Origin of the sequence: Luteibacter sp. UNCMF366Tsu5.1, assembly GCF_900119235.1 — a bacterium.
In the GTDB taxonomy this organism is placed as follows: domain Bacteria; phylum Pseudomonadota; class Gammaproteobacteria; order Xanthomonadales; family Rhodanobacteraceae; genus Luteibacter; species Luteibacter flocculans.
Window position 1 is genome coordinate 1 of sequence record NZ_FPIS01000004.1, and the last position, 56819, is coordinate 56819.

Annotated in this window: 51 protein-coding genes (1 of these 51 running past the window's edge); 17 read left to right on the forward strand and 34 right to left on the reverse strand. The window is 65.4% G+C overall.

The window, feature by feature from the left end; all coding sequences use genetic code 11:
- Positions 1–457: 457 nt before the first annotated feature.
- Positions 458–901, forward strand: a complete 444-nt coding sequence (locus tag BT115_RS16285) for a DUF192 domain-containing protein (protein WP_143144611.1) — start codon at positions 458–460, stop codon at positions 899–901.
- A 254-nt stretch (positions 902–1155) separates the two neighbouring features.
- Here the strand turns inward: BT115_RS16285 and BT115_RS16290 are convergent, their stop codons facing one another.
- Positions 1156–1344, reverse strand: a complete 189-nt coding sequence (locus BT115_RS16290) for a rubredoxin (protein WP_072323702.1) — start codon at positions 1342–1344, stop codon at positions 1156–1158.
- Between the two features lie 96 nt (positions 1345–1440).
- Here BT115_RS16290 and thiE point away from each other — a divergent pair, with 96 nt between their 5' ends.
- On the forward strand, positions 1441–2088 hold the full coding sequence (gene thiE, locus BT115_RS16295; protein WP_072323703.1) for a thiamine phosphate synthase: 648 nt from the start codon (positions 1441–1443) through the stop codon (positions 2086–2088).
- Entirely contained in the window at positions 2085–3362 is a 1278-nt protein-coding gene (hemL, locus tag BT115_RS16300) for a glutamate-1-semialdehyde 2,1-aminomutase (RefSeq protein ID WP_072323704.1), read from the forward strand. The genes thiE and hemL overlap by 4 nt, the downstream gene beginning before the upstream one ends.
- Positions 3363–3421: 59 nt before the next feature.
- On the opposite strand, the gene BT115_RS16305 is transcribed toward hemL, so the two are convergent.
- From BT115_RS16305 to BT115_RS16330, 6 genes are all read right to left on the reverse strand, one after another.
- Positions 3422–4672 carry an acetylornithine/succinylornithine family transaminase gene (locus BT115_RS16305; protein ID WP_072323705.1) on the reverse strand — a complete coding sequence of 417 codons (1251 nt, stop codon included), beginning with the start codon at positions 4670–4672 and terminating at the stop codon, positions 3422–3424.
- 428 nt (positions 4673–5100) lie between these two features.
- Entirely contained in the window at positions 5101–6438 is a 1338-nt protein-coding gene (locus BT115_RS16310) for a sigma-54 interaction domain-containing protein (protein ID WP_072323706.1), read from the reverse strand.
- A gap of 208 nt (positions 6439–6646) precedes the next feature.
- Positions 6647–7465: an SDR family oxidoreductase gene (locus BT115_RS16315; protein WP_072324006.1), complete on the reverse strand. Its 819-nt coding sequence runs from the start codon at positions 7463–7465 to the stop codon at positions 6647–6649.
- Positions 7466–7475: 10 nt separating this feature from the next.
- A complete protein-coding gene (locus BT115_RS16320; RefSeq protein WP_072323707.1) occupies positions 7476–8078 on the reverse strand; it encodes an LON peptidase substrate-binding domain-containing protein in 603 nt (200 codons plus the stop codon).
- A 10-nt stretch (positions 8079–8088) separates the two neighbouring features.
- On the reverse strand, positions 8089–9447 hold the full coding sequence (gene mpl, locus BT115_RS16325) for a UDP-N-acetylmuramate:L-alanyl-gamma-D-glutamyl-meso-diaminopimelate ligase (protein ID WP_072323708.1): 1359 nt from the start codon (positions 9445–9447) through the stop codon (positions 8089–8091).
- A gap of 59 nt (positions 9448–9506) precedes the next feature.
- Complete coding sequence (locus tag BT115_RS16330) at positions 9507–10088, reverse strand: adenylate kinase (protein WP_072323709.1); 582 nt, start codon at positions 10086–10088, stop codon at positions 9507–9509.
- Positions 10089–10291: 203 nt separating this feature from the next.
- On the opposite strand from BT115_RS16330, the gene BT115_RS16335 reads away from it, so the two are divergent.
- Positions 10292–11548: a 6-phosphofructokinase gene (locus tag BT115_RS16335; RefSeq protein WP_072323710.1), complete on the forward strand. Its 1257-nt coding sequence runs from the start codon at positions 10292–10294 to the stop codon at positions 11546–11548.
- A gap of 30 nt (positions 11549–11578) precedes the next feature.
- Here the strand turns inward: BT115_RS16335 and BT115_RS16340 are convergent, their stop codons facing one another.
- Positions 11579–12997, reverse strand: a complete 1419-nt coding sequence (locus tag BT115_RS16340) for a UdgX family uracil-DNA binding protein (protein WP_072323711.1) — start codon at positions 12995–12997, stop codon at positions 11579–11581.
- Between the two features lie 2 nt (positions 12998–12999).
- Positions 13000–14226, reverse strand: coding sequence for a putative DNA modification/repair radical SAM protein (locus tag BT115_RS16345; protein ID WP_343124057.1), 1227 nt, complete (start codon positions 14224–14226; stop codon positions 13000–13002).
- An 81-nt stretch (positions 14227–14307) separates the two neighbouring features.
- On the opposite strand from BT115_RS16345, the gene BT115_RS16350 reads away from it, so the two are divergent.
- The 6 genes from BT115_RS16350 (at position 14308) to ppa (ending at position 21748) form a co-directional block, all read left to right on the forward strand.
- A complete protein-coding gene (locus tag BT115_RS16350) occupies positions 14308–15594 on the forward strand; it encodes an amidohydrolase family protein (RefSeq protein WP_072323712.1) in 1287 nt (428 codons plus the stop codon).
- Between the two features lie 149 nt (positions 15595–15743).
- Positions 15744–16175: an RcnB family protein gene (locus tag BT115_RS16355; protein ID WP_072323713.1), complete on the forward strand. Its 432-nt coding sequence runs from the start codon at positions 15744–15746 to the stop codon at positions 16173–16175.
- A gap of 15 nt (positions 16176–16190) precedes the next feature.
- Complete coding sequence (locus BT115_RS16360; protein WP_072323714.1) at positions 16191–16571, forward strand: RcnB family protein; 381 nt, start codon at positions 16191–16193, stop codon at positions 16569–16571.
- A gap of 154 nt (positions 16572–16725) precedes the next feature.
- Entirely contained in the window at positions 16726–18774 is a 2049-nt protein-coding gene (locus BT115_RS16365) for a sodium-translocating pyrophosphatase (RefSeq protein WP_072323715.1), read from the forward strand.
- Between the two features lie 174 nt (positions 18775–18948).
- On the forward strand, positions 18949–21024 hold the full coding sequence (locus tag BT115_RS16370; RefSeq protein WP_255369469.1) for a prolyl oligopeptidase family serine peptidase: 2076 nt from the start codon (positions 18949–18951) through the stop codon (positions 21022–21024).
- Positions 21025–21214: 190 nt separating this feature from the next.
- On the forward strand, positions 21215–21748 hold the full coding sequence (gene ppa / locus BT115_RS16375; protein WP_072323717.1) for an inorganic diphosphatase: 534 nt from the start codon (positions 21215–21217) through the stop codon (positions 21746–21748).
- A gap of 87 nt (positions 21749–21835) precedes the next feature.
- On the opposite strand, the gene BT115_RS16380 is transcribed toward ppa, so the two are convergent.
- The 3 genes from BT115_RS16380 to BT115_RS16390 form a co-directional block, all read right to left on the reverse strand.
- On the reverse strand, positions 21836–22855 hold the full coding sequence (locus tag BT115_RS16380; protein ID WP_072323718.1) for a DUF2333 family protein: 1020 nt from the start codon (positions 22853–22855) through the stop codon (positions 21836–21838).
- 43 nt (positions 22856–22898) lie between these two features.
- The gene (locus BT115_RS16385) at positions 22899–23459 is read right to left on the reverse strand and encodes a ferritin-like domain-containing protein (RefSeq protein ID WP_072323719.1); all 561 of its coding nucleotides are present in this window, start codon (positions 23457–23459) and stop codon (positions 22899–22901) included.
- A 123-nt stretch (positions 23460–23582) separates the two neighbouring features.
- Entirely contained in the window at positions 23583–24248 is a 666-nt protein-coding gene (locus BT115_RS16390) for a TetR/AcrR family transcriptional regulator (protein WP_072323720.1), read from the reverse strand.
- Positions 24249–24596: 348 nt separating this feature from the next.
- On the opposite strand from BT115_RS16390, the gene BT115_RS16395 reads away from it, so the two are divergent.
- Positions 24597–25256 carry a protein-L-isoaspartate O-methyltransferase family protein gene (locus BT115_RS16395; protein ID WP_072323721.1) on the forward strand — a complete coding sequence of 220 codons (660 nt, stop codon included), beginning with the start codon at positions 24597–24599 and terminating at the stop codon, positions 25254–25256.
- 35 nt (positions 25257–25291) lie between these two features.
- The gene (locus BT115_RS16400; RefSeq protein WP_072323722.1) at positions 25292–26689 is read left to right on the forward strand and encodes a TolC family outer membrane protein; all 1398 of its coding nucleotides are present in this window, start codon (positions 25292–25294) and stop codon (positions 26687–26689) included.
- 147 nt (positions 26690–26836) lie between these two features.
- Here the strand turns inward: BT115_RS16400 and waaA are convergent, their stop codons facing one another.
- Positions 26837–28108, reverse strand: coding sequence for a lipid IV(A) 3-deoxy-D-manno-octulosonic acid transferase (gene waaA / locus BT115_RS16405; protein WP_343124058.1), 1272 nt, complete (start codon positions 28106–28108; stop codon positions 26837–26839).
- A 74-nt stretch (positions 28109–28182) separates the two neighbouring features.
- On the opposite strand from waaA, the gene lpxL reads away from it, so the two are divergent.
- Together lpxL and BT115_RS16415 are read left to right on the forward strand one after the other, a co-directional pair.
- Positions 28183–29100, forward strand: coding sequence for an LpxL/LpxP family Kdo(2)-lipid IV(A) lauroyl/palmitoleoyl acyltransferase (gene lpxL, locus BT115_RS16410; protein WP_083527545.1), 918 nt, complete (start codon positions 28183–28185; stop codon positions 29098–29100).
- Between the two features lie 159 nt (positions 29101–29259).
- A complete protein-coding gene (locus tag BT115_RS16415) occupies positions 29260–30174 on the forward strand; it encodes a VirK/YbjX family protein (protein ID WP_072323724.1) in 915 nt (304 codons plus the stop codon).
- Here BT115_RS16415 and BT115_RS16420 read toward each other — a convergent pair.
- From BT115_RS16420 to BT115_RS16445, 6 genes are all read right to left on the reverse strand, one after another.
- Entirely contained in the window at positions 30121–30915 is a 795-nt protein-coding gene (locus BT115_RS16420) for a glycosyltransferase family 2 protein (RefSeq protein ID WP_072323725.1), read from the reverse strand. The genes BT115_RS16415 and BT115_RS16420 overlap by 54 nt on opposite strands.
- The gene (locus tag BT115_RS16425; RefSeq protein WP_255369460.1) at positions 30905–32185 is read right to left on the reverse strand and encodes an O-antigen ligase family protein; all 1281 of its coding nucleotides are present in this window, start codon (positions 32183–32185) and stop codon (positions 30905–30907) included. The genes BT115_RS16420 and BT115_RS16425 overlap by 11 nt, the downstream gene beginning before the upstream one ends.
- Positions 32182–33321 (reverse strand): glycosyltransferase, encoded by a 1140-nt coding sequence (locus BT115_RS16430; protein ID WP_072323726.1) that lies wholly within the window; start codon positions 33319–33321, stop codon positions 32182–32184. Before BT115_RS16430 ends, BT115_RS16425 begins: the two co-directional genes overlap by 4 nt.
- Before the next feature lie 64 nt (positions 33322–33385).
- Positions 33386–33592, reverse strand: coding sequence for a zinc-finger domain-containing protein (locus BT115_RS16435; RefSeq protein ID WP_072323727.1), 207 nt, complete (start codon positions 33590–33592; stop codon positions 33386–33388).
- Positions 33593–33699: 107 nt separating this feature from the next.
- Positions 33700–34290, reverse strand: a complete 591-nt coding sequence (locus tag BT115_RS16440; RefSeq protein ID WP_072323728.1) for a YceI family protein — start codon at positions 34288–34290, stop codon at positions 33700–33702.
- Between the two features lie 70 nt (positions 34291–34360).
- Positions 34361–34954, reverse strand: coding sequence for a malonic semialdehyde reductase (locus BT115_RS16445; RefSeq protein ID WP_072323729.1), 594 nt, complete (start codon positions 34952–34954; stop codon positions 34361–34363).
- Between the two features lie 135 nt (positions 34955–35089).
- Here BT115_RS16445 and BT115_RS16450 point away from each other — a divergent pair, with 135 nt between their 5' ends.
- Positions 35090–36055, forward strand: coding sequence for a mitochondrial fission ELM1 family protein (locus BT115_RS16450; RefSeq protein WP_072323730.1), 966 nt, complete (start codon positions 35090–35092; stop codon positions 36053–36055).
- 29 nt (positions 36056–36084) lie between these two features.
- Here BT115_RS16450 and recG read toward each other — a convergent pair whose 3' ends face one another.
- The 4 genes from recG to rpoZ form a co-directional block, all read right to left on the reverse strand.
- Complete coding sequence (gene recG, locus BT115_RS16455) at positions 36085–38202, reverse strand: ATP-dependent DNA helicase RecG (RefSeq protein WP_072323731.1); 2118 nt, start codon at positions 38200–38202, stop codon at positions 36085–36087.
- Between the two features lie 16 nt (positions 38203–38218).
- Positions 38219–38602 carry a RidA family protein gene (locus BT115_RS16460; protein ID WP_072323732.1) on the reverse strand — a complete coding sequence of 128 codons (384 nt, stop codon included), beginning with the start codon at positions 38600–38602 and terminating at the stop codon, positions 38219–38221.
- Positions 38603–38708: 106 nt separating this feature from the next.
- On the reverse strand, positions 38709–40889 hold the full coding sequence (locus BT115_RS16465; RefSeq protein ID WP_072323733.1) for a RelA/SpoT family protein: 2181 nt from the start codon (positions 40887–40889) through the stop codon (positions 38709–38711).
- 110 nt (positions 40890–40999) lie between these two features.
- Entirely contained in the window at positions 41000–41290 is a 291-nt protein-coding gene (gene rpoZ, locus BT115_RS16470) for a DNA-directed RNA polymerase subunit omega (protein WP_072323734.1), read from the reverse strand.
- A 175-nt stretch (positions 41291–41465) separates the two neighbouring features.
- Between rpoZ and BT115_RS16475 the strand changes: the two genes are divergently transcribed.
- A complete protein-coding gene (locus BT115_RS16475; RefSeq protein WP_072323735.1) occupies positions 41466–42293 on the forward strand; it encodes an MlaA family lipoprotein in 828 nt (275 codons plus the stop codon).
- A 252-nt stretch (positions 42294–42545) separates the two neighbouring features.
- On the opposite strand, the gene BT115_RS16480 is transcribed toward BT115_RS16475, so the two are convergent.
- The 3 genes from BT115_RS16480 to BT115_RS16490 all read right to left on the reverse strand — a co-directional run bounded on the left by BT115_RS16480 (position 42546) and on the right by BT115_RS16490 (position 47369).
- Complete coding sequence (locus BT115_RS16480; RefSeq protein ID WP_072323736.1) at positions 42546–45647, reverse strand: efflux RND transporter permease subunit; 3102 nt, start codon at positions 45645–45647, stop codon at positions 42546–42548.
- 5 nt (positions 45648–45652) lie between these two features.
- The gene (locus BT115_RS16485; RefSeq protein ID WP_072323737.1) at positions 45653–46789 is read right to left on the reverse strand and encodes an efflux RND transporter periplasmic adaptor subunit; all 1137 of its coding nucleotides are present in this window, start codon (positions 46787–46789) and stop codon (positions 45653–45655) included.
- A 118-nt stretch (positions 46790–46907) separates the two neighbouring features.
- Positions 46908–47369 carry a MarR family winged helix-turn-helix transcriptional regulator gene (locus tag BT115_RS16490; protein ID WP_072323738.1) on the reverse strand — a complete coding sequence of 154 codons (462 nt, stop codon included), beginning with the start codon at positions 47367–47369 and terminating at the stop codon, positions 46908–46910.
- A 78-nt stretch (positions 47370–47447) separates the two neighbouring features.
- Between BT115_RS16490 and BT115_RS16495 the strand changes: the two genes are divergently transcribed.
- A complete protein-coding gene (locus BT115_RS16495; RefSeq protein WP_072323739.1) occupies positions 47448–47954 on the forward strand; it encodes an O-acetyl-ADP-ribose deacetylase in 507 nt (168 codons plus the stop codon).
- A gap of 18 nt (positions 47955–47972) precedes the next feature.
- Here the strand turns inward: BT115_RS16495 and BT115_RS16500 are convergent, their stop codons facing one another.
- The 8 genes from BT115_RS16500 to BT115_RS16535 form a co-directional block, all read right to left on the reverse strand.
- The gene (locus BT115_RS16500; RefSeq protein WP_177257438.1) at positions 47973–49682 is read right to left on the reverse strand and encodes a BatD family protein; all 1710 of its coding nucleotides are present in this window, start codon (positions 49680–49682) and stop codon (positions 47973–47975) included.
- A gap of 2 nt (positions 49683–49684) precedes the next feature.
- Positions 49685–51589 (reverse strand): tetratricopeptide repeat protein, encoded by a 1905-nt coding sequence (locus BT115_RS16505; protein ID WP_072323741.1) that lies wholly within the window; start codon positions 51587–51589, stop codon positions 49685–49687.
- On the reverse strand, positions 51586–52566 hold the full coding sequence (locus tag BT115_RS16510) for a VWA domain-containing protein (RefSeq protein ID WP_072324013.1): 981 nt from the start codon (positions 52564–52566) through the stop codon (positions 51586–51588). Before BT115_RS16510 ends, BT115_RS16505 begins: the two co-directional genes overlap by 4 nt.
- Positions 52559–53065: a DUF4381 family protein gene (locus tag BT115_RS16515; protein WP_072323742.1), complete on the reverse strand. Its 507-nt coding sequence runs from the start codon at positions 53063–53065 to the stop codon at positions 52559–52561. Before BT115_RS16515 ends, BT115_RS16510 begins: the two co-directional genes overlap by 8 nt.
- Entirely contained in the window at positions 53065–53985 is a 921-nt protein-coding gene (locus BT115_RS16520) for a DUF58 domain-containing protein (protein WP_072323743.1), read from the reverse strand. Before BT115_RS16520 ends, BT115_RS16515 begins: the two co-directional genes overlap by 1 nt.
- Positions 53982–54974: an AAA family ATPase gene (locus BT115_RS16525; protein ID WP_072323744.1), complete on the reverse strand. Its 993-nt coding sequence runs from the start codon at positions 54972–54974 to the stop codon at positions 53982–53984. Before BT115_RS16525 ends, BT115_RS16520 begins: the two co-directional genes overlap by 4 nt.
- A 121-nt stretch (positions 54975–55095) precedes the next feature.
- On the reverse strand, positions 55096–55890 hold the full coding sequence (locus tag BT115_RS16530) for an Ig-like domain-containing protein (RefSeq protein ID WP_072323745.1): 795 nt from the start codon (positions 55888–55890) through the stop codon (positions 55096–55098).
- Positions 55891–56761: 871 nt separating this feature from the next.
- Positions 56762–56819, reverse strand: partial view of a type IV pilus secretin PilQ gene (locus BT115_RS16535; protein ID WP_072324014.1) — the final stretch only. It continues 2219 nt past the right edge of the window; the window shows 58 of its 2277 coding nt (coding positions 2220–2277); its start codon lies off the right edge, out of view — the gene reads right to left on this strand; it ends in the stop codon at positions 56762–56764.

Below are 56819 nucleotides of genomic sequence, written 5' to 3' on the forward strand. Positions count from 1 at the left end.
AGGATCAAACTCTTCACTTAAGTTTTCGACCATCCGAAGATGATCTATCTTTCTGAAGTGCTTAACCCCAACAAGAAAAAACTCATTGCTGACTTCTTTCTAGTGGGACACTTGCATTTGGTTGACTGCTTTCAGTCCACCGCAAGGCGTCCACACAATTCACCTGCGCACACTGTCAAAGATCAATCACTTGCGACATCTTTCGCTGTCGCCCTCTGAACATTTCGTCCCGAGGTGAGCCGCCCATTCTATATCGTTTTTCCTTTCCGTCAACACCCTCGTGATGCTTTTTTTCGAGGTGGTTGGTGGAGCAGAACCCTTCGCTGGGAGGCTTTCGTCGCGAGGGATTGAAAGTATAGGCTGGCGCCGAAGATCTGTGAAGGGGGTTTAGACATCTTTTCGAAAATTTGTCGCGCGGTAGACTCGGCGGACCCCTTCACAGTAATAAGGTATGACGATGGCCAAGCGGTTCCTGCCCGCGGTCTTGTTGCTTGCTTCCCTGGGCGCCCACGCTGCTGCCGATCCTTCGGTCACGTTGCACGGACAGCGCTTTTCCACCGAATTCGCGACGAATGACGATGCTCGCGCGCTCGGGCTGATGAACCGGCCGAAGCTCGCAGCGGATCACAGCATGCTGTTCATCTTCCCCGACGATCAGCCGCGCGCCTTCTGGATGAAGAACACGCTCATTCCGCTCGACATCCTCTACTTCGACAAGGATCGAAAGCTGGTCTCGATGCAGCTCAATGCACAGCCCTGCAAGGCGGATCCGTGCGCCATCTATCCCAGCGACGGCAATGCGCGCTACGTTCTCGAATTGCCGGCGGGTACGGCCGGCAGGCTGGGACTGAAACTCGGGGAGCCGCTCGTGATCGACGGCACACCCGGCACGGTGCTCTGATCCGCCAGCCCGTGCTCGCAGGGTACGCCCACGTGATAGGGCACCAGACAATCCGGGGCGATGCCGGCAAGCTCGTCCCACTGGTCGTCGAAGGGAATGAATCGCTGCATGGCTGCTTCCTCCGCATGTCGGCGCACGTTGCGTGGCCTGGGGACTATGAAAGCAGGCTTTCCTGACATCTCGCTGTGGCACAAAGGGCGAAACGATGTCAGAGGTGTCCTGGCGCGGCAGACGCGGCGCCAGGACGTCTCGGATCAGAGTTCGACCATCTCGAAGTCGTCCTTGGTCACGCCGCAGTCCGGGCAAGTCCAGGTATCCGGTATGTCTTCCCAGCGAGTCCCGGGTTCGATCCCTTCATCGGGCAGGCCCTCGGCTTCGTCGTAGATGAAGCCGCAAACCACGCACATCCATTTGCGCAGGGTGGTCTCGGTGCTCTGGGTCATGGCTTTGCGTACTGTCGTGCTGCTGGAAAGGCCCTCATTCTGTCATCCCGGACGTTACGGCGATAGCGCGCCCCCTTCTCATCCCTAAGGATCCTCATGACCACCCTGCTTCGATCCCGACTCTCCGGCAAGGGCGTGTACGCCATCACCGACGGGCCGCGCGACGATCTCTTCGCTGCCGTAGAAGCGGCCCTGGCTGGCGGCGCACGCCTCTTGCAGTATCGCGACAAGACCACCGATGCCGAGCGGCGCCGCGCCGAGGCGGACGAGTTGTCGCGGATCTGCGCACGCTACGGCGTGCCGTTCATCGTCAATGACGACGTCGCGCTGGCTCGCGAGACCGGCGGTGGCGTGCACCTTGGCTATCCGGATGGGTCGATCGCGGAGGCCCGCGCGCAGCTCGGCCCCGATGCGATCATCGGCGTCTCCTGCTACGGCTCGATCGAGCGTGCGCGCCAATTGCAGGCGGAGGGCGCCGATTACCTCGGCTTTGGCGCCATGTACGCCTCGACCACGAAGCGACACGCGACGGTGGTCTCGCACGATGTAGTGACGCAGGCGAAGGCTCTCGGCCTTCCCATCGTGGCGATCGGCGGCATCACGCCCGACAATGCACAGGCGGTGATCGATGCCGGCGCCGACTACCTTGCCGTGGTCTCCGCCATTTTCAGCGCTTCCGACATACAAACGGCGACGCGCCGCCTCGCCGATCTTTTCGACCCTCGTCCCGGAATCATTCGATGACCACGAACCACGAACTCTTCGACCGCGCCCGAAAGCTGCTGCCCGGCGGCGTCAATTCGCCCGTGCGCGCCTTCAAGTCGGTCGGCGGGGAGCCGTTCTTCACCGCGCGTGCCGATGGCCCCTACCTGTGGGACGTCGAAGGCAAGCGCTATATCGACTACGTGGGCTCGTGGGGTCCGATGATCGTCGGACATAACCACCCTGCGGTACGCGAAGCCGTCGAACGCGCCGTACGCGACGGCCTTTCCTTCGGCACGCCGTGCGCTGCCGAGGTCACGATGGCCGAGGCCATCGTCTCACTGGTGCCATCGGTCGACATGGTGCGCATGGTGAATTCGGGCACCGAGGCCACGATGTCGGCCATCCGTCTGGCCCGTGGCGCTACAGGGCGGAACAAGATCGTGAAGTTCGAAGGCTGCTACCACGGGCACGGCGACAGCTTCCTGGTGAAGGCGGGCTCGGGCGCGCTGACCTTCGGCGTACCGACGTCCCCCGGCGTGCCCAAGGCTGCGGCAGACCTCACGCTCACCCTGCCCTACAACGATATCGATACGGCGCGCGCACTGTTCGCCGAGCACGGAGACGATATCGCAGGGCTCATCATCGAGCCGGTCGCGGGCAACATGAATTGCATTCCGCCCAAGGACGGTTATCTGCGCGAACTGCGCGAGCTGTGCACCCAGCACGGCGCGCTGCTGATCTTCGACGAGGTGATGACCGGTTTCCGCGTGGCGCTCGGCGGAGCGCAGGCGCATTACGGCATCACGCCGGACCTGACCTGCTTCGGCAAGATCATCGGGGGCGGCATGCCGGTGGGTGCCTATGGCGGACGGCGCGACCTCATGGAGCAGATCGCTCCTGCAGGGCCGATCTATCAGGCGGGCACGCTGTCGGGTAACCCGGTGGCCATGGCCGCAGGGCTCGCGATGCTCGAGCTGATTCAGGCCCCTGGTTTCTACGACGCCCTGACGGCGCGCACGATGCAACTGACCGATGGCATCCTCGGCGCGGCACGTGACGCTGGCGTACCCTTCAGCGTGAATCGCGTGGGCGCAATGTTCGGGCTGTTCTTCACGAACGACAGCGTCGAGACCTATACGCAGGCGACGGCAGCGGATGTCGGTCGCTTCAACCGCTTCTTCCACGGCATGCTCGATCGTGGCATCTATCTCGCGCCGTCGGCCTTCGAGGCGGGCTTCCTTTCCAGCGCCCATGGCGATGCCGAGATCGAGGCGACGGTGGACGCAGCACGCGACGTGTTCGCCACGCTGTAGTCGATGCACGAAACACCGTCGCACGGGGTCCGTGCGACGGTGTCAGACCGATAAGGCGCTCAGGCGACCTTCGCTTCTTCCACGAAGTCGGCCAGAGCGTCGCGCAACCGCGCAAGGCCTTCCGCGGTTTCCTCGTCGGTGATCGTCAGCGGCGGAACGATGCGCAGCACGTCCGGACCGGCCTGAAGGATAAGCAGGCCATGCGCGGCGGCCACGTCGAGGATCTCGCCTGCACGGCCCTTGTACGGTGCATCGAGCACCGCGCCGATCATTAGGCCACGACCGCGCACTTCCGAAAACAGCGGAAACTCGCTGTTGATCCTCGCGAGACCGGCACGGATGTCGTTGCCCTGACGCTCGACGTTGAGCAGCACGGCCGGCGAGGCGAGCTTCGTCAAGGCCACGCGCGCCACTGCCGCGGCCATCGGGTTACCACCGAAGGTCGTGCCATGGGCACCGAACTGCATGACCTCCGCCACCTTCGGCCCCGCCAGCATGGCGCCGATGGGAAAGCCGCCACCGAGCGCCTTGGCAAGGGTAACGATGTCGGGGGTCACGTGGTCGTGGCTGTGCGCAAACAGCATGCCCGTGCGGCCCATGCCGCATTGGATTTCATCGAGCACCATCAGCGCATCGTGCGCGTCGCAGAGTTCGCGCACGGCCTTCAGAAATCCGGGCTCGGCAGGCATGACGCCGCCCTCGCCCTGCACCGGTTCCAGCATCACCGCCGCCACTCCACCCTGAGCGAAGGCTTCCTGGAGCGCCGCCACGTCGTTGAAGGCCACGTAGCGAAATCCGCCGGGCAACGGCTCGTAGCCTTCCTGGTATTTCGGCTGCGCCGTCGCCGTGACGGCCGCCAGCGTGCGGCCGTGGAAGGAGCCCTTGAACGTCACGATCACGCGCTGCTCGGGCGGCCGGCCCTGCGACGCGGCCCATTTGCGCACCAGCTTGATCGCAGCCTCGTTGGCTTCCGCGCCCGAATTGCACAGGAACACCCGCTCGGCGAACGGCGCATGTTCCACCAGCTCTTGCGCAAGCCGGAGCGGGGGCTCGGAATAGAACACGTTGCTGGCATGCCAGAGCTTGTGTGCCTGGGCGACCAGCGCCGCCACGAGGTCCGGATCCTGGTGACCGAGCGCATTCACCGCGATGCCGGCCCCGAAATCCAGGTAATCGCGGCCTTCGGTATCCCACACGCGGGCGCCCTTGCCGTGGTCGAGCACGACATCGCGCGGACGATACACGGGTAACCAGTAGCGCTTGCCGAGGCCCAGGAGTTCGGAAGAATCGACAGGGTGCGACGACGACATTGGAACGACTCCCGGCTCCGGCCGCAGCGCCGGAACCCATGCAGGAACGGATGGAATCGCACGGTACGCTCTGCGGTCCGACATCGATCCGAAACCCGCGAGGCCGCGGCCGGCCCTGCCGGGCCCGCGTGCGCGCGCGTGGAACGCCCATCCTATAAGCCACGAGCGGCGCCGACAACGCGTACCGCGTAGCTCCGATGCAACAGCGTGTTCCTGCTTGCTACACCGGGCGAACCGCCTCGCGCCCGCACGAACGGGAAAAACTTTGCGAATCAAGGGTCCGGGCACATGGCACGGCGCTTGCTCCGATTCGGCATGAGGCCCTGTGAAGCCGCGCGGTTCGCTCGTCCGACGACCCTGCCAAGCCGGACGAGCGAATGGAAACTCCCGGTCCTCGCGGACCGGGGGTTTTCTTTTTCGGGCGTTGCTCAGCGCAGCTGGTCCAGCGCGAGCTGGTGCTTCTTGCAGAGCCGGTACACGGTCACGCGGGAGACGCGCAGACGGCGGGCGCATTCGCTGATGTTGAACGAGCTTGCACGCAGACAGTCCACGATGGCCTCGCGTTCGGCCGAGGTACGCGCGCTACCCAGGCTGTTGCGCTCCATCGCGGGGGACGCATCGACGTCGAGTTCGAGATCGCTGGGCGAGATCAGCGCGTCGTCCGCGATCACTGCCGCCCGCTGCACGCGATTCATCAGTTCGCGCACGTTACCGGGCCAGGGAAAGGCATTCATCGCCCGGCGCGCCGCTGCACTGAACGTGCGGGCGCGGGTCCCGTAACTCTCGCGGAAGGCGTCGAGGAAATGCTGTGCCAGCAGTTCGATGTCGCCCATGCGTTCGCGCAGCGGCGGCATGCGCAGGCGCAGCACGTTGAGCCGGTAGAAGAGATCCTCGCGAAAGCGCCCTTGCGCCACCGCCTTCTCCAGGTCCACGTGGGTCGCGGCCAGCACGCGCACGTCCACCTTGATCGACTGGCAGCTTCCGATGCGCTCGATCGTGCCTTCCTGCAGCACGCGCAGGAGATTGGTCTGCGCATCCAGCGGCAGATCGCCGATCTCGTCGAGGAAGACCGTGCCGCCGTCCGCCGATTCAAAGTGGCCGATGCGGCGGGCCGTGGCGCCGGTGAACGCACCGCGCTCGTGTCCGAACAATTCCGACTGGACCAGGTTCGCCGGCAGCGCACCGCAATTGATCGCGGCGAAAGGCTTGCCGCGGCGATGCGACAACTCATGCAACGTGCGCGCGGCCATTTCCTTGCCGGTACCCGTCTCGCCGGTAATCAGCAGGGGCAGTTCCACCGGAGCGAACTTGCGGATGTTCTGCGACAGCGCACGGATGGCCGCACTGCTGCCGGTGAGCAGGCTGGGCTCATCGTCGTGGGTCAGCTCGGCGTCGCCGGGTATGCGAGCCAGCGCCTGGCGCAGGGCGCCCAGCGAAGACGGCCCATCGATTACCTCGAAGGCCCCCGCCAGCACCTGGCGCAGCGTGGCGTGTGCCATGGCCGGAGGGGTTCCGGTGAGGCCAATCCAAGGGATCCCCGGGTGGACCTGGCGCAGCGACGAGAGAATGCGCAGGGCGTCCTGCTGATTCGCGCGGAGGTCGGCCACCGCGATCGCGCTGTCGCCGCACTCCGGCAGATCGCCGTCACACAGCGCCGGATCGGCCACCAGTGTTCGCCAACCGGCACGAATCAGCCCGAAGTGTTCTTCCACGCTCGGTCTGCCAATCCAAACGACGCAACGACCCGTCGATTCCCCGCGCAACATGCCTGCTCCTCACCCCGATTCGTGGCCTGCTGTCGGCTTTGCGGGCTCTCACTCGGGCCCGCCGCCGGCACCCCCTGCAGGCCGGCAAGCCCCACATGCACTGCCGGCCCCAAGGCCCGGCGAACGCAGACCGACGGTATACCCGGTTGCCGGAAGCGGCCATACGCCAAACGGGGTAGGACGTTCCCTTTGATTCAGCTAAGGATGTTCAAAGGAAAAGATCGGGCAACAGAGGATTGCCAGGAGCGACGGCGTAGCGGTCGAAGTCGACGATCCCTTCCTCGCGCAGCACGTCCTCATCGATGAGGAACCGCCCCGTGAAGCTGCGCGCGGGCTTCGTGAGTACCGCATGTGCGGCGTCGGCGACAATGTCGGGCGTGCGACAGTGATCCGCGTTCACGCTATCGCCCAGCATCGCGATCGCCGCCGTCGCGATCACGGTCTTCGGCCAGAGGGCGTTCACGGCGATGCCCAGCGGCGCGAACTCGGGCGCCATGCCCAGCACGCACAGGCTCATGCCCATCTTGGCGATGGTGTACGCAACATGCGGGGCGTACCAGCGCGGGTCGAGGCTTGGGGGTGGCGACAGCATCAGCACGTGAGGATTCGGTGCCTGCTTCAGGAACGGAAGGCATGCTTGCGTGGTGACGAAGGTGCCACGTGCATTCACCTGCTGCATGAGATCGAAGCGCTTCATCGGCGTCTTCTCGACACCCGCCAGCCAGATCGCACTCGCGTTGTTGACGACGATGTCGATACCACCGAAGTGCTCCGCCGCCGTGGCCGCGGCCATGCGGACCTGCGCTTCGTCGCGAATGTCGACCTTGAGCGGCAGCGCGCGGCCCCCCGCTTCCTCGATCTGTGCGGCTGCCGTGTGAATCGTGCCCGGCAGCTTGGGATTGGCAACGCTACTCTTCGCGGCGATGACGACGTTCGCGCCATCGCGCGCGGCGCGAAGCGCAATCGCGAGACCGATACCGCGCGAGGCGCCGGTAACGAACAGGGTCTTGCCGGCGAGCGACGTCATCATGGCAGCCTCAGGCACGCTGGAAGCGCGGAAGAATGTCGCGAAGCTCGGCGAGGCGTTGCAGGGGATCGTCGAGTTCGAGCATGTGCTGGCATTCGTTCGGATCCAGCGGCAGCAGCTCCGAAAGACGGAAGCCTACCCAACTGGCGTCGTCCGCGCGCCGCGCCACGTCGTGCCGCCAGGGCGGCATCATCTGCTCGGCGAGACGTTCGAGGATCGTCGCCAGCAGACCGAATTCAGGCGGCAACGGGATCGTCTCCTCTTCCTGCCAGGTCACGATGTCGCCACGCACCTGGCCATCGGAGCGCACCCGGGTACGGCTCACGCGAAAGCGCAGGCCGCCCTCGGCAACGATGCCGAGCAGGCCGTCCTCGCGGGTGTGGAAGTCGGTGATGGTCGCTAGCGTGCCGACCGCGGCCGGCACCGCAGGCTGCCCTGCTTCGCGACCCTCCAGGATCATGCAGACACCGAAGGCGCGGCCGGTCCGCGCGCATTCGCGCACGAGATCGATGTAGCGCGGCTCGAAGATGCGCAACTGGAGATGCCCGCCCGGAAAAAGGACGTTCGACAGGGGGAACAGCGGAAGATCGAGGGCGGGCGTGGTCGCGGCCATGCCCGTCAGTCTAACCTGCGCCGAGCGCGGCAAAGAAGCGCCGGGGCGCACCTTCGAAGCCGCCGTTGGACATAAACACGACGTGGTCGCCGTCCCGGGCTTCCGCCACCAGCGACGCGACCAGCTCGTCGACGGTGGAAGCGGTATCGCCACGGCCATTCAGGGCTGCGGTCACCCTACCGGCGTCCCACGGCAATTCGGGGCGATGCAGGAACACGACCCGGTCGGCGTCGGCAAGCGAAGGCGCCAGCGCCTCGGCATGGGCACCCAGGCGCATGGAGTTCGAACGTGGCTCGAGCGCCACGAGGATGCGCGCGTTCCCCACGCGCGCACGAAGCCCCGCCAGCGTCGTGGCGATGGCCGTCGGATGGTGGGCGAAGTCGTCGTAGACGGTCACGCCGCGAGCGCTGCCGATGCGCTCCATGCGCCGCTTCACGCTGGCAAAGTCGGCGAACGCCGGCAGCAACGCTACGGGGTCCGCACCGGCCGCGCTCGCCGCGGCCAGCGCCGCCAGGGCGTTCATGACGTTGTGCCGGCCGAGCGACGACCAGCGCACCTCGCCGAGCGCCTCACCTCGACGATGCACGCGGAAGTGCGAGCCGTCGGCAGCGAGCAGTTCGGCGCGCCAATCGCCCGCATCGATACCGAAGGTTTCCACCGGCGTCCATGCGCCCATCGCCAGCACCTCGGCGAGATAGGCGTCTTCCGCGTTGACGATCAGCCGGCCGTTGCCGGGCACCGTACGCACGAGGTGGTGGAACTGGCGCTGGATCGCCGCCACGTCGGGAAAGATATCGGCGTGGTCGTATTCGAGATTGTTGAGGATCGCGATGCGTGGCCGGTAATGGACGAACTTGGACCGCTTGTCGAAGAAAGCCGAATCGTATTCGTCGGCCTCGATCACGAAGGGGACGCCGTCGCCGCGACGCGCGGAGACGTCGAAGTTGCCCGGCACGCCGCCGATGAGGAAGCCCGGCGACAGGCCGGCGGATTCCAGCAGGTGCGCCAGCAGGCTCGTCGTGGTCGTCTTGCCGTGCGTACCGGCGACCGCCAGCACCTCACGGCCACCGAGCAGCGTTTCGCCAAGCCACTGCGGACCCGAGATGTAGCGCATACCCTCATCGAGCATGTATTCGATGGCGGGATTGCCGCGACTGAGGGCATTGCCCACGACCACGAGGTCGGGGGCCGGCTGCAAATGCTCCGCCTTGTAGCCCGGCATGAGCGTGATGCCGAGGCCTTCGAGCTGCGTGCTCATGGGCGGGTAGACGTTGGCGTCGGAACCCTCGACCGCCAGGCCGAGTTCGCGCGCCAGCGCGGCAACGCCACCCATGAAGGTGCCGCAGATACCAAGGATATGGACGCGCATGGCTTCGGCTCGTGGGGCGGGAGGCACCGGAAGCCCGCCGGTAAGGCGGGCCGGGCGGGTCAGGCGCTGGCGGCGGCCGTGCTGTCGAGCGCGGCCTTGATGCGGGCGGTCACGGCGTCGAGCTCGCCGACACCGTCGACGACCTTGAGCTTGCCGCGCTTCTCGTAGAACTCCGCGACGGGAGCCGTCTGATCGGCGTAGATGGCGAGGCGCTTCTTGACCGTCTCGGGATTGTCGTCTGCACGACCTTCCTGGTTGAAGCGCACTACGCAGCGATCGACGATCGCCTCGTTCGGCACGTCCAGCTTGATCACGACGTCGAGCGGCTGGCCGATGCGTGCGAGCACACCGTCCAGCGCTTCCGCCTGGGCGATGTTGCGCGGGTAGCCATCGAGAATGAAGCCGGGCTTCGCGTCGGGCTGGCCGAGGCGATCCTCGATGATGCCGAGCATGATGTCGTCCGGCAGCAACTGCCCGGCGTCCATGATCCCCTTGGCCTTCTTGCCCAGTTCCGTCTCCGCCTTGATCTCCGCGCGCAGCAGATCGCCGGTGGAGATGTGGGGAATGCCGAGGTCCTGCTTGAGGCGGGCTGCCTGGGTGCCCTTGCCCGAGCCGGGGGCGCCGAATAGCACGAGTCGCATTGTTGCTCCATTTCGCCGGATGCCGGAAAGACCGGCCATCGGGCACGAGAAAAATAGGTCTCAAGGTAACGGTAGGGGCGCCGCCGCGTCAAACGGCCGACATACGCTGGGTGTATGGCGCTCAAGCGGTCCACGCGTTCAAGGCATCGCGACGCCGGGCGCGCTACGCTCGACGCCTCACGACCGACAGAAGGACCCGAAGCATGGCCGCCGGCAAACTCCTCTACGCCCAGTCGGGCGGTGTCTCCGCCGTCATCAACGCTACCGCCGCGGGGGTGATAGAAACGGCCCGGGACAAGGGCATCGTGGTCTATGCCGCACGCAACGGCATCCTCGGCGCCCTGCGCGAGGAACTGATCGACACCTCCAAGGAAGCCAAGGCCAATATCGCGGCGTTGAAGCACACGCCTGGCGGCGCCTTCGGCTCCTGCCGCTACAAGCTGAAGTCGCTGGAAGAGAACCGGGCCGAATACGAACGCCTCATCGAGGTGTTCAAGGCCCACGACATCCGCACGTTTCTCTATAACGGCGGCAACGATTCGGCAGACACGGCGAACAAGGTCTCGAAGATCGGCCAGTCGCTCGGCTACGACGTCAATTGCATCGGTGTGCCAAAGACCATCGACAACGACCTCGTCGTTACCGACACGTGCCCGGGTTTCGGCTCGGTGGCGAAGTACACGGCCATCGCCGTGCGCGAGGCGAGCCTCGACGTCGCGTCGATGATGGATACCTCGACGAAGGTCTTCATCATCGAGGTCATGGGCCGACACGCCGGCTGGATTGCCGCCGCTGCGGGCCTGGCGGGATCGAGCGCGGGCGACCCGCCGCACGTGATTCTGTTCCCCGAGAACACCTTCGATCCCGATGCCTTCCTCGCCAAGGTCAAGGCAACGGTGGAGAAAGTCGGCTACTGCACGGTGGTGGTATCCGAGGGTGTGAAGGATCATGACGGCAAGTTCCTTGCCGAGTCGGGTGCGCGCGACGCCTTCGGCCATGCGCAGCTCGGCGGGGCGGCACCGGTGCTCGCGGCACTCGTGCGCGAAAAGCTGGGCTACAAATACCACTGGGCCCTGCCCGACTACCTGCAGCGCTCCGCGCGCCACGTGGCCTCGAAGACCGATCTGGATCAGGCGTATGCCGTGGGCAAGAAGGCGGTCGAATACGCGGCGGAAGGTCTGAATGCGGTGATGCCCGTGATCGTCCGCACCTCCGACGAGCCATACAAGTGGAAGATCGAGGCGGCACCGCTGGACAAGATCGCGAACCACGAAAAGAAGATGCCGAAGAACTTCATCTCCAAGGATGGCTTCGGCATCACCGCGGCAGCCCGCCGCTATCTCGCCCCGCTGATCCAGGGCGAGGCCCCGCCGCCGTACGGACCGGACGGCCTGCCGGTCTACGTGACACTGAAGAACACGCCCGTACCCAAGAAGCTGAAGAAATTCGCGATCGGTTGACGCTAGGACACCGCGACAGGGACGTCGCGACTAGCCCAGCACCTCGCGAAGCAACGAGAGATCGCGAACGAAGTCGGCGAAACCCGCTTCGCGTGCCTCATGATCGGGAAGGCGCAGCAGGTACGAGGGGTGCACGGTGGCCATGGCCTTTCGCCCGTCGGGCAGATCCAGCCACTGCCCACGTTGCGCCATCAACCGAAACGACGACCCGAACACGCCTTGCGCCGCCATGGCGCCCATGCAGACGATCGCATCCGGCCGGATACGATCGATCTCCGCCGCCAGCCAGGGTCGGCAGGCGGCTTGCTCTTCCGCGTTGGCGCGTTTGTGCAGCCGCACCTTACCCCGCGGTTCGAACTTGAAATGCTTCACGGCGTTGGTGATATAGAGCGAATCGCGCGCGATGCCCGCCTCCGCCAGCGCGCGATCGAACAACTTGCCGGCCGGACCGACGAACGGCTTACCCGCAAGATCCTCCTGATCGCCCGGCTGTTCGCCAATCACCACCACGCGCGCATGCGCCGGACCCTCACCGAATACCGTCTGCGTCGCCGGCTTCCACAGATCGCAGGCGCGGCAGTCGCGGGCCTGCTGGCGCAACGCCGTGAGGCTGCCCTCCGGCGCTTCCACCGAGGCTTTCTGCAATGGGGTGATTTTTTTCTTTGGAACCGTCGGTTGTTTGTCCACCATGGCCTGCATCCTCGGTAGAGCGGTGCGCACCAGTTCGGGAATCAGCCGCGCCTCGGGAAGGTTCTTCCAATACTTCACCGGCATCTCGCGACGCATCGCATCCACCTTCAATCGCGCCGGATTGAAGATGCTGGCGTAATACGTGCGCCAGAGGTCTTCCAACGCGTCGTCCGAGGGCGCGTCGGACCGACGTGCGCCTGCACCGATGGACAGCGTGGCGCCGTCCCAGTGCGCGCTGCGTGACGGGGTGAGCAACGACCAGTGCATGCCTGCAAAGCGGCGCACGAAGAAAGGAGCCACGCGCGCCACGATGTCGTACGACGGCTCGAACCACGCCACGTAAACGACCCGGTCGCCATGGGTCACTTCTCGAAAGCGAACGAACGCCTTCATCTTGTGCATGTCGCGATGCACTTGCCGAGCACACGCCTGCGCCCAGGAAACGTCGTCGTCGGTCGCGATGCGAAGCAGACCCTTCTCGCCATGCGAGAGACGCCAGAGCATGCGATACAACGTGGCATGCCGCCGCGAATCGGTATGCGCCAGCACGGTTTCCGTCAGCGTGAGGAAATCGCGCGGCACCGCGGGCGCCTCGCTGCGTTTGGCCGGTGGCAATGGTGCATCGTCTCCGAACAGTCCGCCAGACGACGCCGACTGCCAGGTGACGTCAGCCGGGTTCACGTCCGCGAGCAACAGGGCTCGCGCCTTGGCGCGCCACTCGCTTGCGTCGGAAGGATCGACGAGTGCGACGCCAAACATCGTCAGCCGAACAGGTCCGGCTGCGTGGGCTCGCGCAGGTCGCGGCGCAGCGCGCGGCTCTCGTGATCGCCGCGTGGGCGATGGTCCACGGTCTCCACGAAGGGCGCCACCTTCTTTACCGGTATGCGCAACCGAATGAGGTCGTCGTAGCGAATGCGCCGGTGCGCGCGCATGGCGATCATGCGTTCGACCGTCTTCACGCCCAGACCCGGCACGCGCAACAGCATGTCCCTGGGCGCGCGATTGAGGTCTACCGGAAACTGTTCCCGATGCCGTAGGGCCCAAGCGAGCTTGGGATCCACATCGAGCGAAAGCATGCCGTCGTCGCCCGGCGGGGCGATCTCGTCCGCACGGAATCCGTAGAAGCGCATGAGCCAATCGGCCTGATAGAGCCGATGCTCGCGCACCAGCGGCGGCGGCTTGAGCGGCAGGATCTTCGATGCATCCGGAATGGGACTGAAGGCGGAGTAATAGACACGACGCAGCCGGTAGTTCGTGTAGAGGTTGGTGCTTGCCGTAAGAACATCGCGATCGCTGGCTGCGTCGGCACCGACGATCATCTGCGTGCTCTGCCCAGCGGGCGCGAAACGCGGCGCTTTCTTCTCCGCCTTCGCCTCTTCGATCGAAAGGCGCAAGCGCCCCATCGCGCTGCGGATGTCGCCGAGATCCTTCTCCGGCGCCAGCGCCTTCAAGCCGCCTTCGGTCGGCATTTCCACATTGATGCTCAAGCGGTCGGCCCAGCGCCCCGCCGCATCGATCAGTTCGGGCGAGGCGTCCGGGATGGTCTTCAGATGGATGTAGCCGCCGAAGCGATGCTCCTGGCGCAGCGTTCTCGCCACCCGCACCAGTTGCTCCATGGTGTGATCGGGCGACTGGATGATGCCCGAGGACAGGAACAGACCCTCGATATAGTTGCGCCGATAGAACGCGAGCGTGAGCTCCACCACTTCCTCCACGCTGAAACGTGCTCTGCGCACGTTGCTGCTGCGACGATTCACGCAGTACACGCAGTCGTAGACGCAGAAGTTAGTCAGCAGGATCTTCAGCAGGGAAATGCAGCGTCCGTCGGGTGCGTACGCATGGCAGATGCCCATACCCTCGGTGGAACCGATGCCGCCGGTACCCAGCGAGTGACGGCCCTTGCCGCCGCTGGACGAGCACGACGCGTCGTACTTTGCAGCGTCGGCGAGAATCGCGAGCTTTTCGGTGACGTTCATGGGACTCGCCATGCTGCCAAAAGCCAGCGTCGCCTGCGTGAAGGCGGCCCGGCGCACTTGGTTATGATGAGTGCCCGCACAGGAGCCTCGTTCATGGATCTCGTCATCCGCCACGCCACCCTGCCCGACGGCCGCCAGGACGTCGACATCGGCATCGTCGACGGCCGCTTCGCGGCGATCCAGCCGAATCTGCCGGCCAAGGGCGCGGAGGAGATCGACGCGCGCGGTCGGCTGGTCAGTCCGCCCTTCGTGGATGCGCACTTCCACATGGACGCCACACTCTCGCTGGGCCTGCCACGACTCAACGCTTCCGGCACCTTGCTCGAAGGCATCGCCCTGTGGGGTGAACTGAAGCCCGTATTGACCCAGCAAGCGCTGATCGATCGCGCCATGGCGTACTGCGACATGGCGGTGGCCCAAGGCCTGCTCGCGATCCGCAGCCACGTCGACGTGTGCGACGACCGCCTGCTGGCGACCGAAGCGCTGCTGGAAGTGAAGCGGCGCGTGTCGCCGTACCTGCATCTCGAACTCGTGGCGTTCCCCCAGGACGGCCTGCTGCGCTCCCCCAACGCCAAGGCCAATCTCGTGCGGGCGCTCGACATGGGCGTGGATGTCGTGGGCGGCATTCCGCACTTCGAACGCACCATGGCCGACGGCGCGGCATCGGTCCGCTGGCTGTGCGAACTCGCTGCCGAACGCGGCCTGCGTGTGGACATGCATTGCGACGAATCCGACGATCCGTTGTCGCGCCACATCGAGACCCTGGCAGCGGAGACGCTTCGCTGCGGTCTCCAGGGACGCGTGGCAGGTTCGCACCTGACTTCCATGCACTCGATGGACAACTACTACGTGTCGAAGCTGCTGCCGTTGATCGCGGAAGCAGGCGTGCACGCCATCGCCAACCCCCTCATCAACATCACGCTGCAGGGCCGCCACGACACGTACCCCAAGCGGCGCGGCATGACTCGCGTGCCGGAGCTGATGGATGCCGGCGTCAACGTCGCCTTCGGGCACGACTGCGTCATGGACCCCTGGTACGGGATGGGCTCCGCGGACATGCTCGACGTGGCGCACATGGGCATGCACGTGGCCCAGATGACCTCGACCCAAGGCGTAGCACGCTGCTTCGAGGCCGTGACGACGCATGCAGCACGGGTACTTGGCCTGCACGGTTACGGCATCGCGCCGGGCCATGCCGCCGATCTCGTGCTGCTCCAGGCGGGCGATCCCTACGAGGCCATCCGGTTGAGGGGGCAGCGCTTGCTCGTGGTGCGCCGGGGCCGCGTACTGGCAAGCGCGCCCGAGCGTATGACCCGCCTCCAGCTCCCAGGACGCCCGGACGCCCTGACCCTGGAGTTCCGGCCGGGATCCATTTCCTGAACCGCCCGGTTCAATAGCTGTCGCGACAATGAACGCCTTTCGCCAAACTTTCATTCGTAGGACTTCGCGTTCAGCCACATCTTCCTAGCATCCGAATCGTCGATCGGCCGCGGTCACCCGCGGCGTGACGGTAGTCCTGGGAGAGAGCCATGAAAACGATGTTGCGTTCCGCCTTTGCCGCCCTTGCGCTGGTTGCCACCACGGCGGCCTTTGCGGACGATCACCACGGCCGCGATCACGACCGCCGTGGCTACGACGGCCGTTACGACGGTCGCCATGACGACCGCGGCTGGCGTCACGACAACGGCTGGCACGGGCATCGTCCGCCGCCCCCGCCGCCGCGTTACTACGGCCATGGTTACTACCACGGCCCGGCCTACTACAACCGTCCGCCGCCGCCGCGCTATTACGGGCACTGGGAGCGCGGGCACCGGTATTACGGCCGCAACGTCGTTGTCTACGACTACGGCAGCTATCGCCTGCGTCCCCCGCCGCGCGGTTACCACTGGGTGCGCGAGAACAACGACTTCCTGCTAGTCGCCGTTGCCACCGGCATCATTCTCGATATCGCCACGCGCTAAGGGAGACACCTCGTCATGAAGCTACTCGGAAAACTCGTCTTCTGTCTGGCCGCTGGCGCGGTCGCCGTACCCGCTTTTGCGTTCGATCCACCGCCCGGTGGCCCGCCCGGTCATGACCGTCGCGACGATCGTCATGACGACCGCCACGACGACCGCGACCGCGATCATGATCGCGACTGGCACGACGACCGTGGTCCGCACCGCGGGCCCCCGCCGCACGCACGCTGGGAGCGAGGTCATCGCTATGACGGACGCGTGGTCGTGATCGAGCGTTATCACGATTACCGGCTGCGCGAACCGCCACGCGGTTACCACTGGGTGCGCGCCGACGATGGCGAATTCCTGCTGGTTGCGATCGCCACCGGCATCATTGCGGACATCGTGATGCAGCAGTAACTCGCGCAGGAAGGGCCGGTCACGCGCCGGCCCTTCCTGCGGCTCGTTGTCACGCCTGCGCAGGCTTGCGCAGCGCACAACACCTTTCGGCATCACCCCTGCCTATACTCGGACCGGGCCCTGCATGGGCCCCTCACAATCCGGGGAGGCTTCGATGCTGCAACAGTACGGTTTATGGATCGCGCTGGCATGTGCGGTCGTTGCGATTCTGTACGGCGCGCTGTCCGTCAGTTGGGTGTTGGCGAGATCGCCGGGCAACGAGCGGATGCAGGAGATCGCCGCCGCGATCCAGGAAGGCGCCCGCGCTTACCTCAACCGCCAATACGCCACCATCGGCGGCGTCGGCATCGTGCTCTTTCTGCTCATCGGCATCTTTCTCGACTGGGGTACAGCGGGCGGCTTCGCGCTAGGAGCCATCCTCTCGGGAGCGGCCGGCTACATCGGCATGAACGTCTCGGTTCGTGCCAACGTGCGTACCGCCGAGGCCGCCAGGAGCGGCCTTTCTTCTGCCCTGGCGGTGGCGTTCCGCGGCGGCGCCATCACCGGCATGCTGGTGGTGGGTCTCGGCCTCCTTGGCGTAGCGGGCTATTACGGCGTGCTGACCCATATGGGTTACGAACGGACGCATGTGCTGCACGCACTCGTCGGCCTGGCGTTCGGCTCGTCGCTGATCTCGATCTTTGCGCGCCTGGGCGGCGGCATCTTCACCAAGGGCGCCGATGTAGGTGCCGACCTCGTCGGCAAGGTCGAGGCCGGCATTCCCGAGGACGATCCCCGCAATCCCGCCGTCATCGCGGACAACGTGGGCGACAACGTCGGCGACTGCGCCGGCATGGCGGCGGATCTCTTCGAGACCTATGCCGTGACGCTCATCGCGACCATGCTGCTCGGCGGCGTGATGGCGACCGAAGTCGGTCCTTCGGGCGTGCTCTACCCACTGGTGCTGGGCGGCGCGTCGATCGTCGCCTCGGTGATCGGCACGTTCTTCGTGAAGACGCGTGGCGGCAAGATCATGAACGCGCTGTACGCCGGGGTGCTCGTGTCCGCCGTGCTGGCAGCTATCGCGTTCTGGCCGATCACGCAGTCGTTGATGGCCGATTCTGCGACGGGGCCGGGACGCATCTACGGCTGTGCGATCATCGGCCTGGTGCTGACCGGCGCCATGGTCGTGATCACCGAGTACTACACCGCAACCGAATACGCTCCGGTGCGGCATGTGGCGCAGTCGTCGACCACCGGCCATGCCACGAACATCATCGCGGGCCTCGGCGTCTCCATGAAGTCGACGGCGCTGCCGGTGATCGCGGTCTGCGCGGCGATCTGGGGTGCCTTCGCGCTCGCCGGCCTCTACGGCATCGCGATCGCGGCGACGGCGATGCTCAGCATGACCGGCATGGTCGTGGCGCTGGACGCGTACGGTCCGATCACCGACAACGCGGGCGGCATCGCCGAGATGGCGGAACTGCCCGCCGAGGTGCGTGGCGTCACCGACCCGCTCGACGCGGTCGGCAACACGACCAAGGCCGTGACCAAGGGCTACGCCATCGGTTCGGCGGGCCTCGCGGCGCTCGTACTGTTTGCCGATTACACGCACAACCTCGGCCTGCACTTCGGCGGCACGCCGGTCACATTCGACCTGTCCAACCACTACGTCATCATCGGCCTGTTGATCGGCGGATTGATTCCCTACCTGTTCGCCGCGATGGCGATGGAGGCGGTGGGACGTGCCGCGGGCGCCGTGGTGGAGGAAGTACGCCGCCAGTTCCGCGAGATCGCGGGCATCATGCAGGGCACGACCAAGCCGGACTACTCGCGCGCGGTGGACATGCTCACCCGCTCAGCCATCCGCGAAATGCTCGTGCCGTCGTTGCTTCCCGTGCTCGTGCCGGTGGTGGTGATCTTCGGCTTCAAATGGCTGGGCGGTCCGCTGGCCGGCGCGCAGGCACTCGGCGGCGTACTGATCGGCACGATCGTCACGGGCCTGTTCGTCGCCATTTCCATGACCACGGGCGGCGGCGCCTGGGACAACGCGAAGAAGTACATCGAAGACGGCCATCTCGGTGGCAAGGGATCGGACGCCCACAAGGCGGCGGTCACCGGCGACACCGTGGGCGACCCGTACAAGGACACCGCCGGCCCGGCGGTGAACCCGCTGATCAAGATCATCAACATCGTGGCGCTGTTGCTGATCCCGCTGCTCTAAGCCACACGGTGGGGGTCGCTGCGGCGACTCCCACCGGGGCCACTCGCTAGCCCGGAAGTCATGGGGGCAGGAGGCGGCTGGGTAGGCTAAGGTCTGACGTTCCGCACCATCACGGATACGAGACCCATGCATCGACGCTGGATTGCGCTGGCCATCGCCCTTACTTTCTCTGGCATGACCCAAGCCCACGAAACGACCCCACCCAGCGCGCCCGCCGCCCAGGCCGGCGCCGATGACGAAAACCTCTGGCTCGATGACATCGACGGCGCGAAGCCTCTCGAATGGGTCAAGGCGCGCAACGCCGAGACGACCGCGAAGTACGCGGAAGGTCAGGACTTCAATACCCTCGAGGGCCGAATCCTCGAAGTGCTGGACTCCGACGCCAAGATCCCAATGGTCTCGAAGATCGGCGACCACTACTACAACTTCTGGCGCGACAAGCAGCATCCCAAGGGCCTCTGGCGGCGGACCACACTGGACGAGTACCGCAAGGACAAGCCCGCCTGGGAGACCGTGATCGACCTCGATGCGCTGGCCGCCACCGAAAAGGAAAACTGGGTCTGGCACGGCGCGCAGTGCCTCAAGCCAGAGAACCGCCGCTGCCTCGTCTCGCTCTCGCGCGGCGGTGCCGACGCCGACGTGGTGCGCGAGTTCGATCTCTCGACCAAGGCGTTCGTCAAGGACGGCTTCACCCTGCCCGAGGCAAAGACCCTCGTCTCCTGGATCGACGACGACCACCTCTTCGTGGCTACCGACTTCGGCCCGGGCTCGATGACCGACTCGAGTTATGCGCGCATCGTGAAAGAGTGGACGCGGGGCACGCCCCTTTCCTCCGCGAAGACGGTATACGAAGGCACGAAGACCGACATGTCGATCTGGGCGTTCCGCGACAAGACGCCCGGTTATGAGCGAGACTTCGTCTCGCGCGCGCTGGAGTTCTACAGCACCGAGACCTTCCTTCGCGGCAAGGACGGCAAGCTGACCAAGATCGACGTGCCCAACGACGCCGAGACCGACGTCGAGCGCGAATGGCTGCTGATCGAGCCCCGCACCGCATGGACGGTGGGGGGCAAGACGTATCCGTCCGGCTCGCTGCTGGCAGCCAACTTCGACGACTTCATGGCGGGCAAGCGCGAGATCACGGTGCTTTTCACTCCGGACGCGCATACCTCGATGGCCGGCCATTCGTGGACGCGACACCATCTCATCCTCAACCTCATGCACGATGTCGTGAGCGAGGTGCGCATCCTCACGCCGGCGGCCAAGGGCGACTGGAAGAGCGAAGTGCTGTCCGGTGCGCCGGCACTGAGCACCATGCAGGCCGCAGGTGTGGATGCCGACGAGAGCGATGCGTATTTCCTCACCGTGACGGGCTACCTGCAACCCACCACGCTCTATTACGGCGTGCTGGGCCAGGGCGACCGTGAGGCCTTGAAGCACAGCCCGGCATTCTTCGATGCATCGAAATACGCGGTAAGCCAGCATTTCGCCACCTCGGAGGACGGCACGAAGGTGCCCTATTTCGAGATCGCGCCGAAGGCGATGAAGGCGGACGGCACGAACCCGACACTGGTCTACGGTTACGGCGGTTTCGAAATACCGTTGCAGCCCATGTACTCGGCCGGCGTCGGCCGCGCCTGGCTGGAGAAGGGCGGCGTCTACGTGGTGGCGAACATTCGCGGCGGCGGCGAATACGGCCCGGCCTGGCATCAGGCGGCGCTGAAAGCCAACCGTCCGCGCGCCTACGAGGACTTCGCGGCCGTGTCGCAGGACCTGATCGACCGCAGGATCACCAGCCCGAAGCACATGGGCATGATGGGCGGCAGCAATGGCGGCCTGCTCGCCGGCAACATGCTGACGAAGTACCCGCAGCTCTACGGCGCCGTGGTCAGCCAGGTCGCCCTGCTCGACATGAAGCGCTACCCGCACATGTCCGCCGGTGCGTCCTGGATGGCGGAATACGGCGACCCGGACAAGCCCGAGGAATGGAAATACATCCAGACCTTCTCGCCGTACCACAACCTCAAGAAGGGCGTGCATTACCCGCCGGTGCTGTTCACCACGTCCACCCGTGACGACCGCGTCGGCCCGGTTCATGCGCGGAAGATGGCGGCCCGGATGCAGGCCATGGGCCTGGATGCCAGCTTCTACGAGAACATCGAGGGCGGTCACGGCGCGGCGGCGGACAACAAGCAGTCTGCCTTCATGAACGCCCTGGCGTATACGTACCTCTGGGAGCATTTGAAGTAAGGGCGTGAGTCGGCGCGTAGCGCCTGTAAGTCGCGGCCCAAGGGCCGTTGAGACCGTCAGTGAAAGCCGGAACGCCTGGTCGCCCCGGCTTTTACTGACGGTTCACGCTTCACAAGCCGCCCAGGCGGCTGACTTACGGGGGGTCCCCCGTTATCCTTTGGGGCTGCCAAAACCCTACCAAGGACCCCCCATGGGACTGCACCTCGTTTCCGCCGGTCGCAACGTGCCGGACGAAATCAACGTCATCATCGAAATCCCGAAGGATGCGGAGCCGGTCAAATACGAAGTGGAGAAGGAAAGCGGCGCGATCTTCGTCGACCGTATTCTCTCCACGCCGATGCGCTATCCATGCAACTACGGCTACGTGCCGGGCACGCTGGGTGGCGATGGCGACCCGCTCGACGCGCTGGTGATCCTGCCGCTGTCGCTTGTCCCGGGTTCGGTCATCCGCTGCCACCCGGTCGGCATGCTCAAGATGACCGACGAAGCGGGCGCTGACGAGAAGCTCGTCGTGGTCCCGGTCGAGAAGGTCTTCGCCGGCTACGCACACATCCGTGACATCGCGCAGGTTTCGGGCCATTGGCTCGAGCGCATCGGCCACTTCTTCGAGCACTACAAGGATCTGGAGAAGGGCAAGTGGGTCAAGGTCGAGGGCTGGGTCGGCGCCGAAGAGGCGAAGGCCGAGATCACGGCCGGCATGACGCGTTACAAGGCCGACAAGTAAGAGGACCCTTGTAGGGGCCGCCATGGCGGCGAGGAAAATCTTGCCTCGGCGCAAGATCCCTCGCCGCCATAGCGGCTCCCACATGCATCAACCGCGCCCCAGCAGCGCCCGCAGATCGATGATCGCCGCGTTTGCACGCGAGATGTAGTTCGCCATCACCAGCGAATGATTGGCGAAGAAGCCGAACGGCGAACCGTTCAGCACCACAGGGCTGCCCAGCGACTTCTGCGACTCTTCCAGCTCCCGGATCACCTGCTGCAGGCTGGCATCGGCGTTCTTGCTGCGCAGAATCGGCGCGAAGTCGTGGCGGATCGCTTTCAACTGCTCCAACAGCGTCCAGGTGTAACCCCGCGCCTCGTAGAAGTTGTCGTCGATCTTGTTCCAGGGCGTCTTGACGTACACCGCCTTCGCCGGACCCGCGTTCCCCGCGACATCGGCGTTGGGCGCCGCGTCGACCTTGAGCTGACCGACGCTGGCGGAGAGTCGCTGCGACAATGAACCCAGCCGTGCGGACACCGTTTGCAGGTAATCGGCGAGGTTGTCCGCGCGGGCATAGAAATGCGCGTTGGCGTCCTCGGCATCGGAAAGCCTGCCGAGATAATTCTCCAGATCGTCCACGGCCTTGCCGTACTGCGACTCCGAACTGGGTAGCAACCAGCGGTCGTTCGGGCTGTTGAGCAGCGGGTCGGCCTCACCGAGCGCCTTGTCTTCCGTCGACTGCGTCTGCGAACGGCTGAAGTCGTTGCGCAACGCGCGTGCGAGATCGCGTGAGGCCGTCAGCGAGCCGAATTCCCAGTTGGGGATGTTGTCCATGAACACCCCCGGCGGTAACCGGTCGTTGCTGAGGTAGCCACCGCGCTTGTCGAGCAGCGTGTCGACCGAGCGGATCAACGTATAGGTCGTGACGGCACCCGTGCTCATCGGGCGCTCGATGTCCTTCATGTGCGCGGTAGTGACGGCAACCGGATCGAACTGCTCCGGCTCCTTGTCCCACCACCACATCAGGAACAACACAAGAAGCATCAGCAAGGCGATCGGCAGCGCGATCGCCAGACCGAGAGGGCTGCGGCGGCGGCGTGCCGGCGTGGGATTGGCGGTCGCATTCATGGGCCTTCCTTTTCGTCGCGAACGTGAGCGCCTAGCTTACCCGTTAGTGCTCGCCGCGGCCGGATGCGCCGAGGTTCTCCAGCAGCGTGGCCATGTCCTCGGCGTGCTCCTCTTCCTGCGCGAGGATGTCTTCCATGATCCGGCGCGTGGTCGGATCGTCGTCGCCGATGTACTGCACGATCTCGCGATAGCTGTCGATGGCGATGCGCTCGGCTATCAGATCTTCCTTGATCATGTCGACCAAAGTGGTGCCTTCCACATAATCGGCATGACTGCGCGAAAGCAGACCTTCAGGATTGAAGTTGGGCGTGCCGTCGAGCTGCGTAATGCGCTCGGCGATGCGATCCGCATGCGCCTGTTCTTCGTTCGCGTGCTCGAGAAACTCCGCCTTGACGCTCTGCGAATGAATGCCCGGCGCCATGTAGTAGTGATACTTGTAGCGCAGCACGCAGACGATCTCGGTCGCCAGCGCTTCGTTGAGCAGCTTGATCACGGTTTCGCGGTCTGCACGGTAACCGGCCGTAACCGCGCCCTTGTCGATGTGCTCGCGGGCGCGCTTGCGGATGTTCTCGATGTCGCTGATGAAGGGCTTGCTCTGGGACATGCCTGGTCTCCTGCCGGGAGAGTGGGTGGAATCGGCGGAGACGTTAGGGCGATGCCCGGGAAAGCGGAGTGAAGGCGCTACCGGACGCAACCATGGCGTCCGGCATCAGACCACGGTCGCGCGTCAGACGTTGACGTGTCGGGGCGAATAGGCGCGCATGAACATGTCGACGGCGGCGAGCGCGTTGGCGTTCACCTCCTCGGCGAACTGTACGGCACAGTCCTCGCAGCCGAACAAGCGACGGATCAGGAGATCGCCCTTGAGCAGGGCAAGCAACTGCGTGGTGGCGCGGGACACGTCGGGAATGTCCAACTGGCCCCGCGACGCCGCGCCTTCCAGCAGGCGTTGCATGAGCTTGTGCATGCGTGCCGGACCCTCTTCCCAGACCAGCCGACCGAAGCGCGGATTACCGCCGGACTGGCAGTCTGAAAGGATGGCGCGGAACGTACCGACCGACTCGCTGTTGGTTTCCATGGCAGCGTGGCGGCTTGCGATATCGGTCAACGTGGTGCGGATGTCCGAACCCGGGGTGAAGTCGAACAGGTCGTCCGGCAAACGCTCCTGCACGTGCGAGCGAATCACCTCGCGAAAGAGGTTGTCCTTGTCGCCAAAGTGGCTGTAAACGGTCAGCTTGGACACACCTGCAGACGCGGCGACGGCATCCATGCTGGTGCCGGCGAATCCGCCCTGGGTGAAAAGCGACTTGGCGGCATCGAGGATGGCCGCGCGCTTTTCCATGTCCTTCGGACGCCCCGGACCCTGGGTCTTCAGTTTCGGGCTGGCGTTCATGGCTGCACCTTCACAAACAGAAATTATGACTTTATTATACGCGGCGGTTCAGTTATTTCCAGCGTTGTCACTATCTTCGGCTGGAAAGCAAGAGTGCGATGCCTCTCTACCTTAGAATGGAAGATGGGGGTGCCTCTTCGGTTCACCATGACGATCCAAGGCCTCGGCCGCGGGCCGTTCAGGTGCCGTGAGAGGACGGACGACATGACTTCCGTCAGTCCGGTCCGGTGACTTCCGGCACTTCGTTCGGACAGGCGCCGCACCGCAGCCTTGCACCATTGGGAAATAGCGCGGTAAGCACTTATCCTTTCGAATCTTTTTTGCAGCTTTACGTACGGAAACCACACCATGGCGATGAATTTCGAGCAGGCCCGGCAGAACATGGTCGAAAACCAGGTTCGCCCCTGGGAAGTCCTCGACGCCGACGTTCTCGACACCTTGAAGGCAGTGCGCCGCGAGGATTTCGTGGCGCCGGCACACCGAAACGTGGCTTTCGCCGACCTCACCCTGCCCCTGGGGCACGGCGAGGTGATGATGAAGCCGGTGATCGAAGGCCGCGTGCTCCAGGCGCTGCTTCTCAACAAGACCGATGAGGTGCTTGAGATCGGCACGGGTTCGGGCTACCTCACAGCCTGCATGGCGCGGCTTGCCGGCAAGGTCACCAGCATCGACATGCATGCCGACTTCGTCGAGGCCGCCGGCCAGCGTCTCGCTGCGGCCGGCGTGACCAATGTCGCGCTGGCGACCGCGGAAGCCGTCAACGGCTATGCCCCGACCGGCGTTTTCGACGCCATCGTGGTCACGGGCGCGGTGCACACGGTGCCGGAGAAGTTCGTGCGCTGGCTGAAGCCGGGCGGGCGCATGTTCGTAGTACGCGGCGATTCGCCGGCGCAGAAGGCTGTCCTCCTCACCCATGAGGGCGACGGACGCTACCGCGAGGAATCGCTGTTCGAAACGGACCTTCCCTACCTGGCGCATGCCGCGCCGGTGAAGCGCTTCGTGCTCTGACCCACCAGATTTTCCCTTACCCACGAGGCGACACCATGCGCTTGAAGCTGCTCACCGTCGCGCTGGCATTGGCCGCGACGCCTTTCGCAACCCACGCGGAAGACCTGCTCGACGCCTATCGGCAGGCCCGCGCCAACGATCCGGTGCTATCGCAAGCCGATTCCACTCGCCTGGCGACGGGTGAGAACGTGGTGCAGGCCCGTGCTCTGCTGCTGCCGCAGATCAGTGCCCAGCTCAGCCTGAACCAGAACGACCCGAATGGTCCTTCGCGCTCGATCGTCACCGACGCAGCAGGTAATCCGGTTGTCGACGGTGCCGGCAACCCGGTGCTCACCTCGGATGCGGGTCACACGCGCACCCGCCAGCTCGGCGCCACGATCAGCCAGAGCGTGCTCGACCTCAGCCGCTACTCCGACCTCAAGGCAGCGAAGTCGTCGTCGCAGGCGCAGGACGCCACGTACGAGGCGGCCCTGCAGCAGTTGGCCACGCGCGTCGCCACGGCCTACTTCCAGGTGCTGACGAACGACGATGCCCTGACCTTCGCCAAGGCCAACGAGCAGGCACTCGCCCGCCAGCTCGAACAGGCGCAGCAGCGCTTCGATGTGGGCCTGTCTGCGATCACCGACGTGCAGGATGCCAAGGCGCAGCACGACACCGCCGTGGCTGCCGTCATCACCGCCGAGAACACGCTGGCGGATTCGCGCGAAGCGCTCACCCAGATCACCGGCAAGCCGGCCGACAACCTGAAGAAGCTGCGCGAGCAGTTGCCGATGGACCCGCCGAGCCCGAACGATCCGAAGGCCTGGGTCGCCGAAGCCGTGAAGAGCAATCCCACGATCATCGCGTCGCAGTACAACGTCGATTCCGCGGAGCACAGCATCTCCTCCGCACGCGCGGGCCATCTGCCGACGATCGACGCGACGCTGGGTTACAACAAGTCCACCTCGTGGACGCAGAACGCGGGAACGGCATCGAGTGCCGGGACGCTCGGCAGCAGCAACGGTCGTGGCGCGACCACGGTGGGCCTGACCTTGAACGTGCCGATCTTTGCCGGTGGCGCTACGCAGTCGCGTGTTCGCCAGTCGATTTACCAGCGTGATGCCGCCCAGGACTCCCTGGAAAGCTCCCGCCGCCAGGTGGTCCGCGACACGCTGAACTACTATCGCTCCGTCGTCGCCGGCATCAGCAAGGTCGAGGCGACCAAGGCGGCCGTCGAGTCGTCGGAAAGCGCGCGTGACGCGACGCAGGCCGGTTTCGAAGTCGGCACGCGCACCATCGTGGACGTGCTCATCGCCCAGCAAAACCTGACCCAGGCGCTCAGCGACTACTCGCAGGCCCGTCACCAGTTCATCCTCGACAAGCTGCTGCTCAAGCAGACGGCCGGCACGGTGGACGTGAAGGACCTCGAAGCGATCAACGCGCTGCTTCAGTAACGCTTGATATGCCGCGAAAAGAAACGGGCCCTCGTGGCCCGTTTTTTTGTGCCGCCAGGGACCTTCGCCCTGAGGGAGCCGCCATGGCGGCGAGGAGCCAACGGAGCGATGAAGCCAAACCTACATCTCTAGGTGCCTGCGAAGACGTCACTCCTGCAACAGGCGATCCACCAGTTCCATGACCTTGCCGACCGAGCCGCGCTCGCTGTCGAAGACGTGGCGCGCGCGAAGGCCCATGGCTTCGCGACGTTCCCGATCACGCAACAGGGAAAGCACCTGCTCTCCCAACTGGCCGCCGTCCTCCACCCGCTGACCGCCACCTTCGTCGATCAGGGCCTGGGTGATTTCCTCGAAGTTGAACGTGTGCGGTCCTACCAGCACCGGCTTGCATAGCGCGGCGGGCTCGAGCACGTTATGGCCGCCGATCGATATGAGACTGCCGCCCACGAAGGCCACGTCGGACGCCGCAAAGAAGCGCAGTAATTCGCCCATGGAATCGATCACGAAGCATTGTGTGCCGTGACCGGGCGCCCCGTCGGCGCTGCGCGTCGCCACTTGGAAACCGAGGCTGCGCACGGAGGCCTCGACAGCCTTGAACCGTTCCGGATGGCGGGGCGCGATAAGCAACAAGGCATCGGGAAGACGGCGCATCACGTCGAGATGGGCTTCGAGGACACACATCTCCTCACCCTCGTGCGTGCTGGCGGCGATCCACACAGGCCTGCCCTTGCCCCATGCCTCGCGCATGGCCATGCCAGATTCCAACGCGGCCTGAGGCACCGGCATATCGAACTTGAGGTTGCCGCAGACGGTGAGCTGACTCGGCTCGGCACCCAGCAAGCGATAACGGGCAGCATCGGTTCGCGATTGCGCCGCGATGTGGCTCACGCAACGCAGGGCGCGCTTGACCAGCGAACTCATGCGCGCATAGCCCCTCAGGGAGCGTTCGGACAGCCGGGCATTGGCAATCAGCAGGGGAATGCCGTGGCGGCGACAGGCGAAGTAAAGGTTCGGCCAGATCTCGGTTTCGACGATGACCGCCAAGCGAGGGCGCGTATTGCGCAGGAAACGCTTCACCGCGAACGGAAGGTCGTAGGGCAGGTACACGCTGTGGACGCTGTCGCCGAACAACTGACGCACGCGTTCCGAGCCGGTGGGCGTCACCGTGGTGACCAGCATGGGCGCCGCGGGATAGGCCTCCATCAGCGCCTTGACCAGGGGCTCGGCCGCATTCACCTCGCCCACGGACACGGCATGCACCCACAGACAACCCGCCAGGCGGGGCTCGCGGAACTGGCCGAAACGCTCCCGCCAACGCACGTGATAGTCGCCGTAGCGCATGCCGCGCGCCATCAGGCGAAGCATCACCAGGGGCGTGAACAGGTACATCGCAAGGTTGTAAAGCAGGCGCAGCAGCACGCGGACCCCTGGTCATACCGGTGGTCGGGCAGTATAGCTGCCCCCATTCGTTACAATGGCCGGCCATGCCCGGAATGCCACGTCCTCACCTCACCCGCACCCTGCTTGGCCCCCGTCACTGGGCGGCCTGGCTTGGCGTTGCCCTGATCTGGCTGATCGCTCACCTGCCGTTTCGCATGCTGATGCGGCTCGGCCGGCTGGCCGGCCGCCTGGCCTTGCATCTGAATCCGGAGCGTCGACGCATTGCCGCGACCAACATCGCGCTGTGCTTTCCCGAACTCGACCCGGAAGCGCAGAAGGCGCTGGTCCGCGCCAACCTTTGCGACGTAGGCATGATGCTGGCGGAGTTCGCGCTGGGATGGATGGGTTCGGATCGTGCGTTGGCGAAGGTGCCTGTCACGGTCGAAGGACTGGAACACCTGGAGCTGGCGCGCAAGGCCGGCCGTGGCGTGCTGCTGGTCGGCGGGCACTTCTCGCACCTCGAACTGTGCGCGCGCCTGGTGTCGCGACGCATCCCCATCGCCGGCATGTACCGTCGCATGGATTCGGACGTCTTCGAGTTCACCGTGCTCCGCGCCCGCCTGCACTACGCGGCAGCGATGTTCGAGAAGGACGACATCCGCGGGACGGTGAAATACCTCAAGTCCGGAGGCACGCTGTGGTACGCGCCCGATCAGGACATGCGCAGCAAGGACAACGTGTTCGCGCCTTTCTTTGGCGTTCCGGCCGCCACCATCACCGCGACGCATCATCTGGCACGCATGTCAGGCGCGCTGGTCATTCCTTTCTATCACCGACGTCTACCCGGCGACTCGGGTTATGCCATGCGCCTCGGCGCGCCGCTGGATCACTTCCCAAGCGATGACGCCGCTGCCGATACCGCACGGGTCAACGCACAGATCGAGCAGATGGTGCGCGAAGCGCCGGAGCAGTATCTGTGGGTGCACAAGCGCTTCAAGACGCGACCGCCGGGCGAGCCGAAAATCTACTGATTGCAGGAACGTTACCGCTTCGCTTTCGCCGAACTTTCCTGCATCTTTCAGTGCGACATACGCCGACACGACGACGTGTAATCCGTCACGGCAATCGAAAGCCTCGCGAAAAATTGCGCGCGTAGAACGTCCGTCGTTGATTACAAGACGGACCTTTCCATGCAATCGTTCTTCCGCTTCGCGCGTTCCCTGCGTGGTCGCACCGGATGGCACAGTAAGCGCACTCACGGCATCGGCGCCTTGCTTACGTACGTGGGTCGCTGCGTGTCGCGCTGGCGCGAACACGACGCGTGGCTCGCCTTTCTCGAATCACCTGCGATGGCAGGTATCACGTCGATCGATCGCGTGCTGATCGAGCGCTACCAGCATCGCTACATCAGCATCGCGTGGACGCGGACGCAGCGTCTGCACGCACTGCGCGATCACTACGATTTCGTGCTCGCCCGACTGCCACGTCCGTTCTTCCATACGATCTATCGGGAACGGCAGGTGCTGTTGGGCACCCTGCCCCTGCGCGATGGACGCAGGCTGTCGATCATCCTCAAGGCGCCGTTCCGCCGCAGTCGCGAGGGCGAACTCAGCCTCTCGCTCACCGATGACAATGGCCTGCAGATCTCCTACGCGACGATTTCCTTCATCGACGGCGGACGCACCATCGCCATCGGCTGCCTGCAAGGCGCGGCCAACAATGCAGGGCGCGACGTGGTGCGCGAGCTGACGCGACAATGCCACGGCCTGCGCCCGAAGAACCTGTTGCTGTCGATGATCCGCGCGCTTGCCGAAGGGTTCGGTATCGAGCGCGTGGTAGGCATCAGCAACGCGGCCCATGTGTTCGCTGGCATCCCGAACAAGGTCAAGGCGGACTACGACGCGTTCTGGCTCGAGGCGGAAGGCACCCCGGGAAAGGATGGCTTCTTCGAGCTTCCGCCCCGCGAACCGGTGCGTTGCGCGTCGGAGGTCGAAAGCAAGCGCCGCAGCGAATTCCGTCGACGCGAGGCATTCCGCCACGACGCGTGCGAACTAGTCCTGGCCGCGTTCGGCCTCGAACGGACGGCCATTCCCCTCGCCGCCTGAACGACGCAGCTCATACAGCTTCGCGTACTTGAGGAACGCATAGAACGCATGGACGCGGGCCGCGACGAAGCCCGCCCAACCGCCGCGCCAGTGGCCGCGCCAGAAGTAGTAACGAGCAAAGGCCACCGTCGGATAAAGCACCATACGCATGCGCAGAAACCGTGGCGCGCGCGCATGCCGGTCACGCACCTGCAACGATGAGTAGCGGTTGGCCTTGTCCACCCGGCCTTCGATGTCGCGCTCGCCATAGTGGTCGATCACTGCGTCGAGCCGCTTCACGGGGCCCTCCACGACGACGCTTTCGTGCACCTCATGTCCGCTCATGCGCGCCCGCGTCCGATCGAACAGACGCACGTAATGATTGAGGCGCGCGCGGTCGGGCTGCCATCGCCAGAACACCCACTCCCGGCGCAGCAGCACGTAACCCGCGGCGTCGGGCGATTCCAATACGCTTCGGACACGCTCGGCGGCGAGCGCGGTGAGCGCTTCGTCGGAGTCCAGCAAAAGCACCCAGCGGTGCTGCGCAAGATCGATCGCGGCCTGCTTCTGCAGGCTGTAGCCGGCGAAAGCACGCACCTCGACACGCGCGCCGCGCGCCAGCGCGATCTCGCGCGTCGCGTCGGTGGAGCCCGAGTCGAGCACGACGATCTCGTCGGCGAACGCGACCGAGGCGAGGCAGGTGCCGATCGTATCCGCGTTGTTCCATGTCGTGACGACGACGGACAACGGTTCACGCGCCATGACGTGTCCCTTCGTCGGGAATGTCGGCGAACAGCGCTGCGCACCACACCGACACAAGCCACGCCGCCAGCAACCCCCACCACGCCGAGTAGAACGCCATGTGCGTGTTCAGCGGAAACAGGATCGCCACCAACGCCACCGTCGGTGGAAAGGCTCGCTCACGTGCCGCCCTGCCCGCTCGCCACCAGGTGCGTACGGCGAGCGCAGTCGCGGCTAGCCAGGCGATGAGACCTAGCGTTCCCGTCTCCGTCGCCACCTCGAGCACGACTTGATGAGGGTGACAGGCGCCCTCCCCGTCCCCGCACTTCTCGGCAGTGAGGAAGTGATCGCCCGGCGATGCGGCAGAGGGATAGGCGACGCGGAAGCCACGTACGCCGACGCCATTGATCGGATGTGCTGTGTACAGACGCACCGCCGTACGCCAGATGTCGAGGCGGCCCGTGAGCGCCGCATCCAGACCCGCCGAGGTGCCGGACAACGCCGGCACGGTATGGGCCACCCGATCACGAAAGCGCGGCGAGACCTGCCAGGCAAGCAACGCCACCAGGGCGACGGTCACGCCCGTCGCCGCACACGCGACCGCGAAGCGCCGCGCCGAACCCGCCTCGCGCCAGAGGAAACCGCAGGCGACCAGGCCGTAGCAGATCCACGACGCACGCGAGCCGGACAGCAGCACCGGCCCCAGCACGAGCAGGAAGGCAATGATCAGTCCGCGTCGACCCCATCGCTCGCGGACTGCCCAGAGTAGAAACGGAGCCAGTGCCGAAAGCGCCGGCCCCAGCTTCAGATTGGTCGCGCCGAAGATGCCGGAAAGTCGTTCCGGATCGGACGCGCCAGCAAGTCCGTAACCGGTAAGCGCCTGAACCCACGCATCGACGACCCAGATGGCAATCACTGCCGCCGTTGCGACGTACAGTGCTCGGACTTTCCCCGGGCGACGCATGGCGAAGCAGGTGTACACGCCCAGCGGTGCGAAGCGGAGAATGCCCGCGACCGTGCCCCAGCTCTTGCCTGGCGCGACGGCATCGACGGCCGACAGCAACGCGGCGCCCGCGTAGGCGGCGAACAGCGCCAGGAACAGTTTCGCCCCGTCGTGCTCGCGCAAGGCGTGCGGCTCGCGCACGAGCAGCAACACGCTCCCGATGAGGGCAAGAAAGACGCCCAGCTCCGCACTGCGTCCGAACGGAAGCAGTGCGGGAACCAGCCACACCGGAAGCAGCGGCGAGGCCAGCCCCGCCCTGATCGATGCGCCGATGCCGGGCCTGCTCACGCGGCAGGCACGCCTTCCACCACCTCGGCGTAGAGAGCCAGGGTCGCGGCTTGCATGTCGGACAGGCGATAGCTGCGCGGCGGCGGAATCGGCGGCGCGAAGCGCAGCAACTCGGCGGCGCGCTCCACGAGCTTTTCGCGGTCGCCCAGCGGCACGCGTCCGGCCGGATACAGCTCGGCCAGCAGTTCGCCCACCCCGCCATGGGCATAACCCATGACCGGCCGGCAGAGCGCCAGCGCCTCGACCACCGTGCGGCCGAACGACTCGGGTCGATTGGAAAGCTGCAGGACGATGTCGGACATGGCGTAGACGTCGCGGACGTCCGAACGCTGTGGCGAGATCACCACCTTGTCGTCCAGCCCGCGGCGGTGGATGAGGGCGCGCAGTTCAGCCACATAGGCCTCTCGCCCCGGCTCGTCCGCACCCAGAAGAAGCAAACGCGCGTCGATGGATCGCTGGGCAAGGTCGGCGATCAGCTCGATCGCATCCGCATGTCCCTTGAGGCGCGTGCCGCGGCCGGGGAGCGTCAGCAGGGGCGCCCCTGCCAGCTGCGGATACTGCTCGAAGAACGCGCGCTGCCAGGTATCGTCCGGACGGTATCCGTAGGGAAAGGCGTCGGTATCGACACCCCGCGGAACGACCGCGATGCGGGCGGCGTCGACGTCGTCCGGGTAATGCCGCAGCACGTAATCACGCAAGGTCTGCGAGACCACGATCACCCGCTCGCCGCGCATCAGGATGGCGCTATAGCGACCCGGGCTGTTGAGGCCGTGCACCGTGGTGAAGAAATGCGGGCGAGGCTTCACGCCGCGCATGGCCCACCAGCCAATCCACGCGGGCAGGCGGGAACGCGCGTGAACGATGTCCGGCTGCACCTCGCGCAAGAGGCGGCGCAGCTTGCCCACCGTGAACAGGGTAGCGAGCGACTTGCGCCCGATCGGCAGCGTGACGTGCCGGCTGCCTTCGGCCTCCAACTGGGCGACCAAGCGGCCGCCAGCGGAAACCACGATGGAGCGGTGCCCGGCCTGGACCAGGGCCTTGGCGATTTCGAGAGTCGAACGCTCGGCGCCGCCCGCATGAAGGGCAGGAATGAGTTGCACGACGGTCATCGTCCGACCAGGGGAGACGGTGGCCATGGGTGGGTCCAGTGGGCGAAAAGTTACGCAGGCAATGCAGGAAACGTGCCCACGAGGGGCCGAATCAATCCTTCAGGACGTAAACGGCGCCGCAATACATGCATTTCGACTGGCCGCCCTCGTCTTCGATCGGCAGATAGACCCGCGGATGCGAATTCCACAGGTACATGCCGGGCATCGGGCAGGACAGCGGCAGGTCGGCGCGCGTCACTTCGTAACGGTTTTCGGCGTTCGCCGGGATCAGCGGGGCGGCCGCGGGATTGGGACGCATGGGAAAACTCCGGGCGATGCGGTTGAAACGGGATCGAGGATGGTAGCAAAAAAGAAAACCCGCGCCGTTGCCGGCGCGGGTTTCGAGGGTCGAAGCGGCCGTTAGGCTTACTTCTTTTCGGCAGAGGCGTCGTGAGCTTCGGTCGTGATGCGGACCTTGATCTCGTCGGAGACGTTCGGCACGTATGCGCCTACGCCGAAGTCCGAACGCTTGATCGTGGTCGTGGCATCGAAGCCCACGGTCTGCACCTTCATCATCGGGTGCGGGCCGATCTTGTTCAGCGTCACGTCGAGGGTGACCGGCTTGGTCACGCCGTGGACCGTGAGGTCACCGACGACCTTCAGCTTGCCCTTGCCGGCCGGCGTCACCTTGGTGCTCTTGAACGTGACGTTCGGGTACTTGGCGGCATCGAGGAAGTCGGCCGACTTCAGGTGTTCGTCGAGCTTCGGCACGAAGCTGTCCAGGCCGGACAGGGGCAGAGTCGCCTCGACGGTGGCCTTCGACGGATCCTTTTCGTCATAGACGAGCGTGCCTTCGACCTGGCCGAGGTTAGCCGTGGGGTTCGAGAAACCGAAGTGGTTCCAGCTGAACAGCACCATCGTGTGACCCGGGTCGAGGGTGTAGGTGACCGGGGCGGCAGCGGCGGTGCCGGCGACAGCGAGCAGACCGGCGAGGGCGACGTAACGAAGAGCGCGCATGTGAATCTCCTGCAGTGAAGGTGGGTACTGCCATACAACAGCGGGACCGGGCGGTCACCGCGGGAAACGATCAGAGAATCTGGGCCGCTTCGTCGAAATCGAGGCGAGGCAAACGACCGAACAGATTCTTGTTGGGATCACCGTAGCCGATGTTCACCAGGAAGTTCGACTTGACGTGCGTGCCTGCGAAGAACTCCGCATCCACGCCTGCCTGGTCGAAACCGGACATCGGACCGCAATCGAGCCCCAGCGAGCGCGCGGCCAGGATGAGGTAGGCACCCTGCAGCGAACCGTTGCGCATGCCGGCCGACTGGATCATCGGCTCGTTGCCCACGAACCAGCTGCGCGCGTCAGCGTGCGGGAAAAGCTTCGGAAGCTGCTCGTAGAACGCGAAGTCCGTCGCGACGATGGCCGTTACCGGCGCCGCCATGGTCTTCTCGACATTGTTCTCCGAGAGGAACGGCTTGAGGCGCTCCTTGGCGTCCTTGGACTTGATGAAGCTCAGTCGCATGGGCGAGGCGTTGGCGGCGGTCGGCCCCATCTTCGCCAGCTCGTAGATCTGCCGGATCTGCTCGTCGGTCACTTCCTTGGGAAGCCAGGCGTTATAGGTACGCGCAGTGCGGAACAGCTGGTCGAGGGCGGCATCGGTCAACGGGGCGCTCATGGATATCCTTGTACAGTGACGGAGAACCGGTAACCCGGCATGCTCACAGTGTAAGCGCCACCGCGCGCTCGTGAACCGGTCAGACAAGGAACGAACTGTGCCGAAATCGATAACAATCGAACCCGGGGAGACCGCATGAGCGCCCTTCCTCCGGGTTCCTGCTGGGTAGTCACCGACGGCGCGGCAGGCAACCGGCGCCAAGCGCTCGCACTGGCCGAGGCGCTGACGCCATCCATTCGCGAGATCGTCGTGGACCTGCGTGCGCCCTGGTCGTGGTTCGCACCGCGTGCCTTCCCGGCCGCCCGACTAGCCCTCGGCCGCGACAACGAGAGCTTCCTGCCACCATGGCCCAGGCTGGCGATCGGTTGTGGACGCCAGGCCGCATGGGCCACGCGGCACATCCGCCTCTGGTCCGAGGGCGCATGCCTCGCCGTGCAGATCCTGGACCCGCGGATCGATCCGACGCACTGGGACATGGTCATCGCGCCACGCCACGACGACCTGCGCGGCGACAACGTGCTCAACCCGTTGGGTTCGCTGCATCCCATCGACGATGTCTGGCTGACGGACGGCCGGGAAGCGTTCGCTCAGTTCGCCGAACTCCCCTCGCCTCGCCTTGGCGTGCTCATCGGTGGTGTGCGTCATGGAGGGCCGTTCGACATGACGGCCTTCGATGCGTTCCTGCGCGCGGTTCGCGCGCGTCACGACCGCGATGGCGGCACGGTGCTGGTGGCGGCATCGCGGCGCACACCAGCGGGCGCGCTGGCGGGCATCCGCGAAGCCTTCGCGGGCGTACCGGGGATCGTCTGGACCGACAGCACGGACGGCGCCAATCCCTACCCGGGCATCCTCGGCTGGGCCGATCGACTGGTGGTCACACCGGACTCGGTCAACATGCTTTCCGAAGCCTGCGCCACGGGTCGGCCGGTGCATACGTTCGTGTCGACACCCCTGCCGGAGAAACTTGCGCGCTTCCATGCCGAGTTGCGCTCGGCCGGGCTACTGCACGACCTCGACGCACACACCCCGGATCGACAGATGCCGCTGCGCGAAACCGCGGCGATCGCGGCGGAAGTAAGGCGGCACCTCGGCCTGACCTGACGGACGTTTCGCGGCGGACGCCGCGCCGGTCAGGCGTCGACGTAGCGCGCAGCCTCGCCCACCCAGCGGGCGATGAGGCGTTCGCAACGGTCGGGATAGTCGCGCATCATCACCTCGGCCACGCGCTGCACGTCGGGCATGAGGTGGCCGTCCCGCGCCAGGTCGGCAATGCGGAATTGAAGCTGGCCCGTCTGCCGCGTGCCGAGCACCTCGCCCGGGCCGCGCAGTTCGAGGTCTTTCTCCGCGATGCGAAAGCCATCGTTGGTTTCGCGCATCACCTGCAGACGCTCGCGTGCCAGCCGTGACAGAGGGGTCTGGTAGAGCAGCACGCAATTGGAGGCGATGGCGCCACGACCCACGCGACCACGCAACTGATGAAGCTGCGCGAGCCCGAGGCGCTCGCTGTTCTCGATCACCATCAGGCTCGCGTTAGGCACGTCCACGCCCACTTCGATCACGGTGGTCGCCACCAGCACCGCGAGCTCGCCGGCCTTGAAGGCGTCCATGACCGCCTGCTTCTCCTTCGGCTTCATGCGGCCGTGAATCAAGCCGACCGCAAGGTCCGGCAGCCCCGTCGTCAGTTCCGCATGGGCCACCTCGGCAGCCTGGGCATTCAGCTGCTCAGACTCCTCGATGAGCGTGCAGACCCAATAGACCTGACGCCCCTGCATGCAGGCCGCGTGGATGCGCTCCATCACGTCGTAGCGGCGCTCATTGGAGATCGCCACCGTCTGCACCGGTGTGCGCCCGGGCGGCAGCTCGTCGATCGACGAGACGTCCAGGTCGGCGTAGGCGCTCATCGCCAGCGTGCGGGGAATCGGCGTGGCCGTGAGCACGAGCTGGTGCGGAATCAGCTCACCCTCCGCGCCCTTGTCGCGCAACGCGAGCCGTTGGTGCACGCCGAAACGGTGCTGCTCGTCGACGATGACGAGACCGAGCCGAGCGAAGGCCACACCTTCCTGCATCAGCGCATGGGTACCGACGACGATGTGCGCCGTACCGTCGGCCGCGTGTCCGAGCGCGCTCTTGCGCGCCTTGCCCTGCACCTTGCCGGCGAGCCATTCGACCTTGAGTCCCAAGGGTTCGAGCCACGCGCGGAAGTTGCGCAGGTGCTGCTCGGCCAGCAATTCGGTCGGGGCCATAAGGGCCACCTGGTACCCGCTTTCGATAGCCGCCACCGCGGCCAGCGCCGCGACGACGGTCTTGCCGCTGCCGACATCGCCCTGGACCAGCCGCAGCATCGGGTGCGCGCGGGCCAGATCGCGCGCCACTTCCTGCGACACACGCGCCTGCGCGCCGGTAAGAGCGAACGGCAAGGCGGCAAGCAGACGATCGTGCAACGCGCCGGCGCTCTTCAACGCAGGCGCCTTGCGCTTCTTTACTGCCGCACGCATGCGCCGCAGCGTGAGGTGCTGGGTCAGCAATTCTTCGAAGGCCAGACGCTGCTGGGCCGGATGACGCCCCTCGCCCAGTTCGCGAAGATCCACTTCCGGTGGTGGCCTGTGCACGTACAACAAAGCGTCGCGCAGGGAGCTGAGCCCGGTCGGCAAGCCTGCGCTCTCGGGAATCAGTTCGAGCCGGTCATCGGTGGGCAGGTGCGCGAGCGCACGCGCGACCACGCCAGCCAGACGACGAGGCCCAAGCCCTTCCGTGGTGGGATAGACCGGAGTCAATCGCTCGTCCACGACAACGGGCTCGTCCGGCTCGATGCGCTGGTATTGCGGATGGACGATCTCCAACCCTTGCGGCCCTTGGCGCACCTCGCCAAAGCAGAGCAGCCGCGTACCCTTCGCGAGCTGCTCCATCTGCGCCTTGCGGAAATGGAAGAAACGCAGCAGCAACGCGCCGCCGGAGGCGTCGCCGAGAATGACCTTCAACTGGGGCCGGAAACGGAATCCGCGTTCGATGAAGTCGACCGTACCCTCGACCTGCGCGCGGTCGCCGGGGCGCAGGTCGGCGATAGGCACCACGCGAGTGCGGTCTTCATAGCGCAGCGGCAGGTGAAACCAGAGGTCCTGCACCGTACGCAAGCCGAGCTTACCCAGCGTCTCCGCCAGTGCCGGCCCCACGCCACCCAGCGACGTCAGGGGCGTACGCCCGGGGTCCGCCGGTGTCGTGGCGGCGGACGTCGTCGGATGGCGGGCCACGGGAATGACGGAGGACTTAAGGCAGGACGAGAATCGCGTCCACCTCGACCTGGGCGCCCTTCGGCAGACCGGAGACCTCGATGGTGGAACGCGCCGGATAAGGCTGCTGGAAGTACTCGGCCATGACGGCATTCACGGCGGCGAAATTCCCGAGATCGGTCACGTAGATGCCCACGCGAACGATGTCGGACAGCTTGCCACCCGCCGCCTCGGCGACGGCGACGAGGTTGTCGAACACACGACGCGTCTGTGCGGTGATATCGCCCTCGACGAGGTTGCCGGTCGCCGGGTCGAGCGGGATCTGTCCCGAGAAATACACCGTATTGCCGGCGCGCACGGCCTGCGAGTACGGGCCGATGGCCGAAGGTGCCTTGTCGGTGGCGATGGTGCTGCGGGTCATGGGTCGTCCTCGATGGGGAATCGGGACAGTCTATCGAGGTTGCCGATCGAGGCCCACCGCTCGATGCGCTCTTGCCGCGAGGCCTAACGCCGACGCGGCGGGGGACTCATAGCGGATGCCGATACACACCACTGACCACGCCGGTGCGCCGCACGCGGCGCATCACGTCGGCCAGATGCTTGCGATCCTTCACCTCGATGGCGAAGAGCAGCGTTGCCGCCGTGCTGTCGCGCTCGATGTATTCGACGTTTTCGATGTTCGATCCCGCATCCGCGATCGCGGCCGCGACCGTGGCGAGCACGCCCGGACGGTTGAGCACCTCGATGCGAAGTTCGGCGCGGTAATCGCCACTGACGTCGCGATCCCATTCGATCGCGACGATGCGCTCGGGCGTCTTGCGGAACTCTGCCACGTTCGGGCATTCCACACGGTGCACGACGATGCCCTTGCCCGACGATAGGAAACCGACGATTTCGTCACCGGGCAGCGGGTGGCAGCAATTGCCGAAGCTGAGCACGCCACGCTCGGCACCGCTGATGCGGATCTTTTCCGTCGAGTGCTCCTGTGGCACAGGCGGCGTGTCGTCACGCGGCCCGAGCAGCGCCACGAGTTGTGCGGCGACCTGGTCGGCAAAGCGATTGCCGAGGGCGATCTCCGAGAGCAGTTCCTCGAGGCGTTTCAGCTTGGCCTCGTCGAGGAAGCGGTCGAGCGCGGCGGCCGGCACGGCATCGAGACTCAGCCCGCGTGCATCGAGCGCGCGGTCCAGCATGCGATGACCGAAATCGACGGCGTCCTCGTGCTGCAGGTGCTTGAGGTATTGGCGGATGGCCGTGCGCGCCTTGCCGGTGACCACCGCTTCCAGCCACCCCGGGTTCGGCACGGCCGACGGCGCGGTGATGATCTCCACTTGCTGACCGGATACCAGGCGCGTACGCAGCGGCACCAGCTTCTTGTCCACGCGCGCGGCGACCGCGTGATCGCCGACGTCGGTATGCACCGCGTAGGCGAAGTCGAGTGCGGTCGCATTGCGCGGCAACGAGAAGATGTCGCCACGCGGCGTGAACAGATAGACCTCGTCGGGGAACAGGTCGATCTTGACGTTTTCGAGGAACTCCGAGGCCGACGGCGTATGCGCCTGGCTGTCGGCAAGCGCGGAAAGCCATTCGCGCGCACGCGCCTGTGCGCTGTTCGCGGGGCCGGAATCGCTCTTGTACGCCCAGTGTGCCGCCACACCACGCTCGGCCACCGACTCCATTTCCGCGGTACGGATCTGGATCTCGATCGGCGCACCGAACGGACCGAGCAGCACCGTATGCAGCGACTGGTAGCCATTGCCCTTCGGAATCGCGATGAAGTCCTTGAACCGGCCGTCCACGGGTTTGTAGAGACCGTGCACCGCACCGAGCGCCATGTAGCAGTGCATGGCCGAATCGGTGATGACGCGGAAGCCGTACACATCCATGAGCTGCGCGAACGACTTGTGCTCGTTGCGCATCTTCGAATAGATGCTCCATGCCGACTTGATCCGGCTGACGGCGCGCCCCGGAATCTTCTCCGCGGCAAGACGCCCTTCCAGCGCCATCTCGATCTTCGCCATCGCTTCGCGACGGTTGCCGAGCGCGGCACGGATGCGCTCACCGATGATGCGGTGGCGATCCGGATAAAGCGCCTTGAAGCCGAGATCCTGCAGTTCGGCCTTGAACTTGTTCATGCCCAACCGCTGGGCAATCGGCGCGTAGATCTCCAGCGTCTCCCGCGCGATGCGCCGCCGGGACGGCGCATCCTTCGCACCCAGCGTGCGCATGTTGTGCAGGCGGTCGGAAAGCTTGATCAGGATCACGCGCAGATCGCGCGCCATCGCCAGGAGCATCTTGCGGAAGCTCTCCGCATCGGCCTCGGCGCGGCTGGAAAAGCGCATCTTGTCGAGTTTGGTGACACCGTCGACCAGTTCGGCCACGGTCTCACCGAAGGCACCGGCGAGCTCTTCGCGCTCCAGCCGGGTGTCTTCCAGTGTGTCATGCAGGATCGCCGCAATGATCGTTTCCGCGTCCAGGCCGAGATCGGCCAGCACCTGGGCGACGGCGACCGGATGCGTGATGTAGGGCTCGCCGGACTTGCGCGTCTGGCCTTCGTGGGCCGCGGCGCCGACCAGGAAGGCTCGGCGGATGCGCATGACCTGGTCATGCGACAGGTAAGTGCCCACGCGGTCTTCAAGCGCCTGCACATACGGCGGCACTGGGCCGTCATCGGCCACGTCGGTCAGTTTTTTCGCAGGGATGACTTCCATGGGGAGACCCTCCCGCCCTCAGGCGGAGCCTCCCGCGCGCCGCCTCAGCGGCCGCGCCTCAATGTGCGCAGATTGCGGATGAATGCAGGGCCGACAGCGACCCGGCGTCATCAGTCATCTCCGCCCTTCGAGAGGTCGTCGTCCACTTCAGTGGCGGCCCACTCGAGGGCTTCGCGCTCGGCGCGCTCGCGGGCAGCGCGATCGATTTCATCGATCATTTCATCGTTGACGCGGCGATCCGCGATCTCGCGGAGAGCGAGCACGGTCGGCTTGTCGTTGCTGGGATCGAGGGTCGGCTCAGCGCCCTTGGAGAGCTGACGGGCGCGCTTGGTCGCCATGAGCACGAGCTCGAAACGGTTGTCGACTACCTCGAGGCAGTCTTCCACGGTAATACGGGCCATTTCAAATCCTTGACAATAAAGACACTTCTGACGACGCAGTTTACCGGCCCCGGCCGTTGGCTGGCAATCGGTGTAGGGGTATCATGCGCGGTTCTGACCAGGACGGACGGCAGTGGTGCAAATAATAATACCGCGCGGTACACTAAAGAACCGCCCCAGCCCCAAAGCCCCATCGATGCGCCCCCTAAACCTGCCCCGGATCGTCCGCAACATGCTGGGCCTCGTCGCCGTCGCCCTGCTGGCTGCCTGCCATATCGCGCCGCCTCGTACGGACGACCCGAACGAGAACTTCAATCGGAAGGTCTACGCCTTCAACGATAAGCTCGACAAGGCGGTCATCCGTCCGGTCGCTGTCGGCTATCGGAAGGTGACCAACCCGCCGGTGCGCACGGCCATCAGCGATTTCTACACGAACATCCGCCTGCCGATCACGGTGGCGAACGACCTGCTGCAGGCCCGCCCGAAGCAGGCGTTCCTGTCGACCAGTCGGTTCGTGGTGAACCTGACCATCGGCTTCCTGGGCTTCAAGGATCCTGCGAGCCTGCTGGGCCTGCCGCTGGAAGAGAACGACTTCGGCGTGACCCTGGCCCGCTGGGGTGTGCCCGAAGGCGACTACCTGGTTCTGCCCCTCGTGGGTCCGACCACGGTTCGCGACGTGTGGCGCCTCCCGGTCGACAGCTATTTCTTCGACCCGATCAGCTACTACTCGCGCAATCACGACTACAAGTACGGCCAGGAATACGTGCCGCAGGTGCTCTATCTCGTGACGCTGCGCTCGCGCGGCATCGATGCGGAGAGCTTCCTCGCCTCGGCCTACGATCCCTACGTATTCATGCGTGACGCCTACCGCCAGCAGCGCCTGTACAACATCTACTACGGCAACCCGCCCGCGGAGGCCATCGAGCAGATGCAGGGGTTGAACGACAACAAGGACTTCGACCCGGACGAACTGCTCGACGAGCAGCACAACTGGGAACGGAAGAACGGCGAGAAGCAGCAATAAGAAAAAAAGCCCCGACACGATCGGGGCTTTTTTTTCGGGCACCTGTGTGGGAGCCGCCATGGCGGCGAGGACCAAAGCACATGTGGGAGCCGCCATGGCGGCGAGAAGCCGACGAAGCGATGAAGCCGAGCCCCTCATCGCCCAGCCCCGAATCACCCAATCTCAACGCAAGCTCCCCTCGCCGCCATGGCGGCTCCTACGAGAGCGGCGCACAGTGTTCGATCTCCCCGCTCGATCGCAGCATCAACCTGCTCAGTGCGCCGGATCGCTCTGCAGCTTCCGTGCGGGCGACAGCCGATCTTGCAGCCGATTCATGTACAGGTAGATCACCGGCGTGAGGTACAGCGTCAGGATCTGCGAGACGACGAGTCCACCAACCACTGCGAGACCGAGTGGACGACGCGTCTCCGCACCGGCACCGACGCCTAGGGCAATCGGCAGCGTGCCGGCGAACGCCGCCATGGTGGTCATCATGATCGGCCGGAAGCGCACGCGACACGCTTCATAGATCGCATCGAACGCCGCCATACCTGCGTCGCGCTGCCGCTCCAGGGCGAAGTCGATCATCATGATCGCGTTTTTCTTTACGATGCCGACCAGCATGATGATGCCGACGAAAGCGAACAGGTCGAGCGACGCGTTAAAGATCACCAACGTGAGCAGCGCGCCAACCGCGGCGGCGGGAAGGCCCGAGAGAATCGTCAACGGATGAATGAAGCTTTCGTAGAGAATGCCCAGCACCAGGTAGATCACGAACACTGCCAGCAGCAGCAAGAGGCCCATGCCCTTCACGGAATCCTGAAAGGCCTGCGCCGTGCCCTGCACGCTGCCGCTCAGGGTCGGCGGCAGTTTCATATCCGCCGTCGCACGATCGATGCTGGCTACCGCGTCGCTGAGCGAAACACCAGGCGCGAGATTGAACGACACGGTCACCGCGGGTAGCTGGCCCTGGTGATTCACCGTCAGCACCTGCGGCTTGCGTTCGAAACGCGCCACGGTATTCAGCGGCACGAGCTTGCCGCTGTCCGAGGTGACGTAAAGCCGCGAGAGCACGGCCGGGTCGTCCTGCATGCGCCGCTCGACCTGCAGGATCACCCAGTACTGTGTGGCCGAACCATAGATGGTCGAGATCTGGTTCTCGCCGAACGCGGTGCCCAATGCCGTCTGCACCTGATTCATGGTGAGACCCAGCGGCGCCAGCTTGTCGCGATTGACGGTGACCACCATCGAAGGGCTATTGAGATCGAGATCGGTGGTCACGTCCTGGAAGCCCGGCAATTTCTGGAAGGCGGCGACGAGCTTGCCCGACCAGTCGTACAGCGCCTGCAGATCGGTCGATTGCACCGTGTACTGGTACTGCGCCTTCGATTGCCTCCCGCCGACCTGGATCGCGGGAGGATTCTGGATGTACGTACGAACGCCGGGCACCTCGGCGAACTTGCGCCGCAGCTGCTGGATGATCTCGTCGGGTGTCGTGTGGCCACGATCGCCGGGTGCCTTCAGTCGCAGCAGCAGCGAGCCGGAATTCACGGTGGCACGCGGTCCGCCCGCGCCCACGCTGGACATGACCGCCTCGATGTTCGGGTCGGTCCGCGCGATGTCCGCCAGCGCCTGCTGGCGTGCCGACATCGCGGCGAAGGAGATGTCGGTGGGCCCTTCGGTCGTGACACGTAACTGCCCGCTGTCGCCCGCCGGAATGAAATCCTTCGGCACCACGGCGAACAGCAGCCCGGTGGCCGCAAGGCTCAGGACGAACGAAGCGATGACGAGCCGCGGATGGTTCATGCACCACGCGAGCGTGCGCGTATAGCCGGACGTCACGGCCGCAAAGCCGCGGTCGAACCAGACCACGACGACGCTTCGCTTGCCATGATCGTGCGCCTTGACGAAGCGACTGCACAGCATCGGTGTGAGCGTAATCGAGACGAAGCCAGAGATCAGGATCGAGACACTGATCACCACTGCGAACTCATGGAAGAGGCGACCGACGATGCCACCCATGAACATCACGGGGATGAAAACCGCCACAAGCGACAGCGTCATCGAGAAGATGGTGAAGCCGATTTCGTTGGCACCTTTCACGGCCGCATCGAAGGGCGCCTCGCCCAGTTCGATGTGACGCATGATGTTTTCCAGCATGACGATTGCATCGTCCACGACGAAGCCCACGGCAAGCGTGAGCGCCAGCAGGGAGAGATTGTCGAGACTGTAGCCGAGCGCAAACATGGCGCCGAACGTACCCAGCACCGAGATCGGCAAGGCCACCGCGGGAATCAGCGTCGCCGAGGCGTTGCCAAGGAACAGATAGATCACCAGCACCACGAGTACACCCGCGAGCACCAGCGTGAACTGCACATCGTGCACGGAGTCGCGAATGGATACCGAGCGGTCGTACATCACGCTGAGGATCACGGAGGGTGGCAGCGTGGCAGTAAAGCCCGGCAGCAGGGTGAGAATCTTGTCCACGGTCGCCACCGTGTTGGCACCGGGCTGCCGCTGGATGGCGAGCGTGATCGAGCGATGTCCGTTGAACCAGCTCGCCCGCTGATCGTCCTGCACGCTGTCATGTGGCGCCGCCACGTCGCTCAGGCGCACAGGCGCACCGTTGCGATAGGCCACGACGACCTGACCGTAATCGGCGGCACGCATCAGTTGGCCGTCCGAACGAATCGAAAGAAGCTGGCGCTTGCCGTTGAGCGAGCCGGTCGCCTTGTTGACGTTGGCGGCTGCGACGGCATCGCGCACCTGGTCTACGCCGATGCCTGTGGCGGCCAGACGATCGGGATCCACGGCGATGCGCACGGCGTACTTCTGCGACCCGTAGACGTTCACCTGCGCCACGCCGTCCACCATGGACAGGCGCTGCGCCAGCTCGGTCTCCGCGTAGTCGTCCACGGTCGACAACGGCAGCGTCGGCGACTGCATGGTGAGGAACAGAATCGGGGCGTCCGCCGGGTTGACCTTGCGGTAGGTCGGCGGCGTGGGCATGTCCTGCGGTAGCTGGCGCTGGGCTGCCGAAATGGCCGCCTGCACATCTTGCGCCGCGCCATCGATGCTGCGATCGAGCGCAAAGGTCACCGTGATGGTCGTCGATCCCAGCGAGCTCGACGAGGTCATCGAATCGATCCCGGCGATCGTCGACAACTGTGCTTCGAGTGGCGTCGCCACCGATGACGCCATCGTCTCGGGCGAGGCACCCGGCAGACTCGCACTGATGTTGATCGTAGGGAAGTCGACGTTGGGCAGCTCGTTGACCGGCAGCCTGGGATAGGCGGCGATACCGAAGATGACCAGCGCCGCCATCAACAGCGTGGTCATCACGGGCCGGCGGATGCAGAGTTCCGGCAGGTTCATCGCCCTCACCCCTTGTCGATGCGCACGCGGGCGCCGTCGACGAGCAGCATCTGACCTTCGGTAACGACGCGCTCGCCCGCCTGCAGGCCCTTGTCCACGACGACGCGATCGGCCGTGGTAGCGCCGGTGGTAATCGAGCGCTGTTCGACCGTGCTATCGGGCTTCACGACGAACACGAACGTACCCGTCGACGAACTCTGCAAGGCCACGACCGGAATGCTGATGGCATCGAACAGGCGCGTCGTGGGCAAGGTGACCTCGGCGAACTGGCCGGGCGTGAGCCGACCGTCGCGGTTGGCGAACCGCCCCTTCAGGACGATCGTGCCGGTCGTCGCATCGACGGCGTTGTCGATGAATTCCAACTCGCCCTGCAACGGTTCGCCCTCGTCGCCAGGAATCTTCGCCATGACGGGGAGCGTCCCGCGGCGGACGCTCTGGCGCACGGCGGCGAGGCTGTCCTCGGGAATGGCGAATGCCACGCGAATGGGGTCCACCTGATTCAGCACTACGATGTCGGTGGTATCGGCGGAGAGGGTGGCCCCCGGATAAGCGAGCGGCGCACCGGTCACGCCGTCGAACGGCGCGACGATGGTCGTGAAGTCCAGTTGCGTTTGCGCGGCACGCGCCGCGGCGCGATCGCTTTCCAGCGCAGCGCGCGCCACGCCGAGGTTGGCCTTGTAGAGGTCGTAGTCCGCGCGGCTGACGAAGCCCTTGCCGAGCATGTTCTCGTAGCGGGCAAGGTCGGCCTCGGCCTTCACGAGCTGCGCCTGGTCGCGAGCCACGTTACCCATGGCCTCGTCGTAGGCCGCCTTCAGCGGCCGCTGGTCAACCTGTGCGAGCAGGTCGCCTTTCTTCACGTGAGACCCGGGCGTGAACGCCAGCGATTGAAGTTGCCCGTTCACCCGGGACCGGACATTGACGGTGGAGTACGCCTCTGCCCGGCCGATGACCTTGAGGGAAAGATCGATCTCCCCTTGGCTCGCCACGGCAGTCGTAACCGGCACGCCAGCATTCGCTGCTCGACCTGGAACCTCGGCGGGGGTCTTGCCGCCGGCCTGATGCCGCCACACGCCAATACCGACGGCGGCGATGGCCACGAGGCCGACGAGGAGGAGAAGCTTCTTCCCTGGGGATCGCTGCATGTGGGCTCCGGCCGAATCCCTGCGATTCGGTCGCCGCGCTGGGGAAGCACGGGCTGGTTGCTGGGACGGTTATCCGTAAAAACTAACGCATATCCTAAGCGATCCGTTGACTTGCCGTTCAGGCTTCGTCGGAAGGCCCGTCCAGACCTTGCAGGTTCTCCTTCATGCGGTCGAGGACCGCCAGCATGGTTTGCAGATCGCCCGTGGAAATCCCCTGGGTCGCATCACGGCGCAGGCCGCGGGCGATGTCTTCCATGTCGTCGATCACCCCGCGAGCCTGGTCGGTGTCGTGCAGGCGCCAGGCGCGACGGTCTTTCGGATCGGCGCGGCGTTCCACGAACCCCGCAGCTTGCAGGCGGTCGATGACGCGACCTACCGCGATCGGCTCCATGTCCAGTTGCTCGGCCAGCTCGTTCTGGCGCATGCCCGGGCGGCGATGCAGCGCCTTCAAGGCACGCCACTGCGCGCGGGTCAGACCAAAACGCGTCGCCCTCCGGTCGAAGTGCTTGCGAAAGAGCAAGGTCACATCGTTGATGAGATAGGCGAACGAGATGTCTTCAACTTTGAGTTGGTCGGCCATAACCTTGGGTGGAATATCCGGACTGTCTGGCGGCCATCGTAGCCAAATGCCGACGAGCCGTCACAAGGAGCTTGCGCCATGCCCTTCGAGGTGATCGAGACAGACATCACCACGCTCGCCGTGGATGCGATCGTCAACGCAGCGAACGAATCCTTGCTGGGTGGTGGCGGCGTGGACGGCGCCATTCACAGAGCCGCCGGACCGGCGCTGCTGGCGGCTTGCCGGGCCCTGCCCGAGGTACGTCGCGGCATCCGCTGCCCCACGGGTGAGGCCCGCATCACGCCCGGTTTCGCCCTGGCCGCCCGTTTCATCATCCACACGGTGGGCCCGGTCTGGCACGGTGGCGCCCGTGGCGAAGCTGAGCTTCTGGCGGACTGCTATGCGAATTCCCTCAAGCTGGCCCGCGAGAATGGCGTGGGTTCGATCGCCTTTCCCGCCATCAGCGCGGGCATCTACGGTTATCCGGCAGAAGCGGCCGCGGAGCTCGCAGTCCGCACCGTCCGCGATGCTGCATGGCAGCCGGAGCGCGTGGTGTTCTGCACCTTCGGCGCGACGATGACCCGCATCTACGAAGGTCTGCTCTAGGCCTCAGCAAGCACCGACCTAGCGGGGATATAGGGGAGGCAATGTGCCGGATTTGTCCGTAGCTTCAGCCGGCAGCCAATCGAACCCGTCCGCGAAGGCATCGCGCAGTGCCGTGCCCGGCGCATTTCCGCCTGCGAACCGGGCCTGCTGCAAGCTGGCGATGGCGTCGCGTTGACGACCCTCGCGCAACGCGGCGGCCAATGCACCCAGCGAACGCATGGAGGGGCGATGGACGCGTGCCCAAGCGAGAAGCGCATGTTCGATCACTGCGAGGTCGCTGCCTGCAACGGCCGCGCGAAAACGTTCGCGAGCCGCGCGATCGCTCATGCCATCCGCAGTCGTCCTGCCGGGTGTCGGAAGAGACTCTTCACGCTTGCCGCGCCGGGAGAGCACGAACCACGCCGCCATCGTGAGCAGCCAGAGCGCCACCGCGACGATGAACAACGTCCGCCACGGCGGGCTCTCGGTGTCCGTCGCTGCCGAAACCGTGTCCTTGGTCGGAACGACACCAGACGCGGAGGCCGATGACGCGGCGGTGCCCGCCGCCGCAGGCGCGGAGGGCGGCGGCGCGACCGCACCACTCGCACCGGGAAGCACGTCCACATCGTGCGCCGGAATGGTCGCCACTTCGGCCTTGTCCGTGACGACGTTCCACCAGTGCAGCGTCGTGGCGGGAATGCGCAGCGTGCCCTCACGCGTGGGCACGACGGCGAACGACTGCTGGCGACGCCCGGTGATCCACGAGCCGCTGCTGCCGCCGCCCGTCACGGCCTTGTCGGGATAGACGTCCGCGCCGTCGAGCTTCGGCAGCGACAGGGCCGGCAACGCCTCGAATGGCATGCCTGTGGCATCGAGGCGCATGGTGAGCGTCAACGGCTGCCCGACCCTGGCCTTGCCGTCTGCGGGCAATCCGTCGAGAGAAAGTTTCAGGTCGCGCGCAGGTATCCAGGCGCCTTCGGAGGCAGAAGCAGGACGTGCGCGCACGTCCACCCGCGCACGTTCGGCTACGGCGTTCACCGGTTCACCGCCACCGAAAAAGGAATTCATGTCGGAGGGATCGACTGCCGTGCCCTCGAACGTGGGCGGCTGGATCTCCAGCGTGCCGGCGCGTTGCGGAAAGATCGCGTAGTGCCGCTCAACGACGTTGAAGCGTCGCCCGCCGCGCATGACCTGGTAGTTCGCATCCTGGCCGACGCGGCGCACTTCGGCCCCTTCCGCGGAGGGGTCGCCAAGCTGGCCATCTGCAAGATTCACCGCGAAGGAGAGCCGCAACGTGTAATCGATCTGCTGCCCGACATAGGCATGAGTGGGCTCGGCCGTTCCTTCCAGCGAAACCGGACGGTCCGCCGATGGCACGCGATCGTTGGCGGAAGCAACCACGTCGAGCGTGACCGGCTGCGTCTGCTGGCCGGCGATCGTCAAAGGCGGGATGGTGAGGTGGCCTTCGCGCCGCGGACGCAGCGCAATGCCCAGGATGGTTCGCGATTCGCGCTTGCCGTTGACGATGCTCAGCGTGTGGTTCGTCGACGTTTCCAACACGACGAAGTCCGGCGTGAGCGGCGAAAGGTCGGGCGAACCGGTCGTCTGGTCGCCGACCTCGATGTTGAGCGTGACGGTTTCGCCGACACCGACGCGACTGCGGTCGAGCGACGCGACGGGGCCGCTGTCCTGCGCCCAACTCAACAGTGTCACGCACGACAACACGAGGCCGAGAAGGATTCGACGCATGATCATTCTTCCGGTTCCGCGCCGTGGCGGCGTTGATATTCGAGCATGAACTTTCTCCGTAGCAGGCCACCGGGATCGTCGGGCACGCGCATGAGCGCGCGCTGCACGTCGGGCGGCAACTTCGACGACGCGTCGTCACCGGCCATGGTGCCGAGGTCGTGGTCCCGCTCGCCCGGCTTGCCGTTCGCCTTGCCGGCCAGTGCGGCATCCATCTTTTCCTTCAGCGCTTCCTGCGCCTGCTTGGCCTGCGCCTGCTGTGCTTCCGACTTTGCGGCGGCGTCGCCTTGCGGCGCCTGCCCCTTTCCGTTGTCCTGACTGCGATCGGCACCATCGCCTTCGCCAGCCTTGTCCTTGGCGCCCGCTTCCCTGCCACCATCTTTTCCATCGGCGCCGGACTGCTTGCCGCTCTGGCCCTGCTGTCCGTCCTTGCCGTCTTCCTGGCCCTGCTGCTGATCCTTGTCCTGGTTGCCAGAAGACTGTTGCTGGTTCTTGTCCTGCTGGCCCTTGCCGCCCTGCTTGTTCTTGTCCTGCTCTGATTTCTTTTGCTGCTGTTGCTTGAGGAATTCGGCCACGGCCTTGCGATTGGCGGCGGCGTCGGCATGGTGCGGATCGCGCTTGAGCGCGCGATCGTAGGCCGCGAGGGCGTCTTCGTAGCGCTGCTGCTTGGCGAGTGCGTTGCCCAGGTTGTACTGCGATTCGGCATCGTCACGCTGTGCGAATGCGGCTTCCGCGGCGGCGTAGTCGCCCGCACGATACGCCGCTGCACCACGCAAGGCCGGATCGTGTGCGAGTGCCTGAGCTTGCTTTGCGTCACCCTGGGCAAGCGCCTGTGCCGCTTGCTGGTCGCGCGTGCGGAACAGGTCGGTCAAACCGTCGGCCCGTGCAGGCGATAGCGGCACAAAGGCCAAGGCAAGCACGAGCAGCCAACCTCTCCGGAAGGCCAACGCCACGATGGGAAGCAAGGGAAGCAGCAGCCACGGGCCGCGATCCTGCCACTGTCCCGACGTCGCGCCGTCGATCGCTTTGGCATCGCCGTCGGCGCGCACCAGAGACGCCAGCGACTTCACGTCGGAACTGTCGTCTGCGACGGGCACGAAACGTCCACCCCCCGCCTCGGCAACGGCAGCGAGTGACGCATCGTCCCGAGGCGCCATGACGATCGCGCCATGCTCGTCCTTCAGGAATCCGCCCTCACTGGTGGGAATGGGGCCACCGCGCGTGCTGCCGACGCCGAGCACGGAGACGCGATCGCCCGCGGCACGTGCGCGCCGGGCCGCGGCGATGGCTGCCCCATCGGCTCGATCGGTAACGAGTACGATCGAGCCGCCGCGGAGACCCGCGTGGCGGACGAGATCGGCCGCCTGGTCGATGGCCTTCCCAGGATCGTCTCCCTCGACCGGCATGGTGTCCGGTGCCAACGCCGTAAGCAGATCGTCCACGCTGTGCGCGTCGGTAGTGAGCGGGGCGACGGTGAACGCCTCGCCGGTATAGGCGATCAAGGCATTCATGCCATCGCCGTTCGCGGCATAGAGTTCGCGGATCTTGTAGCGCACGCGGCTAAGGCGATCGGGTACGACGTCGTGCGAAAGCATGTGTGGCGACATCGAAACGACCACCACCTGCGCGGCGCGTTCGGCAAACAAGGGCTGGGCCTGCTTGTCCCAGGTCGGGCCGGCAAGCGCGACGATCGCAAGCAACGCCGCCGAGACGAATGCCGCCACGGGCGCGCGCGCGGCAGAGGGTTCACCATCGAGCAGGTAGGGCAACAGGGCCGGATCCGCCAGCCGCGCCAGCACGCGTTGTTCCGCCGGCCGACGACCCACGAGCCAGGCCAACACCGGCACGAGCACGAGCAGCCACAGCCAGCGCGGCTCGATGAAATGAAAATCGCGCAGCCATGTCGTCATGCGGCCGCCCTCGTACCGACATAACGCGGCACCATGGCGAGGGCGAACAGCAGGCACGCCGCCAACAGGGGCCAGCGGAACAGCTCCACGTGCGGACGCAATGCCGCGCCCTGCTGCGGCACGGGTTCGAGCGTGTCGATGGCGCGATATGCATCGGCCAGTTCGCTCGTATCGGTGGCGCGGAAGAAACGCCCGCCGGTCTGGTTGGCAATGTCGGTGAGCATGCCGACGTCGAGATCGGCGGAGGGATTGACGACGCGACTGCCGAAGAAATCGGGCACACGCATCGCATTCGCACCGATGCCGATGGTGTACACCCGCACGCCTGCCGCCTTCGCCGCCCGGGCCGCCTCACGCGGTGCAATGGAGCCGGCGTTGTTCACACCGTCCGTCAGCAGCACGACCACGCGGGCTTGCTCGGGCATGTCGGCGAGGCGTTTCACGGCGACGGCGAGGGCGTCACCGATAGCGGTCTCACGACCCGGCAGGCCGACGACCGCGCCGTGCAGTTGCGCGCGAACGGCGTCCAGATCGTACGTCAGCGGCGTGACGAGGTACGCCTGCGAACCGAACAGAATGAGCCCCAGCTGATCGCCTGCACGGCGATCGATGAAGTCGCCCGCGATGGCTTCCACCGCGGCAAAGCGCGTGACGTCACGGCCCGCGAGCTGCATGTCGCCGAGCGACATGCTTCCCGAAAGATCCACGGCGAGCATCATGGCGCGGCCGCTCCGTCGTTGCGGCTCCGGCGGACCGAGCTGCTGCGGACGCGCCGCAGCGACCACAAGACACACCCACGCGAGCACCAACAGCAGGGTCGCTGCGAAAGGCGCCTTCGCCAGCGACGCCTGCACGAGCGCCAGCCCGGGCTGGGGGAGATTCAGTGCTTGCGCCGGCTTCACCGGCCGCAACACGCGGCGCAACAACCAGGGCAGCGGCAACGCCAGGAAGAGCCACGGCCAGGCGAACTCAGGCAGCGACATGCGATGCCCTCCCTGCGTTGGGCCGGCGCGACGGACGACGCAACGCGGCACGCACCCAGCCCTCGACCTCGCGTGCCGCGGCGTCGACGTCGATCGGCATGTCGCGTCGGTACTTCGCATCGTCCAACGCAACCAGCAGCGACACGTTGTTGGCAGGCGCCATGCGAGCGAGCGCCGCCCGCCAGGCTTCGCCGGACAGCGCAACGCTTTGCGGCTCGCGCGTGCGAGCGACGCGCCGTACGAGTTCGCTTGCCTTGGCCGCGAAGGCGATGGCGTCGCCATCACGCGCATGCCGCTCGCGGGCATCGCGCAAGTCGGCCAGGGTCGCGTCCACGTAGCGACGCCATGCGATACGGCGTCGCCACACGATCACAAGAACGACGAGTACGACGACGACGAGCGCCAGCAACACCCACCAGCCCGGTGCCCATGGCCACCACGGGGACACCGGCGGCACGTGGATGTCGCGCAATGCAGGACCGTTCTCGGGCATCACCGACTCCTCGCCTGCCCGAGCAGAGCGACGATCGCGTCGAGCGGATCCCCCGTGGTGTCCAGTGTGCGGTGCTTCAGACCGAGGCCCGCGCACAACGTATCGAGCCTGTGCCGGCCCTCGCCAAGGGTGCGCGCGAAATCCGCACGCTGGCGCTCGCCGTGCAGCGCCACGTCGTAGTGCACGCCACGATGGGCGAACGGATAGCGCCCTGCGGGTGGCTCGGCGAGTTCGAGCGGATCGGCCACGGTAAGCACCGCAACTTCCGCTTTCGCGACGAGGCCGAGCATGCGTCCTCGCGCCGCATCATCCACGGCGAAACCGTCGCTCACCAGCAGCACTCGGGATGCGCCATGCATGAGCCGGCCGGCACGTTGGAGTGCACTCGATAGCGTTTCGTCCTCTGCCGGTGGCAGCGCATCCCACGCCGCCAGGGCGCCCGCCAAGGCAAGCGCGCCACGCGCACCGCCCTGCGGACGCAGTAGATGACGCTGACCGCCGAAGGCCAACACGCCGACCCGATCGGCGCCGCGCACCGCATACCACGCCGCCATGGCCGCAGCTCGCGCAGCCTGTACCGATTTGAAGCGCGTACGCGTACCGAAGCGCATGCTCGCGTTGGTATCGAGCAGGATGAGCAATCGCCCTTCCCGTTCTTCCTGGAACAGTTTGGTATGCGCCACGCCACTGCGTGCGGTCAGACGCCAGTCCATCCGGCGCACGTCGTCGCCGGGCTGGTAGACGCGCGACTCGGCGTAGTCCATGCCACGTCCGTGCAGACGGCTGGGGCGCTGCCCACTGCGCTGCACGCGCGAGACCACGGGCGGTGCCGGCGCACGCGCTACGCGCGAACGCAGGGCGATGAGTTCGGGAAGCGAGACGTGAACGCGCCCGTCGGCGCTGGGGGCGGCGGCGTTCACGGCAGCGGAACGAGGTCCAGCAGGCGGTCGATGACCGTATCGATGCGGACGCCCTCGGCCTCGGCCTCGTAACTGGGCAGCACGCGATGGCGCAGTACTTCATGCGCGACGGCGTGAACGTCATCCGGCACTACGTAATCGCGCCCGGCCAGCCAAGCGTGCGCGCGGGCGCAGCGATCGAGTGCGATCGTGGCACGCGGGCTTGCGCCCCAGGCGATCCAGCGGGCGAGTTCCGGACCATACTTACCGGCATCGCGCGACGCGACCACCAACTGGGTGATGTAGCGCTCAAGCGGCTCGGCCATGTGTACGGCAAGCACGGCATCACGAGCCGCGAAGACGTCGGCCGGGCGGAGCACGTACGACACAGGTGGCGCGGGATGCCGCACCTCACGCGCCTGCTCACGAGCAAGGCGAAGAATCGCCAGCTCGGCATCGGCGTCCGGGTAACCGATGGTCACGTGCATGAGAAAGCGGTCGAGCTGCGCCTCGGGCAACGCGAAGGTACCCTCCTGCTCGATGGGATTCTGTGTGGCCATCACCATGAACAGGTCGGGCAGTGGCCAGGTTCGGCGCCCGATGGTGATCTGCCGTTCGGCCATGGCCTCCAGCAGCGCCGACTGCACCTTGGCCGGCGCGCGGTTGATCTCGTCCGCCAGCACGATGTTGTGGAACAACGGACCGCGCTCGAATTCGAAGCTGCCGGTCTGCGGCCGGAAGATGTCGGTGCCGGTCAGGTCCGCGGGAAGCAGGTCGGGCGTGAACTGGATGCGGTGGAAATCGGCTTCGATGCGCGTCGCCAGGGCCTTGATCGCCGTGGTCTTCGCCAACCCGGGCGCACCCTCGACCAGCAGATGGCCGTCGGCCAACAGGGCGATAAGCAGGCATTCGACCAGATGCGGCTGGCCGATGATGCCCCGCGCCAGTTCCTCACGCAGGCGGACGAAGGCGTCCTGAAGCGGCGTGGCGGCAGCGGGCGTGTCGGACATGGGCGGGGTCTCGTGCAGGGCGGAGGCCCGATAAGACCACACGAAAGCCCGGAAGTTTAGGGCCGAAGGTCAGTTCGGCCCCGTCGCCTGGACGCGAGCCATGAGCCACGCGACCTATGGGCTACTTCAAACCCACCGTTTCTTCGGCTTGCGTGTTGGGTATGCACTTCCCTCGTCGTTCGAGGGCGTGGATATAGTACACGCCATGCGCCGCGTCGCCGCATGGGTCGCTCGTCCAATAGAAGTCCGCGACATAAGGCCAGCGGCTGCCGAAGACCAGTTGCATATTACCGATGTCGCCTGAAGTGGGCATGCGCTCCCCTCGGCTTGCCAAATCATTCAGCGCAGGCTGGTAGGGCATGTTGCCTGCATATCTGACCTGCAAGACATTGGTCATAGTGACTTGGTATTCGGCACGTTGCCCGGCGCTGTCCTTCACGGAAATGATGGCCGCGCCATTCGCGCGCGGCGTGACCTTTCCCGTTGAACTCACCATCGCCACAGCGGTATTGCTGCTGGTGTAGGTATAAGGCGGACGGCCGCCAAAGGCCGTACGCGTGATCGAGTTACTACCGTCGAAGCGCGGCAGGATGTCGGGCCGCTGAGTGATGATGAACGCTTTACCGTCGAGATAGACAGGACGGGTGTCGAATTGCATGTCGACGGGACCGGACCCGGAGCCGATCTGGTCTTCCTCGAAATAGGCGAATGACGCCCTCCCTCCCCTCGCCTCCGCCAAGGTGAGTCGAATGACAGGAATGGTCTGGCCATAATGCTGGAAATACCGAAGCTGATCGTTCTGCGCTTTGGCGCGCGCGTCAAGGTTCCCATCTACGTAAAAGAAGGATTGGATCGGCAGGGTTGCGCCCGTTCCCGTTGCCCACGTGGCTAGCGCAGCTCGTTCTGCGTGACCCATTGTTTGTTTGACATAGCGCTGCGAGCGCCGACCGCCGCCATGAATCGCGCTGCCTGATCGCGCTCGCCCGAGCGCACACTCCAGCCACACTGGAAATAGTACGGATTGGCACTGCCGTCGTATTTCTCCAACCACTTCGCTGCCGTATCGATGCCCTGATCCGTGCAGGGACGGGAGTCGTTGGGATAGGAGGCGTTGGGCCCGCAACCTTGCAGCGTAGACCGGGTATTGGTGTCTGCGTCATGTGGGAAGACGCAAAGCACCTCGATATTGCTGTTCTTTCCAGGCGGGTTCGCAACACGGGATAGAAAATGAACCCATTCCTGTAGCCGAAGACGAGGTTCGAAAAATTGCTGTCCGCGCGCAGCCAGGAGAACGAGACGCCACCGGAGATGATGGAGGCATTACTTGGATCCCAGGGTAGGAACGCGGGATTGTTCTCCGTCGCTCGCAACATGACGCCACTGCACAGAGCCGCCGCCAGACCGGGATTGCCGCAGTCAGTCACCTTGTCGTTGTACCAGCGCGCGAGTTCCGCGGCCGCTTCGACACCCCGCTTTCCCGTTGGCCGTGGCTGACTCGCGGTGACCTGGGGCGCATCGTCGTAAGGAACGATAACGGACCGTTCCGTCGATACGGGGACGGCGCAGGCAGACAGCAAAATGACGAAGGAAAAACCAACCAACCGCTTCATGGCGCGCTCCCTGCGCAACGAACACCACCGGGTGCCTTCCCGGTCTCGAATCCCTATACCATCGCGATGCTATACCCCCGGTCTCGCGCGTCGAATACGCATTTCGTTGTAGTCGTCGCAAAAAACAAAGGCCCGCACGATGGCGGGCCTTTGCGTAGGGCGAATCCTCGCAGCGACTTACTGCAAGGTTTCGCTCAGGATGCGCGGCGTCACGAAGATCAGCAGCTCGGCCTTG

What these genes read in the sequence shown, in the direction of transcription:
- BT115_RS16315 (WP_072324006.1), bottom strand. Translation starts at nt 7,465, where the DNA reads ATGACGTCGCTCGCCGGCAAGACCCTGTTCGTTACCGGCGCCTCGCGC.
- thiE (WP_072323703.1), top strand. Translation starts at nt 1,441, where the DNA reads ATGACCACCCTGCTTCGATCCCGACTCTCCGGCAAGGGCGTGTACGCC.
- BT115_RS16515 (WP_072323742.1), bottom strand. Translation starts at nt 53,065, where the DNA reads ATGCCCGAGAACGGTCCTGCATTGCGCGACATCCACGTGCCGCCGGTG.
- BT115_RS16350 (WP_072323712.1), top strand. Translation starts at nt 14,308, where the DNA reads ATGGATCTCGTCATCCGCCACGCCACCCTGCCCGACGGCCGCCAGGAC.
- BT115_RS16335 (WP_072323710.1), top strand. Translation starts at nt 10,292, where the DNA reads ATGGCCGCCGGCAAACTCCTCTACGCCCAGTCGGGCGGTGTCTCCGCC.
- BT115_RS16465 (WP_072323733.1), bottom strand. Translation starts at nt 40,889, where the DNA reads ATGGAAGTCATCCCTGCGAAAAAACTGACCGACGTGGCCGATGACGGC.
- BT115_RS16365 (WP_072323715.1), top strand. Translation starts at nt 16,726, where the DNA reads ATGCTGCAACAGTACGGTTTATGGATCGCGCTGGCATGTGCGGTCGTT.
- hemL (WP_072323704.1), top strand. Translation starts at nt 2,085, where the DNA reads ATGACCACGAACCACGAACTCTTCGACCGCGCCCGAAAGCTGCTGCCC.
- BT115_RS16285 (WP_143144611.1), top strand. Translation starts at nt 458, where the DNA reads ATGGCCAAGCGGTTCCTGCCCGCGGTCTTGTTGCTTGCTTCCCTGGGC.
- BT115_RS16370 (WP_255369469.1), top strand. Translation starts at nt 18,949, where the DNA reads ATGACCCAAGCCCACGAAACGACCCCACCCAGCGCGCCCGCCGCCCAG.
- BT115_RS16340 (WP_072323711.1), bottom strand. Translation starts at nt 12,997, where the DNA reads ATGTTTGGCGTCGCACTCGTCGATCCTTCCGACGCAAGCGAGTGGCGC.
- BT115_RS16450 (WP_072323730.1), top strand. Translation starts at nt 35,090, where the DNA reads ATGAGCGCCCTTCCTCCGGGTTCCTGCTGGGTAGTCACCGACGGCGCG.
- BT115_RS16290 (WP_072323702.1), bottom strand. Translation starts at nt 1,344, where the DNA reads ATGACCCAGAGCACCGAGACCACCCTGCGCAAATGGATGTGCGTGGTT.
- BT115_RS16505 (WP_072323741.1), bottom strand. Translation starts at nt 51,589, where the DNA reads ATGACGACATGGCTGCGCGATTTTCATTTCATCGAGCCGCGCTGGCTG.
- BT115_RS16360 (WP_072323714.1), top strand. Translation starts at nt 16,191, where the DNA reads ATGAAGCTACTCGGAAAACTCGTCTTCTGTCTGGCCGCTGGCGCGGTC.
- BT115_RS16495 (WP_072323739.1), top strand. Translation starts at nt 47,448, where the DNA reads ATGCCCTTCGAGGTGATCGAGACAGACATCACCACGCTCGCCGTGGAT.
- BT115_RS16310 (WP_072323706.1), bottom strand. Translation starts at nt 6,438, where the DNA reads ATGTTGCGCGGGGAATCGACGGGTCGTTGCGTCGTTTGGATTGGCAGA.
- BT115_RS16490 (WP_072323738.1), bottom strand. Translation starts at nt 47,369, where the DNA reads ATGGCCGACCAACTCAAAGTTGAAGACATCTCGTTCGCCTATCTCATC.
- BT115_RS16400 (WP_072323722.1), top strand. Translation starts at nt 25,292, where the DNA reads ATGCGCTTGAAGCTGCTCACCGTCGCGCTGGCATTGGCCGCGACGCCT.
- BT115_RS16500 (WP_177257438.1), bottom strand. Translation starts at nt 49,682, where the DNA reads ATGCGTCGAATCCTTCTCGGCCTCGTGTTGTCGTGCGTGACACTGTTG.
- BT115_RS16345 (WP_343124057.1), bottom strand. Translation starts at nt 14,226, where the DNA reads ATGGCGAGTCCCATGAACGTCACCGAAAAGCTCGCGATTCTCGCCGAC.
- mpl (WP_072323708.1), bottom strand. Translation starts at nt 9,447, where the DNA reads ATGCGCGTCCATATCCTTGGTATCTGCGGCACCTTCATGGGTGGCGTT.
- BT115_RS16415 (WP_072323724.1), top strand. Translation starts at nt 29,260, where the DNA reads ATGCAATCGTTCTTCCGCTTCGCGCGTTCCCTGCGTGGTCGCACCGGA.
- BT115_RS16330 (WP_072323709.1), bottom strand. Translation starts at nt 10,088, where the DNA reads ATGCGACTCGTGCTATTCGGCGCCCCCGGCTCGGGCAAGGGCACCCAG.
- BT115_RS16305 (WP_072323705.1), bottom strand. Translation starts at nt 4,672, where the DNA reads ATGTCGTCGTCGCACCCTGTCGATTCTTCCGAACTCCTGGGCCTCGGC.
- ppa (WP_072323717.1), top strand. Translation starts at nt 21,215, where the DNA reads ATGGGACTGCACCTCGTTTCCGCCGGTCGCAACGTGCCGGACGAAATC.
- BT115_RS16530 (WP_072323745.1), bottom strand. Translation starts at nt 55,890, where the DNA reads ATGGGTCACGCAGAACGAGCTGCGCTAGCCACGTGGGCAACGGGAACG.
- BT115_RS16460 (WP_072323732.1), bottom strand. Translation starts at nt 38,602, where the DNA reads ATGACCCGCAGCACCATCGCCACCGACAAGGCACCTTCGGCCATCGGC.
- BT115_RS16445 (WP_072323729.1), bottom strand. Translation starts at nt 34,954, where the DNA reads ATGAGCGCCCCGTTGACCGATGCCGCCCTCGACCAGCTGTTCCGCACT.
- BT115_RS16385 (WP_072323719.1), bottom strand. Translation starts at nt 23,459, where the DNA reads ATGTCCCAGAGCAAGCCCTTCATCAGCGACATCGAGAACATCCGCAAG.
- BT115_RS16355 (WP_072323713.1), top strand. Translation starts at nt 15,744, where the DNA reads ATGAAAACGATGTTGCGTTCCGCCTTTGCCGCCCTTGCGCTGGTTGCC.
- BT115_RS16320 (WP_072323707.1), bottom strand. Translation starts at nt 8,078, where the DNA reads ATGGCCGCGACCACGCCCGCCCTCGATCTTCCGCTGTTCCCCCTGTCG.
- BT115_RS16440 (WP_072323728.1), bottom strand. Translation starts at nt 34,290, where the DNA reads ATGCGCGCTCTTCGTTACGTCGCCCTCGCCGGTCTGCTCGCTGTCGCC.
- BT115_RS16475 (WP_072323735.1), top strand. Translation starts at nt 41,466, where the DNA reads ATGCGCCCCCTAAACCTGCCCCGGATCGTCCGCAACATGCTGGGCCTC.
- BT115_RS16480 (WP_072323736.1), bottom strand. Translation starts at nt 45,647, where the DNA reads ATGAACCTGCCGGAACTCTGCATCCGCCGGCCCGTGATGACCACGCTG.
- lpxL (WP_083527545.1), top strand. Translation starts at nt 28,183, where the DNA reads ATGCCACGTCCTCACCTCACCCGCACCCTGCTTGGCCCCCGTCACTGG.
- BT115_RS16525 (WP_072323744.1), bottom strand. Translation starts at nt 54,974, where the DNA reads ATGTCCGACACGCCCGCTGCCGCCACGCCGCTTCAGGACGCCTTCGTC.
- BT115_RS16380 (WP_072323718.1), bottom strand. Translation starts at nt 22,855, where the DNA reads ATGAATGCGACCGCCAATCCCACGCCGGCACGCCGCCGCCGCAGCCCT.
- BT115_RS16420 (WP_072323725.1), bottom strand. Translation starts at nt 30,915, where the DNA reads ATGGCGCGTGAACCGTTGTCCGTCGTCGTCACGACATGGAACAACGCG.
- BT115_RS16485 (WP_072323737.1), bottom strand. Translation starts at nt 46,789, where the DNA reads ATGCAGCGATCCCCAGGGAAGAAGCTTCTCCTCCTCGTCGGCCTCGTG.
- BT115_RS16395 (WP_072323721.1), top strand. Translation starts at nt 24,597, where the DNA reads ATGGCGATGAATTTCGAGCAGGCCCGGCAGAACATGGTCGAAAACCAG.
- BT115_RS16435 (WP_072323727.1), bottom strand. Translation starts at nt 33,592, where the DNA reads ATGCGTCCCAATCCCGCGGCCGCCCCGCTGATCCCGGCGAACGCCGAA.
- BT115_RS16430 (WP_072323726.1), bottom strand. Translation starts at nt 33,321, where the DNA reads ATGGCCACCGTCTCCCCTGGTCGGACGATGACCGTCGTGCAACTCATT.
- BT115_RS16390 (WP_072323720.1), bottom strand. Translation starts at nt 24,248, where the DNA reads ATGAACGCCAGCCCGAAACTGAAGACCCAGGGTCCGGGGCGTCCGAAG.
- rpoZ (WP_072323734.1), bottom strand. Translation starts at nt 41,290, where the DNA reads ATGGCCCGTATTACCGTGGAAGACTGCCTCGAGGTAGTCGACAACCGT.